The sequence below is a fragment of the Terriglobales bacterium genome (assembly GCA_035624455.1).
GTDB lineage: Bacteria > Acidobacteriota > Terriglobia > Terriglobales > Acidobacteriaceae > DASPRM01.
Genome location: DASPRM010000117.1, coordinates 1 through 41,706, shown reverse-complemented (window position 1 = coordinate 41,706; position 41,706 = coordinate 1). Strand labels below are relative to the sequence as shown.

The 41,706-nt window shown below is 58.2% G+C and carries 39 protein-coding genes and 1 tRNA gene; 13 read left to right on the top strand and 27 right to left on the bottom strand.

The genetic code is table 11. The features are described 5' to 3' along the window. From VEG30_13005 to VEG30_12985, 5 genes are all read right to left on the bottom strand, one after another. On the bottom strand, window positions 1–460 hold a 460-nt coding region (locus VEG30_13005), incomplete at its 3' end, for a hypothetical protein (GenBank protein HXZ80843.1). An 8-nt stretch (window positions 461–468) separates the two neighbouring features. After that, window positions 469–1,149, bottom strand: a complete 681-nt coding sequence (locus VEG30_13000) for a prepilin-type N-terminal cleavage/methylation domain-containing protein (GenBank protein ID HXZ80842.1) — start codon at window positions 1,147–1,149, stop codon at window positions 469–471. 414 nt (window positions 1,150–1,563) lie between these two features. Then, on the bottom strand, window positions 1,564–2,379 hold the full coding sequence (locus VEG30_12995; GenBank protein HXZ80841.1) for a hypothetical protein: 816 nt from the start codon (window positions 2,377–2,379) through the stop codon (window positions 1,564–1,566). A 15-nt stretch (window positions 2,380–2,394) separates the two neighbouring features. Continuing rightward, complete coding sequence (locus tag VEG30_12990; GenBank protein HXZ80840.1) at window positions 2,395–3,615, bottom strand: glycosyltransferase; 1,221 nt, start codon at window positions 3,613–3,615, stop codon at window positions 2,395–2,397. Further along, window positions 3,612–4,769: a hypothetical protein gene (locus VEG30_12985; protein HXZ80839.1), complete on the bottom strand. Its 1,158-nt coding sequence runs from the start codon at window positions 4,767–4,769 to the stop codon at window positions 3,612–3,614. The genes VEG30_12990 and VEG30_12985 overlap by 4 nt, the downstream gene beginning before the upstream one ends. Window positions 4,770–5,024: 255 nt before the next feature. Here VEG30_12985 and VEG30_12980 point away from each other — a divergent pair, with 255 nt between their 5' ends. Continuing rightward, the gene (locus VEG30_12980; GenBank protein ID HXZ80838.1) at window positions 5,025–5,525 is read left to right on the top strand and encodes a hypothetical protein; all 501 of its coding nucleotides are present in this window, start codon (window positions 5,025–5,027) and stop codon (window positions 5,523–5,525) included. A gap of 49 nt (window positions 5,526–5,574) precedes the next feature. Here the strand turns inward: VEG30_12980 and VEG30_12975 are convergent. Then, window positions 5,575–5,650, bottom strand: a tRNA-Ala gene (locus tag VEG30_12975). 216 nt (window positions 5,651–5,866) lie between these two features. On the opposite strand from VEG30_12975, the gene ribA reads away from it, so the two are divergent. Further along, window positions 5,867–6,508 (top strand): GTP cyclohydrolase II, encoded by a 642-nt coding sequence (gene ribA, locus VEG30_12970; GenBank protein ID HXZ80837.1) that lies wholly within the window; start codon window positions 5,867–5,869, stop codon window positions 6,506–6,508. A 153-nt stretch (window positions 6,509–6,661) separates the two neighbouring features. On the opposite strand, the gene VEG30_12965 is transcribed toward ribA, so the two are convergent. Beyond that, entirely contained in the window at window positions 6,662–7,534 is an 873-nt protein-coding gene (locus VEG30_12965; protein ID HXZ80836.1) for a Rossmann-like and DUF2520 domain-containing protein, read from the bottom strand. Between the two features lie 632 nt (window positions 7,535–8,166). Here VEG30_12965 and VEG30_12960 point away from each other — a divergent pair. The 4 genes from VEG30_12960 (at window position 8,167) to VEG30_12945 (ending at window position 11,880) form a co-directional block, all read left to right on the top strand. Further along, on the top strand, window positions 8,167–8,778 hold the full coding sequence (locus VEG30_12960; GenBank protein HXZ80835.1) for an NUDIX hydrolase: 612 nt from the start codon (window positions 8,167–8,169) through the stop codon (window positions 8,776–8,778). A 210-nt stretch (window positions 8,779–8,988) separates the two neighbouring features. Further along, entirely contained in the window at window positions 8,989–9,204 is a 216-nt protein-coding gene (locus VEG30_12955; GenBank protein HXZ80834.1) for a cold shock domain-containing protein, read from the top strand. Between the two features lie 187 nt (window positions 9,205–9,391). Further along, window positions 9,392–11,152: a DNA polymerase/3'-5' exonuclease PolX gene (polX, locus tag VEG30_12950; protein HXZ80833.1), complete on the top strand. Its 1,761-nt coding sequence runs from the start codon at window positions 9,392–9,394 to the stop codon at window positions 11,150–11,152. A 65-nt stretch (window positions 11,153–11,217) separates the two neighbouring features. Next, entirely contained in the window at window positions 11,218–11,880 is a 663-nt protein-coding gene (locus VEG30_12945; GenBank protein ID HXZ80832.1) for a hypothetical protein, read from the top strand. Window positions 11,881–12,698: 818 nt separating this feature from the next. On the opposite strand, the gene VEG30_12940 is transcribed toward VEG30_12945, so the two are convergent. The 8 genes from VEG30_12940 to VEG30_12905 all read right to left on the bottom strand — a co-directional run bounded on the left by VEG30_12940 (window position 12,699) and on the right by VEG30_12905 (window position 22,270). Further along, a complete protein-coding gene (locus VEG30_12940) occupies window positions 12,699–13,088 on the bottom strand; it encodes a DUF1634 domain-containing protein (protein HXZ80831.1) in 390 nt (129 codons plus the stop codon). Further along, window positions 13,085–13,921, bottom strand: coding sequence for a sulfite exporter TauE/SafE family protein (locus tag VEG30_12935; GenBank protein HXZ80830.1), 837 nt, complete (start codon window positions 13,919–13,921; stop codon window positions 13,085–13,087). The genes VEG30_12940 and VEG30_12935 overlap by 4 nt, the downstream gene beginning before the upstream one ends. A 166-nt stretch (window positions 13,922–14,087) precedes the next feature. Beyond that, window positions 14,088–15,530 (bottom strand): hypothetical protein, encoded by a 1,443-nt coding sequence (locus VEG30_12930; protein ID HXZ80829.1) that lies wholly within the window; start codon window positions 15,528–15,530, stop codon window positions 14,088–14,090. 246 nt (window positions 15,531–15,776) lie between these two features. Further along, window positions 15,777–16,814: an HD-GYP domain-containing protein gene (locus VEG30_12925; GenBank protein ID HXZ80828.1), complete on the bottom strand. Its 1,038-nt coding sequence runs from the start codon at window positions 16,812–16,814 to the stop codon at window positions 15,777–15,779. A 322-nt stretch (window positions 16,815–17,136) separates the two neighbouring features. Beyond that, a complete protein-coding gene (locus VEG30_12920; protein ID HXZ80827.1) occupies window positions 17,137–18,024 on the bottom strand; it encodes a tyrosine recombinase XerC in 888 nt (295 codons plus the stop codon). Between the two features lie 40 nt (window positions 18,025–18,064). Continuing rightward, window positions 18,065–19,006 (bottom strand): site-specific tyrosine recombinase XerD, encoded by a 942-nt coding sequence (gene xerD / locus VEG30_12915; protein ID HXZ80826.1) that lies wholly within the window; start codon window positions 19,004–19,006, stop codon window positions 18,065–18,067. 172 nt (window positions 19,007–19,178) lie between these two features. Next, entirely contained in the window at window positions 19,179–20,729 is a 1,551-nt protein-coding gene (locus tag VEG30_12910) for a pitrilysin family protein (GenBank protein HXZ80825.1), read from the bottom strand. Beyond that, on the bottom strand, window positions 20,729–22,270 hold the full coding sequence (locus VEG30_12905) for a pitrilysin family protein (GenBank protein ID HXZ80824.1): 1,542 nt from the start codon (window positions 22,268–22,270) through the stop codon (window positions 20,729–20,731). Before VEG30_12905 ends, VEG30_12910 begins: the two co-directional genes overlap by 1 nt. Before the next feature lie 114 nt (window positions 22,271–22,384). Here VEG30_12905 and ligD point away from each other — a divergent pair, with 114 nt between their 5' ends. From ligD to VEG30_12885, 4 genes are all read left to right on the top strand, one after another. Further along, complete coding sequence (gene ligD, locus VEG30_12900) at window positions 22,385–23,455, top strand: non-homologous end-joining DNA ligase (protein HXZ80823.1); 1,071 nt, start codon at window positions 22,385–22,387, stop codon at window positions 23,453–23,455. A gap of 36 nt (window positions 23,456–23,491) precedes the next feature. Next, the gene (locus VEG30_12895; GenBank protein HXZ80822.1) at window positions 23,492–23,662 is read left to right on the top strand and encodes a hypothetical protein; all 171 of its coding nucleotides are present in this window, start codon (window positions 23,492–23,494) and stop codon (window positions 23,660–23,662) included. Window positions 23,663–23,840: 178 nt separating this feature from the next. After that, window positions 23,841–24,554, top strand: coding sequence for a DUF72 domain-containing protein (locus VEG30_12890; GenBank protein HXZ80821.1), 714 nt, complete (start codon window positions 23,841–23,843; stop codon window positions 24,552–24,554). A gap of 47 nt (window positions 24,555–24,601) precedes the next feature. Further along, window positions 24,602–25,294, top strand: a complete 693-nt coding sequence (locus VEG30_12885; protein ID HXZ80820.1) for an ion channel — start codon at window positions 24,602–24,604, stop codon at window positions 25,292–25,294. Here VEG30_12885 and VEG30_12880 read toward each other — a convergent pair. Both VEG30_12880 and VEG30_12875 read right to left on the bottom strand, forming a co-directional pair. Further along, window positions 25,291–25,845 carry a hypothetical protein gene (locus VEG30_12880; GenBank protein ID HXZ80819.1) on the bottom strand — a complete coding sequence of 185 codons (555 nt, stop codon included), beginning with the start codon at window positions 25,843–25,845 and terminating at the stop codon, window positions 25,291–25,293. The genes VEG30_12885 and VEG30_12880 overlap by 4 nt on opposite strands. 3 nt (window positions 25,846–25,848) lie before the next feature. Continuing rightward, window positions 25,849–26,013, bottom strand: coding sequence for a hypothetical protein (locus VEG30_12875; GenBank protein HXZ80818.1), 165 nt, complete (start codon window positions 26,011–26,013; stop codon window positions 25,849–25,851). A gap of 119 nt (window positions 26,014–26,132) precedes the next feature. On the opposite strand from VEG30_12875, the gene VEG30_12870 reads away from it, so the two are divergent. Then, the gene (locus VEG30_12870) at window positions 26,133–27,572 is read left to right on the top strand and encodes a cytochrome P450 (protein HXZ80817.1); all 1,440 of its coding nucleotides are present in this window, start codon (window positions 26,133–26,135) and stop codon (window positions 27,570–27,572) included. Between the two features lie 31 nt (window positions 27,573–27,603). Here the strand turns inward: VEG30_12870 and VEG30_12865 are convergent, their stop codons facing one another. The 10 genes from VEG30_12865 to truA all read right to left on the bottom strand — a co-directional run bounded on the left by VEG30_12865 (window position 27,604) and on the right by truA (window position 38,389). Further along, window positions 27,604–27,927, bottom strand: a complete 324-nt coding sequence (locus tag VEG30_12865) for a hypothetical protein (protein ID HXZ80816.1) — start codon at window positions 27,925–27,927, stop codon at window positions 27,604–27,606. Window positions 27,928–28,207: 280 nt separating this feature from the next. Beyond that, window positions 28,208–29,890 (bottom strand): amidohydrolase, encoded by a 1,683-nt coding sequence (locus tag VEG30_12860; protein HXZ80815.1) that lies wholly within the window; start codon window positions 29,888–29,890, stop codon window positions 28,208–28,210. A 38-nt stretch (window positions 29,891–29,928) separates the two neighbouring features. After that, window positions 29,929–31,314, bottom strand: coding sequence for a M20/M25/M40 family metallo-hydrolase (locus VEG30_12855; protein ID HXZ80814.1), 1,386 nt, complete (start codon window positions 31,312–31,314; stop codon window positions 29,929–29,931). 270 nt (window positions 31,315–31,584) lie between these two features. Beyond that, window positions 31,585–32,550 carry an alpha/beta hydrolase gene (locus VEG30_12850; GenBank protein HXZ80813.1) on the bottom strand — a complete coding sequence of 322 codons (966 nt, stop codon included), beginning with the start codon at window positions 32,548–32,550 and terminating at the stop codon, window positions 31,585–31,587. 253 nt (window positions 32,551–32,803) lie between these two features. After that, window positions 32,804–33,139, bottom strand: a complete 336-nt coding sequence (locus tag VEG30_12845; GenBank protein ID HXZ80812.1) for a PilZ domain-containing protein — start codon at window positions 33,137–33,139, stop codon at window positions 32,804–32,806. Window positions 33,140–33,322: 183 nt separating this feature from the next. Continuing rightward, window positions 33,323–34,645, bottom strand: a complete 1,323-nt coding sequence (locus VEG30_12840) for a LeuA family protein (protein ID HXZ80811.1) — start codon at window positions 34,643–34,645, stop codon at window positions 33,323–33,325. A 90-nt stretch (window positions 34,646–34,735) separates the two neighbouring features. Next, on the bottom strand, window positions 34,736–35,077 hold the full coding sequence (locus VEG30_12835; GenBank protein ID HXZ80810.1) for a hypothetical protein: 342 nt from the start codon (window positions 35,075–35,077) through the stop codon (window positions 34,736–34,738). Window positions 35,078–35,264: 187 nt separating this feature from the next. Beyond that, window positions 35,265–35,675: a PPOX class F420-dependent oxidoreductase gene (locus VEG30_12830; GenBank protein HXZ80809.1), complete on the bottom strand. Its 411-nt coding sequence runs from the start codon at window positions 35,673–35,675 to the stop codon at window positions 35,265–35,267. Between the two features lie 74 nt (window positions 35,676–35,749). Next, entirely contained in the window at window positions 35,750–37,321 is a 1,572-nt protein-coding gene (locus VEG30_12825) for an aldehyde dehydrogenase family protein (protein HXZ80808.1), read from the bottom strand. A 276-nt stretch (window positions 37,322–37,597) separates the two neighbouring features. After that, window positions 37,598–38,389 carry a tRNA pseudouridine(38-40) synthase TruA gene (truA, locus tag VEG30_12820; protein ID HXZ80807.1) on the bottom strand — a complete coding sequence of 264 codons (792 nt, stop codon included), beginning with the start codon at window positions 38,387–38,389 and terminating at the stop codon, window positions 37,598–37,600. A gap of 405 nt (window positions 38,390–38,794) precedes the next feature. Between truA and VEG30_12815 the strand changes: the two genes are divergently transcribed. Further along, window positions 38,795–40,909 (top strand): TolC family protein, encoded by a 2,115-nt coding sequence (locus VEG30_12815; GenBank protein HXZ80806.1) that lies wholly within the window; start codon window positions 38,795–38,797, stop codon window positions 40,907–40,909. A 161-nt stretch (window positions 40,910–41,070) separates the two neighbouring features. After that, window positions 41,071–41,703, top strand: a complete 633-nt coding sequence (locus tag VEG30_12810) for a peroxiredoxin (GenBank protein HXZ80805.1) — start codon at window positions 41,071–41,073, stop codon at window positions 41,701–41,703. Window positions 41,704–41,706 lie beyond the last annotated feature (3 nt).

Sequence of the window (41,706 nt, the reverse complement as noted above, 5' to 3'; positions counted from 1 at the left end):
CGCTTACATTGTTAGCAGTGCGCGTCACCACGGTGATGGTCTTAAGCCGCGGCGCGCCCGAGCTATCCACGGCTGCGCTGCTGACGATCTGCCACTGCCGTATGTAGGCAGCGTTGCTTGCCCCGCTCAGCAAGGCGCCGGCCCTATCGAGATAGTCCACATAGCCGCTGACGGGCGATGCCGGATCAATTCCTCCTGCCGTGCTGCTGGCACTCATGCTTCCTCCCAGACCGGGATCATTAAACGGCAATGCCATCAGATGATCGATCTTGGCCGCAGCAAATTCGGTGTTGCGAGTGGCGTTTTCGCCGTGGCCCGCGTTCAATCCTGTCGACAGCGTAAATAGTGAGAGCACGCCTGCGATACAGGTCAGAAGAACTCCCGCTGCAATCACAGTTTCGATTATGGTCGTGCCGTGCTCCCGCCCGGAGTGCTTACCACACATCGGGTTTAATAGCATGACTGTTCTCACCGGGTCCCCCAGGCGTTGTTCGCGGAGCTATATTGCCAGACGCTTACCGCTCCCGACGCTGCCACCGTAACCGCGTATGTGGCGTCGTCATTATTAGGATTTGCCGCATCCCTTATGTAAAGTGCATAGTCCGGCTTGGGTATCTGCTTGGCCCCGGTTATATCCACGGGCAAGCCGCGGGAGTTAAACACAATCTGGTAAGTCTCAGCATTCGCGGACAGGGCTGCTGTCGGAGTTTTCGAGATCGAGCCAAAACCAAAATAAACGTTCGCAGGAAGGGGCAGCGCCTCACCATCGGATATCCATGCCGGCGACGCGGTGTTATCGCACAAGCCGTTTCCAGCTTGCACGTTGCAAAGTTCGATTTTGCAGCTCGCCGGGGCGCTCGTGTTGTCGCAGCTCAACCGGGCGAGGTTGAATTTGGAAGCCGCTCGGACGCGCGTCATATTGAGCTCGAAGGCCAGAGACTTGGCTGCGGATGACATCCTGTAAGCAGCCATAACATGTATCAAGAAGGGTATAGCAACTGCGCCGATGATGACTATGATCACAACGACGGTCATCATTTCGACCAGAGAGAATCCCGCTGAACGTGCGCTCCTCTCGGCTCCGGTAACACTCCGATGACGGAAGAAACACCAAGGCACCTCTGAATCCAACGGGCCAAAATCGCGCATTTGCCTTGACCACTCGAATTTTGACCGATTCACTGCTCGCGCTCGGCTGCAAAACAGGATTGCTGGCAAGATGTGAGGAGAACCTTACACCAAGTTGGGCTCTTGGGCGTAGTCCTTCTTTCAGCCCTGGCGTTAGAACGCCGTGGCGTGATTTAAAGCCCACTATGAACTTAGGTTCGAAAAGGATTGCAGGAACGGTAGTAAGCAGCGAGAAGAATTGTGATCGTATGCGCGCCCACAAGCTATCCTGTTCTGCCCTTGCGGTGCTCGAGTGCCTACTCCGTCCCAGGTTAGCGCCGAACGGCACGGCGCGGGCACCCTCAAGTTCCTCTCTATCGCGTAGAACCCGGGTCCTTCGACCCGCTCCTCGGCCCGCGCTCAGGATGACCGGCTGAAATTTTCAGGTTGCCGCTCTCACTGCTCTTCGCCATGCATTCTCTTCGCGGATGCGGTAGATGGCCGGTCGGATGAGGCGGTCTCGCCTTGTTTGCTTTTGATTTCGTAATCGCTGTATTCGATTGTCAGGGTGGCGGTCCCGCCAAGCCGGGTGGAACTTACAGAGCGATTCCGCACCGGGACCCAGAAATCGCCCACCTTCATATATTCATGTTCGATTTCGTTTTTCTTGGTCCAGAAGGATGGGTTCTTCGCGGGTTCTGCTCTTATCTTTTTCACCGCGAAATCGTCGCCATCCACCCAGATCCGCCCCACATACAAAAAGCGGTTCTTGGATTTGGGCTCGACCTGTAGCACGTAGGTGGTTCCCTCCGGTCCTTGCTCATAAGCGACGAGGGTGAAACTATAGTTATCGCGGCTTAGAATGCTGCGCTGCTCATTCTGCGGTTGTGTCGCCTCCTGCTCACCCTCCAGCAGCTTCTGGAAAACCTTATCCAGGATTACCTTCGAACCGCTCGACTGCTGAATGAAGAACTGCTTATCGTCAGGATTTTGGTACACGCAACGCACTTGCATCTGGGCCTCGCGATCGCCGGGAAATCCGCGATAAACTAGGCGGTAGATGCGTCTCCCTTCCAGCCGTGCCATTTCCTGCTTGCGCTCCGCGTTTTTGCGCTCCAGCCTGTCGACCACCTGATCTACGGTCAGCGGCGAGTCAAGCTTCGTTGCAGGAGCCTGCTCCGACGCGGGCTCTTGTGTCAATCCACGGACCGCAAACGCGGATAACAGAGCCAGGAGGGTTAGCGCCAGATTCAGCCCTTTGACCGGTCCCATTTCAAGTCTCCCAAATCATATAATCGACACTTGACGGCTCGACAGCGGCACGCGGGCCCGGGTTGCGCTCATGCTCAGTGCTTCTTCATAGGCCTTGTAGACCCCATCGAAGATGCTGTCCCACGAACATGCGAGTGCCTGCTGGCGCGCGGCACTTCTCATTCGCCCGAGCAACTGGCGGTCTGCATGCAACCGCCGAATGCTCTCCACGAACTCTGCCAGGCTCTTGGCCACAAATCCTGTGTCTCCCTGTCGTACGATGAACTGTGGCCCACCGCAGTTGCTCACAACTGAGGGTACCCCCGACGCCAACGCCTCCAGAACTACATTCCCGAAGGTATCCGTAAGCGAGGGAAACACGAACACGTCCATGTTGGCGTAGGCCGCAGCTAGCTTCTCGCCGTGCAGGACTCCCGCGAATTCGGCGGTCTGCATGTTTTGACGTAGCCACGGCTCGCTCGAGCCCTGTCCTACAATGAGGAAGCGGAAATCGGAGAGACCGGCCGCCAGCAGCGCTTTCTCCAATTGGGCCAGCACTTCCACGCTCTTCTCGACCGTGAGCCGGCCCACGTAGCCAATCGTGAAGCTCTCATTTGTGCGGGTGCGCCGCCGAGGATCAAAAAGCGAGGTATCGACACCCCGCCCCATCGGGAAACACCGTTTTGTCGTGTGTTGCTCCAGCAGTTCCTCCAGTTCGCGGTTTGGAGCCAGCAGGACTCGCGGAATGCGGTAATAGCGCGCCAGTGCCTGAAAACTCCACGCCCGAATTCGTGGGCCCATTCCGCGGCGCATTCCCTCAGGCAGGAAGCGCAGCAGCGCCAGCGCCCGCTGCTCCGCGTATTGATGGAGGTTGGTATGCCAGGAGGCGATCAGCGGAATCCGCAGATAGTGTGCGACAAGAACTCCAAGGATCCCGACGTCGCTTGGTCCGGTAATATGAATCACGTCGGGTTTTGTGGCCCGCAGCAGTTTCGCGATTTTCTCGTAGTGGCGAAGAAAGAGAAGATCAAAATCGTGTTTCTTGTCCACTCCGAAAGCAATCGGGCCGCGTTTGCGCTCGATGAGGGTGACATTCCCATCGTTCTTGATCTTGTCCTCATAGCCCCCGTAAACCAGCACCATCGGCAGATCGTGGCGGCGGACATACGCTTCGAATTGTCGTGCCGTGTTTGCTACCCCATCCACCTCGAGGTAGGTATCGGGAAAAAAGGCCACCTTGATCTGACTTTCGCTCACGGAAGCGCCTCCTGTCCTTCACCCAGATTGACACGCAAGCCTTGCCTCCAGCCGTTCGCCATCCGCAGAACGCCGCGAATCGGCTCACACTCAAACAGTCTCAGCACTGCAAAGGTCTGTCCAATGAAAGCCGGCGGCTGGCGCCACAGCGCAGCCAGTGGGCGGCAAACGCCCTCGCGATCGGGATGAAACACTCGTTCATCCCAGGACCGGAATCCAGCCGGGTGTTCAGGATAGTTGCGAATCACATCCAGTAGAGTCTGGATGGTCCGCAGAGTTGTCGACTCTGCATACTGCGGCATGAATAGCACGTGGCTCTGACCATGTCGAACTTCGTCGACGAACTCAGAGAAACTCGTGGCGTTCGTGAGATTGAGAATCGCGCTGGGCTCGCATCCATGGCGGTCTCCACCCGAGATCACTGGCTTGCCATAGGCTTTCGCCAGTTGCATCACTCCCTCGTTCTCTTCCCACCCGCGCAGTCCTCCGAGTTCGTAGGCGTGCAGAAATTCCCCAATCTCGGAGGCAAATCTGTGGACCAGTTCCAGGTGCCGATCACGGCCAACCCTGGGGAGGTCCCACAACGGATGATTAAAGACCAGAAGTACCTGCGGGATGTCCGACAGTGCTGCCACCAAGCTGCGCAGTTGGGCAGGATCGGGTTTCTTCGCATAATCGAGAAGGCGCATCGTCCACGGCTCGGCTTCCGCGGTTGGGAGGTTGTGAACGCCGAGATGAAAGATGGTCTCCTCGTACGGCACGCTCCATTCCAGCGATACGGGAATGCGCCTCGCCTCGGGTACCACTCGCAACAGCATGGGAGCTTCTATGTTGTCGTGATCGGTCAAGGAGATCATGGCTTCAATTTCCAGTTGTTCCTCGATCTGTCGCCGCTCGATGTCGTACGCGGCCAGGGCTGGCAGAGGCGGCGTCCAGTACGCCTTCCAGAAGTCCAGCTTGATCGCAGAATCCTGTTGGGCCCGTTTCTCCTTCTGCTCCAGCGCCCAGCGCAGCAGCCCGTACTGCTGCGCGAACTGCATAATGAAATATAGGCTTTCTTTGGAATGGTTGGTGTGACCGTGAAGGGAAACAGCGGTCTTCGAATTCTGCGCCGCTGTTGGATCCTGCCAGAGGTAGGTGAGCGGATTGTGCACGCGGACCTCCTGTCCTGAACCGTCGAATTTCAGCTAGGAGTATCCGCAACGGACGTGAAACCAAGATTATGTTTCAAACATTTTTCTGTTAATTTGTGCTGGGTTATTTGTCACCGACTTTTAACACACAGCCGCAACGCTCATTCCTATACTGCAGTTTTGGGCCGCTTCCTTGCCATGCAGCGCCTTATCGCGATAAAAGTCATTTCCCCCTCGGCCGAGCCTGGCAAGCTCAGATCCAAGAACCCTTCCTTCGTGCGCAACGTTTTGCTTGTAATCGCGCTCTGGAACTGGAAATCCGCGCTTTTGAGCATCATGCTGCGCGCCCCCGTGTTCGCCATTGCCGCTGCGCGAAGCGGACTGCGGGCCATCACAGCCACGGTGCTGGTGGAAGTCGCGGTGAGTGCCGTTAATGCCGGATTCCTGGCCTCGATCGTGCAGTTGATGCGCAATTTTCGGCCCCTGTGGGTTTCCGCTTTGGTAATAATCATTGGGGTTCCCACAGCCGGACAGGCACTGGAATGGTGGGTGCATGCGTATCGCGGAACGCCGCACCGCCACACCGCGGTTCTTGTTTCTTCAGTGATTGCGGCGGTGTCTGCCCTGTTCAATTGGTACGTGATGTGTCAGGGAAATTTGCTGGTAGGAGCGAATCGTACTTCTTTTCTGGAGGACCTGCGCCAACTCCCGGTGGCAATTGCTAGATTTCTAAGCGTCGGTCCGCTCTGGCTGTTTCGAAAATTCACGGCGAGCTGAAAGCTTCAGCGGACAGGCAGCTAGCAAGGTCTGTGCGGCAGACGATACATGGTGGAGCTAGTCGGGATCGAACCGACGACCTCATCGTTGCGAACGATGCGCTCTCCCAGCTGAGCTATAGCCCCACGACAGAGAAGACTGGGAACATTCACGATTTTATCAGCGCGTATGCGCACGCGCAAAAGCCACCCGGCATTTCATTGCTATTACGTCAACGAGTAACAAGATCACGTCAACGAACAACAAAATTGCCGTCTTGTGAATACCGCGCACACTCTTCTGGTCAGGCAAGGGCGCTTCGCGCCCTACCTGCCGCTTATAATTCAGGGGTGACCCTTTCCATGCAGGTAAAGAAGGTGGCGGAGGCCGATTTCCCTACCCGTTGGGGACATTTTCGGATTTATGGCTTTGAAGAAGTAATGCCAGCGGTCCCAGACAGCGCCACGACTGCGCATCTTGTGGGGGAGCGTCAGGCGGAAAGCGCCGTCGCGCTGGTGATGGGAGATCTCCAGAGCGCGCCCCCGCTGGTGCGTATTCACTCGCAGTGTCTTACCGGCGATGTGTTCCACTCCCTGCGTTGCGACTGCCGCCAGCAACTGGAGATGGCCTTGAGCTTGATTGCAGACGCCGGCTCCGGGGTTCTGGTGTACGAACAGCAGGAGGGCCGCGGCATCGGGTTAATGGCCAAACTGCAAGCCTATGCCCTGCAGGACGCCGGCCTCGATACCGTGGAAGCTAACGAGCGCCTGGGCTTTAAAGCCGACGAGCGCGAATACGAGCTTCCCGCTGCCGTGCTCAAGGCACTGGGACTGCAACGGATCAGGCTGCTATCGAACAATCCAGAGAAGGTCTCGGCGGTGCAGAAGGCGGGTGTCGAGGTAGTCGAACGTGTCCCATGCGAAGTGGAGCCGGGCTCGGCTTATTCGGAAACCTATCTGAAGACCAAGAAAGAAAAATTAGGGCATCTGTTCAAGGAGTTTTAGACGTTCGCTAGCCGGGACCTGATGCGACGAACTGCACGGCGCGAACCGGGTCACCATGAGTGTGGAACTACCCCACCCTGGCCAAAGAAGTAGCCATTCTGCAGCGTAGAACAACAGCTCCTCGCCGCTCTTGGCTGGTCTCCAATAAGCTTCCTAGCGCCGAGTGACAGCGCCGCGCAGCATTTCTTGTAGCCCTCTCCGATTCTTAACCGGCAGTGTCCGCATAGCGGAACGCACCAAGTCAATGTAAATCTGTTTTGCATCCGCGAGTTTCGATAGAGCTTTGAGGTTACGTCTTATCGTTTCGACATCTCCTCGGGCGAGTGGTCCACTCAAAGCACCTGCCGGCCCCAATTTGGTGTAGTTGGCCAGCGTCTGCTCCAGAATTGGCCGCATCACCGACTGCACGCGCGAGCCTGGAACACCGGCGGCTGCCCCCAGGCGTTCCGTAAGTGCCAGATGAGCAATGATCAGCGGCGAGAGAAATGCTCCAAACGTGTGGTAGAGCGGCTTCTTCGACTTGGGGATAACAAAGCTGTGCCCTCCGAAGTCTGCCACGATCCGCTCCGCGACGCGGCGTGCCTCAATATCGCCTTCAATCGCGAACCAGATCCCCTCTAGACGAGGTTGCGCGCCGGAAACAAACGTCATCATGGGATGAACAGAAGCCACCGCAGCGCCACGAACTCGCAGGGCGGAGAGCTCGTCGGAGGTCAGCGCACCGCTGGAATGCAAGACGATGTGCCCGCGCCAATCAATCCGATCCGCGAAGCCCTCGGCACATTCTCGGATGCCCGAATCACGCACGCAGATCCAGATGACCTTTGCAGATAATCGCGCGCCGGCGGGCGAGATTAGCTTAGGCGAAAGACTCTTCGCTCGAGGCAAAGCCCTGTTACCAATCAAGGGCAGGCGCCCTTTTCGGGATACGATTTCTTTGATCGGATAGCCCTTGCGCGCCAGATTTACCAGCAGCGCCGTCCCCAGCGCTCCCGTCCCAACAATGGTTATGGTTGGTTTCGCCATCTGAAATCACAGAGACCGCGCAGGATATCAGGCCAGAGGCAGCACGAGTAGGATCTGTTGTGACATCTGCGTCGGTCCTGAGGACACTCACGATCCCGTCAATCTCGCGGAGACCCCCACTTCCAGATCAGGCAGTCTTGAGAGTATTCATCCCAGGTTAGCGCCGAACTGCACGACGCGAACCCGGGACACCGGCAGTTTCCGACCACCCTCCTACCTCGGCGCGACGCTGCAGCTTTGTCGGATGCCTGACAGACGGCGATAGCGGTTTTTCCTTACATTTTTCCAGGATTTGCGCTGCATTCACCACGGGTTTCCAGGGAGTCTCATGTCCGGAGATAAGGAATGGCGAGAATTGTGCGAACAAGCGAGTAAGGAGTTGGATCCCGACAAGCTCATGAAGTTGGTTGAACGGATCAATCAGGCGTTTGAAAAGCGTGAAAAAGAACTACGAGAAAGCCGCAACCCGGGACGGGCCAAGCCAGATTCCAGCTAGTTGCAAGCAGATTCACCATTGGCGGGGAGAAATATACGTCAACTGACAAAATGCAGGCATCGGCCACAAAGGCAACACCTGACGGATAGCAAAGGCAAGGCACCCACAAGTTGCGCTTCTCGCCTATATTGGGGGGATGCGCAAGAGAACGAAAAAGGCCAGTACCACTTCTGTACGAATCCTGTCATCCAAAGTGCCCTATCGCGGGCCGGTGTTTCAGGTCACCAGCGACCAGGTGAAGGAACCCGGCGGCATCCAGACGTGGCGGGACATTGTGCGGCACTCGGGTTCGGTAGTGATCCTGGCGCTAGACGAAGGCGGCAAAACCAATAAAGGCCGATCAGGCGTCGCGAGGCAGGAAGTTCGCATCCTACTAGAGCGACAGTACCGGTATGCCGCCAATCAGTTCCTCTGGGAACTGCCGGCGGGACGGATAGATGAGGGCGAGGACGAACTTCCGGCCGCCCAACGAGAACTTTTGGAGGAAACCGGGTTTAAGGCAAAACACTGGCGACGCGTCCTCTACTTTTATCCCAGTCCGGGCTTCCTGGATGAGACCATGGCCATCTACCTAGCTACCGGGCTGGATCGGGGCGTAGCGCAACCGGAAGACGATGAAGCGATTCGCACCCGCTTCTTCTCGCTCTCCCAGGCTGTCCGCATGGTGATGAACGGGGGTATTGCAGATGCTAAGACGATCATCGGCACTCTATGGCTGGACAGAAAAAGGGTCGAAAAGTCGCCGTAGATGCGCTGTTTTTGCTGTTTCTCGGGTTGACAACGTTTCCACGGCTTTGGAGAATAGAAGTAATAGAGCAGCCGATCCGCCCTTCCACTTGGTCCCACGCGCCATACAGCCCACGTCCGGGATTCGTCTGTGTATTCGGGTTCCAATGCTGGGCCGAGGCGGCTTGCCTGAGTTCTTTAACCAGCTAAATCAGCGGAGGAAGGTGAGAAAGTGGCTCGTATTAAGGGAAAGGTAAAGTGGTTCAACAACGCCAAAGGGTACGGGTTCATCGGGCGCGACGATGGTCCGGACGTGTTCGTGCACTACTCAGGAATCACCGCCGAAGGCTACCGCAGCCTGCAGGAGGGCGATGACGTGGAGTTTGAAATTGTTGACGGTCAGAAGGGTCCGCAAGCCGCCAACGTCACCAAAGCCGTCGCACAATAGCTGCAATCGGCGCCGATTGTGTCGTCGATTCGATAGCCACGCCGGCCGCAATGGACGGGAGGCCGTGGGCGGGAGAACCCTACTCGCCGTAGGCGTGCGACTGCGGGACAGAAGGTTGCGCGGGAGCTACAATTCTTGCCAGTAGCTCAGCCCCTGGCCCAGTCCCGGGCGGGGGACGACAATACCAGTGGACAATAGGACGATAGCAGGCATCCTCTACGAAACCGCAGATCTGATCGAGATCGATGGCGGCGATCCCTTTCGCATCCGCTCCTATCGTCGCGCCGGCGAAGCCATCGAGAGCCTGACCGAGCCGGCGGAGTCTCTGTTGTGTGATCCCAAGAAACTGCTGGAAATCCCCGGCATCGGCAAAGGGATGGCCGCCAATGTGAGGGAGATTTGTCAGGAAGGCAAACTGCAATTACACACCGAACTGCTCACCAAATATCGTCCTACGATGCTTGAGCTTTTGAAGATTTCCGGCCTGGGTCCCAAGACGATCGCGCTGATCTGGAGCGCCTATCAGATCGCGGATGTGGATGGTGTAGAAAAATTGGCGCGCGAAGCCAAGATTCGCGAGCTGCCCCGCATGGGGAAAAAACAGGAAGAGAGAATTCTGAAATCCATCGCCGACTATAAGCGAATCGCCGGACGTTTTCTCCTCGACGATGCGGAACAGGTGGCACATAGACTAAGCGATCACATAAGGAAAATCCAGGGCGTGGATAAGGTCACGCCTGCCGGCTCATTGCGCCGCGGCCGGGAAACGGTTGGCGACCTCGACATCCTGGTTACGGGCACCGCCTGCGAAGATTCCGGCCAGCGCGCTGCCTTGATTGACCATATCCTTCGCTTTCCCGGAATTCTGGATGTGCTTGCCCGAGGTGATAACAAGGTCAGCTTCAAACTCCGCAGCACTATGCAGGTGGACGTTCGCCTGCTTCCCCGTGATTCGTTTGGCGCGGCCATGCAGTACTTCACCGGGTCGAAGTCACACAACGTGAGCCTGCGGCAGCGGGCGCTGAAAATGGGTTACACGTTGAGCGAATACGGACTGGCTCGGCTCGACAACCAGGAGCGCGTGGCGGGAAGCGTGGAGGAGGAGATCTATCAGAAGCTGGGATTGCAATACATCCCGCCCGAGCTGCGCGAAAACCAGGGCGAGATTGAAGCGGCCGAATCCGGGACGCTGCCGACGTTGATCACGGAGCAGGACCTGCTTGGCGACGTTCACATGCACACCGTCGAAACCGACGGGCGCAACACGATCGAAGAAATGGTCGAGGCCGCACGCGCCCGCGGTTACAAGTACATGGCCATCACGGATCATTCTCAGAATCTGGCCTTCGCCAACGGCCTGGATGACGAACGAGCGCTCGAGCATATCCGCAGAATTCGTACCGCAGATCAGCAGATTGAGGGCATCAAAGTATTTGCTGGAGTTGAGGTGGACATTCTGGCGGATGGGTCGCTGGATCTGTCCGACTTTGTGTTGGAACAGATGGATCTGGTGATCGCCAGTGTGCACTCACACTTCAATCAAGGGCCGCAGGAAATGACAGATCGTCTGCTGAAAGCCCTGGCCAACCCGCATGTTTCCATTCTCGGCCATCCAACCGGGCGTCTGTTGTTGCGGCGCGACGCTTATCCCTACGACATGGAAGCGGTGATGGCAGCGGCGGCGAAAAACCGGGTTGCGATGGAGCTTAATGCCTATCCCGACCGCCTCGATCTCAACGATCGGCATCTTCGTATGGCGAAAGAGCGTGGCGTTAAAACCGTGATTAATACCGATTCCCACCACACGTCGCATATGGAGAAGATTCGCTATGGTGTGCTGCAGGCTCGCCGCGGCTGGCTCACCAAAGCCGAGGTGTTGAATACCTTGCCGGTGGACCGATTCGCCCGGGCCATGAAGAAAGAGTGGGACCAAAACCTGGCGGCTTGAATATGAGCTCGGGTGCCCCACCCTCTCGCCCTCTGCTGGCGGAGGTTGGGAATAAAGGAGGCAACATGAACGAAGAGTCTCAGCCATCCCCTTCAGAGCAGGCTCCCAAGCGGCGTGTAATCCTAAAAAAGGTGCAGCTCAAGAGAGTGCAGCTGAAGAAGCTGACGAAGAAGCTAGAGCGAGCGCCGGAAGAACCCATCGATCCCGCTCATGTCCCGCTGACGGAGGAGTTTGACCGAGCCCGCTGGACCATGCCGCCGCTGCAAATCCTGGTCATCGCTGTTGTTGCCGTGGGCATCGTTTTGCTGGCGGTCTCCTGGACAACTCGGGCTAAGCCAGGTGCTGAGGGTCAACTCACAGATGTGACCGCAGTCAGCGTCCCTGAGAATAGCGTGATGGTGGCAATCAATGTTTCCCTCGACAACCCTACCCAGAAATCCTTCTGGGTACACAACCTCAAAGCCAGGCTGACGACGGATAAGGGTGAGTGGAGCGACGATGCTGCTTCTGCGGTTGATTTTGACCGTTATTTTCAGGCGTTCCCTGAGCTGAAATACAACGCGCTGCCGCCGCTGGTGCCGGAAACCAAGATTGCGCCTGGAGGAAAGGCGAAAGGAACCATCATAGTCAGTTTTCCTGTGAGCAAAGACGACTTCGAGAAACGAAAGTCGCTGGCGGTGGTCGTCGAACCCTATGACCAACCCAAGCCGGTGGTGATCACGAAGTGATTTCGCACCAGGTAATCGGGATCAGCCGATTTTCAAACCGAGTGGCGTAGAGACTCTTGCCCGCGATTGTGCTCCCTTGCTACCCGGCCGAAGAGCAACTACTTTTCAAACGCGGCGCGGATAAGCGTGATGAGGCCGATGAGCACGAGCACGGCAATCAGGATGGTAATCACTTCGCCATCTTACCTCGTTCAGGCAACTCCCCCGGCTACGCAGGTTTGCGCGCGAAAATCGCCCTAGGCGCCGGGGGGAGCGCGAACGATCCGTAGCGGCTCATAACCCGCACCTTAAATCCGATTCTGCGAAGCCGGGCAGGGCTTTGTTGTCCACCGTCCACGGGTTGTCCCATCCCGCGCATCGTATTACGCGAATAGTTGGCGACAAATTCCCATTGCACTCATTAGGGACAAGCCCTTGGATTGTGGGCACAGCCCCAAGCAATCAAAAACAGGACGAAAAACCAGAACCCAATCAGAGGTGTGCCGAGCAGAAACCAGCAACCGCGCTTTTTGAACCTGACAAAAGCGTATGCAAGGATTGCAACCCATGCGGCTCCAAGCACCACGCTCCCTCGGATTGACAAGTTGGTATTGGGAGGTCTCACCGCCAAAGGCATGGCGACAGTAAGGAGTGCAAGTCCGAGGGAAATCGAAAGCAGTCGCCTGAAAGGCGACCATAGGGGGTAATGCTAGTTCGCACGGCCGCAGGGGCCAAGTTACCTTCGGCTCATTCTCAATTGACATGCCCGAAGTAAAGTGAAAGAAGGTCGCGAGTGCAGGCGGACACGACACAGTCCTCACGCGCACAACGCAGCTCGATCAGACCTTCCCACCCATCAGACTAAAGACCAGAACGGCGAACACAATCAGGGTAACGACTACGTAGAGCCAATCGCGCTCCAATACGAAAGCAAACGCGGAGAACAACACGCGCGCGACGGGGGTGGCAATCAGCAGCAACAAGCCAAACTGGATAATTCCCCGGGCGTGCAGCGATAGCGCCGAGGAAACTATGCCGGGCAAGCTGCGAAAATTCTCCGGCTCGCCACGGAACACTCGGTAGTTAACGTGCTCGCCGCCATGGCGAACCAGATAAAGAATGCCTCCGCCGAGCACGACGCCGGCGGCGGTCATCACCCCGAAGCGCAGGAGATTGCCAATAATCTGTTCCGTCTTTTCATCGCTCCAGGCAGCTCGTTGATCCGTCATAGTCTTCCTCTGAGCGCGTTGTAGATCATCTCCAGCCCAAGTGCCACGATAACGGCACTGAACAAATACCGCAAAACCTTCACCCGCGCTCCTACAAGCACGCGTGCGCCGATGATCGAACCCGTCAGAACTCCAAGCATGACCGGCATCGCCAGCCCGGGATCGATCCAGCCTCGGCTCAGATATAAACCGGCACTGGCAGCGGCGGTAACACCAATCATGAAGTTGCTGGTGGTCGTCGAAACCTTGAAGGGGATCTTCATCGCCTGGTCCATGGCCAGGACCTTCACCGCGCCCGACCCGATTCCCAGCAGACCCGACAAGGTGCCAGCCGCAAACATCAGGCTGAACCCTCCGGGCACGTTGTAGACGTTGTAGTGCTCAAGGCCACCTGTCGCAGGAAAGCTGCCATTCATGCGCAAGCGCGTAGCCAACGGATCTGGAGGCTTGACGAGCCGAGAACCATGTTTCTCCCTGGCAGAGAGAAAAGCGGACAGCAACAGCACAAGTCCGAACACGATGGCGATCGCCTTGGTTGGCGCTATCGCGGCTATGTAAGCTCCCAGCAGCGCGCCGAAAGTGGTTGCCACTTCCAGGAACATGCCGATGCGGATGTTCGAAAACCCTTCCCTCACGTAGGCGGCGGCCGCCCCCGAGGAGGTCGCGATCACCGATACCAGCGAGGCGCCGATCGCGTAACGGATATCCACGTGGAGCAGAATCGTCAGCAGCGGTACCACCACTACCCCACCCCCCAGTCCTGTGAGCGCACCCAGAAATCCGGCGATCACTGCGCCAATCCAGACCAGGGCGGTAAAGAGAAGGATGGTCATGCAGGATGCGAGCAGTCAGAAGCTATCTCATAATGAACCGAGGGGGCAAACGTCTTTTTCCCTCTGGGGCTAAAGCCCAGAATTTACGCGGCTCTGGACGGCGCGGCTGAAGCCGCGCCCTTTCAAAACCGATTGCTTCTCAGAGTGTACGCTTTCTGGTTCAGTCTTAATTTCCCGGGACAGATTGTTGATTCGAGCCTTTCTGCCGGTGTATTCCGCACCAGATCAGATCCAGACTGCAGGTTCCGGTCTGAGGTATCTTTTTTTCTCGCAATGACTGCTCGAGAGGTGTGCCGGTTTGCTCCTCCGTTTCGGAAAACCCTGATATTCTCGCTTTCCCCACTTTCAGACGGAGCAGTTCATAGTTTCCCACAATCTGCGAATACCTGGGATTAAATCGAACGTCGTCGACATCGATTCGGTTCCAGCCTTCCACATACATCGCCTTACGTTTAAGCGTGAAGTCGTGGACAGCAACTACGTACTCCAGACCTGACACCAGCACGGCTGGAATCTGAATACACAATCCAATTAAGACCACCGATGCGGTCAAAACTCGTCTCTCCAGCATTTCTACGCACGGTATGGTCATGAGGATGACGCCGGGAATCATGTAGCGGACACCCCAGGAATCGTCGCCCGACCAATCCCACCACTTCGAGTAGATCAGCAGCTCGCAGAGAAACACTTCCAGGAACAAATCTGCATCCAGCGGCAATATTCGGCGAAATTTTTTCCAGCCCAGAAATCCGAGCAGCAGGGCCGGAGAAAACAGGAACACACTCTTGCCCGACGAGAACAGAATTCCGTAGAGCCCGATCAGCAAAGGATTGGAGAACGATTCGCCAGGATATCCGTGGTCAAGAATGCTGCCATACCGAAGCAGGTTCACGGTCACGTACACAATCGCAATGGGAAGCACTCCTGCCAGGGCTTCCAGTACCGCTCTTTTTGGGCGTTGGCGACGGATCTGCCATATCAGGAGAAGCGCGAACAAAACGATCGAATCGGTTCGCAACAGAATCGCAAAACCGGCACAACTGAATCCCAGAATGTTGTATTCCGACTTCAAAAGAAGAAATCCAGCAAAGAAAAATGTAAGGACGAAAACTTCCGTGAAGTCCAACTTCGTATAGGGCCACCAGCTCGTCGCCAGCCCGACGATCAGTACTGCCGCCCAGGTTTGCCTGGGTGAATACTGCAGCGAGAGATAGCGTGCGATCAGATACAGCAAGAACGCGCCATTCACCACAAACAGGAACGTATAAAGAGCAGCCTCAGAGTGAAGACCCCTTGCAGCCAGCAAAATTTTCGAGAGCAGCAACGGCGGAAGCGCCAGAATCGTATGTCCCACTCCATATTTGGGCGGATGTCCGGTTACAACGTCCGTGAGGTAGGGCCCGCCCGCGAGTATTTGTCTTGCCCACTGGACCTTCTGCGCTCCGTCTCCGGAAGTGTAGTGGCCGGCCCAGGTGAGGCTATAGACAAACAGCAATGTCCAGAAGACCCATGCCAGTTTTGTGCGAGAAGAGCTCTGGATTTGCGGACCAGGCTGCTCCGACAACTCGGCTTCCTTCGACTGAGGCGCGCCTAAGGCCATCACATCCATAGATCCGGACTCATCGAGTAGAGATCTCCCGCAGCTATGGAACGATCTGTACGCGCTTTTGCGGGGTTCGGAACGAACCTGATTCTATCTGAGCTGGCTCATAACCCAGGCACCACTCCGCCCCCCGCGTACCTATGTAAGTACGGGGCGCATTGGCTCCCATTTTGTAGACCCTAAGGATTTCGAAGGGAGGGGCCCACGCACTGATTAATACTTCAAACTTCGGAGATCAAACTTCCAACTTGACTAGATGATCACTTCCGGTACTTCCATCTTGCGGTCATTGAAAGCGGCGATGAAGACTGCTACTACGTGCGGATCGAAGTCCGTACCCGAGCCTTTCAGAATCACTTCCTTGGCGTCGAAGGGCGACATGGCCTTGCGATAGGGACGGTCGCTGGTCATGGAATCATAGACATCAGCCACGGCAAGAATTCGCGCTTCCAGCGGAATCTCTTCCCCTTTGTTGGGATAGTAGCCGCTGCCATCGTAGCGGTCATGATGGGCGAGAATGATGGGCAGAATGCGGCGCAGCGATCCGCCTACAGGCGAGAGCAGTCCAACTCCGATCTCCACGTGCTTGCGCATCGAATCATATTCTTCCTGGGTCAGGCGCGCTGCCTTGTAGAGAATTTCGCGGCTTACATCCAGCTTGCCGATATCGTGCAGCAGCGCCGCCGCGCGTACATCCTCAATGCGATCCGTGCTCAGCCCCATGCAGGCCGCCAGTTTGGTGGCATACACCGACACGCGATAGCTGTGATTCTGCGTGTATTTGTCCTTGGAGATGAAATGCTGCAGGATCATCAGGATGCCGTTGTAAGTGTCGCGCAATTCCTGGATGTGTGCCTGCTTGTGCTCGTAGAGCGTCCCCATGGTGTAGGCGGTGATGACCAGAATTCCACCCCAGATCGTGAGATCGAACCACTTGTCTTCGATGGGAAGATCAATGTGGCGATGGCCGGGAACGGTCGGGTTGTAATAAACCACCAGCCCGACCAGGAAGATGCTGGCAAACGCGGTGAGCACCGCATGACGCCGGCCAAAGACGTAGGCCGAAATCAGCGTTGGGATGGTGTAGAACCCCAGCACCATGCGCTGCGAGTCCACGAGAAAGTTGAGAATCCAGGCCAGAAGAAACAGGGAGAAGACCAGCCACAGCTCGCGATTTACCTCGAGCAGCTTGTGCAAGCCCGCCTCACGGGCTCTCTCCAGCCACGATTTGGGAGCAGTATGGTAGTGGGGAAACTTCACTTCTTCCCGGGTGACGGCAGACGAAGACATGGGAAACACTCTCCAGGCTGAATGGAGGCCGGTACTTGCGGCGCAGTTACAAGAATTTACCGGCAAGCCATGACCGGCAGTAGATTACTTAGGTACTAAGGAACACGTCCTTTGGGGCAGGGGCTGGGTGGAAGCAGAAGCAATCAGTAGTCAGTAGTCAGCGGTCAGTAATCAGCCAAAGAAATTAACCACAAAGGACACGCAGGAACAGCAAGGTGAAGTAAAGGGGATGCGCTCTGTCGAGGCTGCGCCTCGACCTCCCACCTAGCCAAAAAACGGCTGGGATGGGGACCGTGCTGAATGCTGACTGCTGTGTGCTGATTCACTTCGCTCTCGGATGCGTGGAGTCGTACACCTCGAGCATGTGCTTCATCGAGAGCTGCGTGTAGCGCTGCGTGGTGGAAAGGCGCTCGTGGCCGAGCATCTCCTGAATCGCGCGCAGATCCGCGCCTTCCTCCAGCATATGGGTGCCGAAGGCATGGCGCAGCGTGTGCGGATGAACATCGGGTGGCAAGCCTTTGGCAACAGCGATCCCCTTCACGATTCTGCCGACGCTGCGTGTTGTTAGCCGTCCGCCACGCAAATTGATCAGTAATGCCGGCGCAACTCTGCTGTTGGCGCGAGCGATCTCCTGCCGCTTCGGGAGATACTCACGGATGGCCTGCGCCGCCGCGTCCCCTAATGGCACCAGCCGCTGCTTCTTCCCCTTGCCTCGCACCAGCAACGCCTCATTCGACCAGTGGACGTCATCCAGGTTGATCCCCACCAGTTCCGAGTTGCGCAGCCCGCATCCGTAAAGCAATTCCAGCAGCAGGCGGTCGCGCTCCGGAAAAGCGGCATGCTCCGGCATGTCGCTATCCAGCACTGCATTGATCTCTTCCGCCGTCGGCACGCGCGGCAGCTTCTTCGGGAGCTTGGGCGTACTCACCAGCGCCGCCGGATTCTGCTTAGCCAGCCCTTCGCGCGCCAGCCATTTATAAAACGAGCGGACCGCCGCCAGCGACCGCGCTACCGACGACTTGGTCAACCCGCGGCCGTAAAGCTCGGACAGGAAGCCTCGGATGTGCACATGATCTACAGCCTCGGGCTTTCTGTTCTTGCCTACGTGAGCCGCGAATTCGGCCAAGTCGCGCGTGTACGCCCGCACCGTGTGCGCCGAAGCATTTCTCTCCCGCAGTCCCTGAACGAACAGGGCGGCAGCTTTTTCCATTGCGCCTTGAGGTTTCGGATTTGGTCTCGCGGATGCCACGTCAGACTGCCAAAGCCCGCGCGCTTCTCTTCCCGCGCGGGTGGTGTTTCTGATGGACGCTCTTGAGGCGATCGAGCGCCAGGTGCGTGTACACCTGGGTGGTCGAGATGTCGGAGTGACCGAGAATGGTCTGCACCGTCCTCAGATCAGCGCCTCCTTCGACCATGTGCGTCGCCGCGCTGTGGCGCAGCATGTGCGGGCTGGCTTGGCATCCCGCAGGTTGACCGGCGTTGCGTACGATCTGCCAGATTCGTTGCCGCGTCAGCCGCCGTGCACCACGGCCCAGAAAAAGGAAGGGTGAGTTCTTACCGGCCTCAAGCGCAGGCCGCGAGGATCTCAGGTATTGCTTGATCGCCTGCAGCGCCGGCTGCCCAAGCGGGACCAGGCGATCCTTGTCTCCTTTGCCCCGTACCATCACGTATCCCAAGTCGGCCTTCAAATCTTCCAGCCGGACACTGGCGACCTCCGAAACTCGCAAGCCGCCGCCGTACAGCATCTCCAGTAGCGCGCGGTCGCGCGCCATGAGCATCTGTTGTTGCTTCTTGTCCGCCAGCGGCCGCTCCGTCTCCATCAATTGTTTCGCTTGCGTGCGCGAGAGCGACTTGGGGAGCACCCTCCATTGTTTCGGCGTCTCGATGTTCAGGGTAGGATCTTCCTGGATGTGGCGGTCGAGCAGCAGATACTTATAGAAGTGACGCAGCGCGGAGAGCTTGCGCGCCACCGAGCGTCCATCCAATTGGTCGGAGAAAAGGCGCGCAAGAAATGCATGAACATCCTGCCGTCGAGCCTGGGGCAAGCTACGCTTCTGCTTCGCTAAATGATATGCGAACTGCAGCAGGTCGCGTTCATAGGCAGTGACGGTCAGTTGCGCCAATCCCTTCTCGACCTTCAAATAGTCGAGAAAGGTGGACAGCAGTGCGTCTTTGGCTGGAAGAGACGCCACCCGCAGAATGTTTTCATAGTTCCGAGGACGCCAGGAATGGCGAGGGAGGTACCGGGGGCTGCGCGGGGGCGTACAGAGTTGAAGCGCGACTGAGAGCGTCGAGGCTTTGTTTTCACCTCCCACTTGAAGCCGTGCCCTTTCAAAACCAAAGACGGCTTCTGAGTGCTGAATCCTACTTCCCCGGCGCCGCCGGCTGTCCCGCCGGCATCCCGGGCGGTGGCGGGATGGTGATGTCGATCGTCGTCACCTGCCCCAGGCTCTTGAGCTGATCCCCAAGCTCACCGGAATTCCCAACCACCAGCACCGCGAGCTGATCGGGATGGATGTGCTTGCGCGCCACCCGCATCACGTCGTCCACGGTAACTTTCTCAATGCCCGCGCGATAGCGTTCCAGAAAGTCCGCTGGATAACCGTAGAACTCATATCGCATCCGCTCGACCAGAACTTTCTCCCGAGAGTCAAAGTTGAAGATGAAGGAGTTCAGGATCGAGTCCTTCGCCTGTTTCATCTCCTCTGTGGTCGGCGGCCCGGTCAGCATGCCCTCGAGCTGTTCATTCACCGCGCGGATCGCTTGAGCCGTAGTTGCGCTTTTGGTACCCAGACTGAACTGCTCGACTCCGGGATGGTCCCAACTGGCTCCGACCCCGCCACCAACGGTGTATGCCAGCGCCAGCTTGGAGCGGATCACCTGAAAGAGCCGTGAGGAGAAGCCCCCACCGAGAATTTCATTCATCACCTGAATGGCATAGTAATCAGGATTGTCGCGGCGGATTCCCAGCGCGACCATGTGCACCGAACTCTGGTTCACATCTTCTTTATCGATGAAGTAATATCCCGCCTTGGCGGACGTGAAGTCCATTGCTGGTTTCTCCGCCACCGCTCCTTTGGGCCAGCTCTCAAAACTCTGCCGCAGCTTGGCCTCCATCGCTTTGGGATCGAAATCTCCCACAACTCCCAGGATTATGTTGCCCGGCTGCAAGTAGTGGCTGTGCCAGGCCAACAGATCATCCCGCCTTACCGCGGCCACCGTGGAATACTCGGGAACGCGGGCGTACGGGTTGTCCTTGCCATAGGCCAGCTTCATCGATTCCCGCTGGGCAATGCTTCCCGAGTCGTCGTTGCGCCGTGCGATGATGGCATACATCTGCTGCTTGGCGATCTCGAGGTTGTCGTTGCGAAACGCTGGTTCGCGCAGCAGCTCCAGGAAAGCGGCGAACACGTTGTCCAGATCTGCCTTCAGGCAGTTGAAGGAAATCACGGTGGAATCGCCGGTGGCGTCGGTTTCGATCTTGGCCGCACGCGCTTCCAGGTAGTCGTCCAGTTGATCTCCAGTACGCGCCTTGGTGCCGCCGGTCCGCCAGACTTCGCCGTAAATATCCATCATTCCGGTTTTGTCAGCCGGAACCGAACGCGCCCCACCGCGAATACGCGCAATGCCGGTGATCAGCGGCAGCTCGTGATCGGGCTGCAGAAAAATAACCAGCCCATTCGCCAGCTGGATTCGTTGCGGCTCCTCGGGATGAAAAGCGGGCAGCGGAGGAACTTTTATGCGGTCGAGTTCGGCCTCGCCTTTTGAGATCTGCGGTGCGACTGGCGCACCGGCGGGAGCCTGTCGTGCCGCGGGAGCCTGCGCAGGCGCGACCGCCTGACCAGGCGCCTGAGAGATGAAGCTGGCGGCCATCAGTCCCAGTACAAGTGCGCGCTGCAGGTGCCAGGATCTCATCACTGTCCTCCCGAGGGCTGGCTCGCCGCCTTCCCTGCTGGCTGCACCGTCTCAATGATTGCAATCGTGCGATTTGTGTCACTGAAAGTGGCATTGGCAACGCGCCGGATGTCTGCCTGCGTCACTTTGTCGATGCGATCGAGTTGGCGAAACAGTTCCCGCCAGTCCCCGTAGCGAGTCTGCATGATGGCAAGTTCCTGCGCCAATCCCGAATTGCTGCCCAGGCTGCGAATCAGCGCGGCCCGCGCGCGCGTCTTGAACATCTGCAATTCGGTGTCGGAGATGTCCTCTTTCTTGATGCGCTCGATTTCGGCGTGAATCGCATTCCGGACCTGCTCCGGTGTGTGTCCGCGGTTAGGAACCGCATAAAACGCGAACAGATGCGGATACTTGGTTCCCGGAAGTCCGCTGAATCCCGCCGCCTCCAGCGCAATTTTCTGATCCCGCACCAGCGCGCGATAGAGACGCGACGTGCGGCCATTGGACACAAGGTCGGTGATGGCGTCGTACACGGCGTCGTCCTTGTCTAGATAGTCAGGGCGGTGATATCCCTCGACATAGAACGGCTGCGCGGTTTCCTTGAGCACCACGCGGCGTTCGGAATTCTGTGGCGGTTCCGTCGTGGTGCGCTCGTCAGGTTGAGGACGCGTAGGCAGGCGTCCGAAATATCGCTCGATGACCGGCCAATCGCGAGCGGGATCGAGATCGCCCACGACCGCGACCACCATATTCGAGGGTACGTAGTAGGTGTCGTAGAAATTCATCGCATCTGTGGCCGAAAAGCTGTGCACGTCGGAGGGCCAGCCAATCCCAGGATTGCGGTAGGGATGCGCCATGAAGGCTGCAGACAGGAACTGCTCGATCATGCGCCCGATGGGTCGGCTTTCCACGCTCATGCGCCGCTCTTCGTAGACGACGTCGCGCTCTAGGTAGAATTCGCGCATCACCGGCTGCGCGAAGCGCGACGACTCCAAAAATGCCCAACGCTCCAGCCGGTTCACGGGCATGGAGTAGAAATAGATGGTTTCATCTTCTGCGGTCTGAGCGTTCATGCCGACGCCGCCATTATCTTCCACGAAAGTTCCAAACTGATTTCGAACCACGTATTTCTCGGCGTCTTCGACGAGCTGCTTCCAGCGCTTCTCCAGATCAGCCAATTTCTTCTCGTCTCGACCGAAAGGCTTGTCGCGTTCCGCGATATACGCGGCATACGCCTCTTCAATTTGCCCGAGCACGACTTTTTCCGCTGCATAATCCGTAGTCCCGATGGTGTCGGTGCCCTTGAATGCCATATGCTCGAACATGTGCGCCAGCCCGGTTTTGCTTTTGGGATCCTGCGCTGAGCCGGCGTTCACCAGTGTGAAAAACGAGAAGACCGGCGCCTCGTGGCGTTCACAAAGTATTATCGTTAGGCCATTCGGCAGCTTCTTAACCTGTATGCGCTTCTCAAAAGACGCCAGGTCCTGCGCCCGGGAGTGCGGAGAAAAAAAGGATGAGAGCAGCAGTAGAAGAAGAGAAATTCGGCGAACGCCCGACCGCATGCAACCTCCGTCCCACAATCAGTCTCCGAGGTTATGGAGAGTGCATAGGTTTGTCAAACCGGCGTTGACTGATTGCTGATTGCTGATCGCTAATCGCTAATTCAGGAGAATCCCTTGGCCCCGAAGACGACGACCGTCGAGATTGAAGGACGCAAGCTGAGCTTATCGAACCTGGAAAAGGTGCTCTATCCCGACGCTGGGTTCACCAAGGGTCAGGTCATCGACTATTACGTGCGTATTTCGCCTGTCCTGCTGCCTCACCTGAAGGGACGTCCGCTTACCATGAAGCGCTACCCCAACGGGGTGACCGGGCAATTCTTCTATGAAAAAAATTGTCCCAGCCACCGGCCGCCATGGCTGAAAACCGTGGCTGTCTGGAGTGAAGGGAATAATCGCTACATGGACTACTGCCTGATCGAAGACCTGCCTTCACTGGTCTGGGCCGCCAATCTCGCCGATATCGAACTGCATACATCGCTGTCGCAGGGCAAGGACATCAGCCGTCCTACTTTTCTGGTCTTTGATCTCGACCCTGGTCCACCGGCCAATATCGTGCAGTGCTGCCAGGTGGGAGTATGGGTTCGCGACCTCTTCGATCGCCTCTCGCTCGATAGCTTTCCCAAAACTTCAGGCTCCAAGGGCCTGCAGGTTTATGTGCCGCTGAACACCGCGGTTGGCTATGAGGAGACGAAGTCATTCGCTCATACCCTGGCTCGGGCGCTGGAAAAAATCTTTCCCCAGCAGGTGGTCTCGGACATGAAGAAGTCCTTACGCGTGGGCAAGGTACTGGTGGACTGGAGCCAGAACGACGACCACAAGACCACAATCTGCGTGTATTCCTTGCGCGCCAGGGAACAGCCCACTGTTTCGACGCCGGTAACCTGGGATGAGGTTGAGAACTGCCTCAGGAAGAAAGATATGAACACACTGGTATTCCGGAGCGATCAGGTTGTCGAGCGCTCTGAGCAACACGGCGATCTCTACGCGGATGTGCTGAAGAAAAAGCAGAAGCTGCCCAGCCTGGAGAAGCTCCTGGATGCCTGTTCCGCCCTCGCGCGAGAAGGTCCGGGAAAGAAGGGCGTGGAAGAAGTGAGATCTGTCGTGGCGGAGCGTCCGGCGACGCCTAAACGTGCGGGCAGATCGAAATCGAAAGCGAAAGCTTCAACGGGCGCGAGCAAGCGGTGAAAGTTTTGAGCGTTAACCGTAAAGTCCGTTCCAGACATGACGCTCACCACGACAAGTACGCTGCGCTTTCCATCGCGACAACATGTAGAGGCCCTGATCGCGCGTTCGGGGCCGGCGGTGCATGACGTGTTCGGGGACTGGAAAGCCAGTCCCTTCGCGGCCGCACGCTCGCGAGAAATCATTTTTGTCGCGGAGATCGCTCAGTAAACTGCCTCCTTGAGCTAAAAGATGGCTTGAGTGCCACAGGACTCGCCGGTAAGCAATGAAAATTGGTGGTTAGAATACATAACATCCACCCTGTCATCGGTCCTCGCGTTTTATTATTGTCATCACAAGGGTGCCGTAGCGGTCGAGGGATCTGCACTTCCAGCTTTCAAGGAAAACCATGCTCTACGCCGGCACATCCGGATGGGCTTACCCCACGTGGAAGCCCGCCTTTTATCCCGAGAAGCTCGCGCAGAAAGACTTTCTGCGTTATTACGCCAGCCAGGTGAACGCGGTGGAGGTGAATTACACCTTCCGTCACATGCTGAGTGAGAAGACGATAACCAAGTGGCTCGCCGAGACGCCGCCAGAATTTCGCTTTGTAATTAAAGCGCACCAGAACATTACCCACATCAAGCGGCTGAAGGGCGCCGAGGAACCTCTGCGGCGCTTCATTTCCTCGATCTCTTTGCTGGAGAGTTCCGCCAGGCTGGGACCGGTGCTGTTTCAGTTGCCTCCAAATCTCAAAGCCAATGCCGACTTGCTGCGGGTTTTTCTGGCTTTGCTCCCGAAGCTACTGCGTTGCAGTTTCGAGTTCCGCCACGTCTCCTGGTTTGCGCCCGAGATCTACGATGTTCTGTCAGAGCGCAACGCCGCTCTATGCGTGGCCGAAGACGACGACCTGGCAACTCCCGACGTGACCACGGCCAGTTTCAGCTACTACCGCCTGCGTAAGACATCGTATTCACCGGACGAGCGGAGCATGATCGGAACCCGCCTCAGTGAGCTCGCCGGCAACCGCGAAGTCTTTGCGTTTTTCAAGCACGAGGACACACCCGAGGGCGCCCTGTACGCGCGCGAATTGCTGCAGGCAGCGGACTCTTTGCGTAGTTGAGTGCCCAGTCCTGCGAAAACGGTGTACCATCGGCGGCATCTTCCGCTATGTCTCAGACGTTGCTCCAAACGGCAATTAGTCGGAATGCACACGCCAGCAGCGGCCGCAGGTTCTTTCTCCTGTTCGTCTTGCTGCTGGTCTTTTTGATCGTGTACCCATACATCGAAACCAGCCGATTCATCTATCTGTTGTTCCGTGTCCTTGGGGCAGCTGTCGTTCTGCTTTGCGTATATGCGGTTAGCTTCCGGCGCAGCCTGCTGGTTATTGCTCTTGTGCTCGCCATTCCCGCCCTCTTGCAACGGATCCTGTTCTCGCGAGCGGATGCAGGTTCGTTCATCATTCTCAACACTGCGCTCAGCTTTGTATTTGACGTATTCGTAGTCACGGTGATTTTTCGTCGCATCTTCGCCCGCGACGAATCGACTTCCGAAACCATCTATGGAGCGCTGTGTATCTATCTCCTGCTGGGATTCGGTTTCGCCAGCCTTTACGGCGCGTTAGCCAGACTGCAACCACGCTCTTTCTACCTCGATCCCCTGTCGAACACACACACGGTTCCCCGGCTCTTCGATTTCGTTTATTACAGCTTTGCCACCATGACCTCAGTCGGCGCGACCGGCATTGTCCCAGTCACCGACAATGCTCGTTCGCTTTCCGTGATCGAAGCCATCCTCGGCGTACTCTATCTCGCGGTTCTGATCTCCCGCTTGATCACCACCTATCGCCGTTCCCCGGGTTAGCGAGTTGGGAAGACCGCGAGCGACAAATTTCCCGCTGCCATTATTTGCTGAATGCCAAGCGCTGACTGGGATTGCCTGCCCGCCTCAATCTTCACCTGCTTCTCCGCTCTCTCCAGCAGGCCCTTCTCGATCTCAGGCCATTGATCGTAGGCGGCGCCGCCCTTCTTCAGGTCGACTGCGGAATGTCCTGTGGGCGCCAGATCTTCGCCATAGATAATCATCAGCTCTTTGCGCATCTGCTTGTCCAACAGGTGCACCAGGCGGACGTCCATCATTCCCGCTGGCATTTGGTATCCCTTCGCCCGGATCAGCGTCTGTACGTGCTCGCGGTCTGAACCGGGTCGGGTCTTCTGGTCACGCTCGCGTGTCCAGGTATCCACATAGAAATCCAGACCGCCGATGGTGGTGTGCCACGGAGAATCGTATGTATGATGCAAATCGGGTTTCGTGGGCAGATAACCCTCGAACTGCACCCAATAGAGCCGCTGTACATTCTTTTGCTTGTCGGCTTCCACCCAAACATGCAGTTCGCAATCGGCGATATGATACAAATCTCATCGATCTGCTCCCACGTACTGCGCGGATTTCGGCAGCTCGATTCGCACTTTGGGATCGTGCTCAGAAACAATCACATTATTCTCAACCCTGCGCTCCGGGGCCTTGACCTGGGCCGCAGCGAACACAGTCAGGAAAACCGCGAATACGATTCCTTTAACCAAGCAACACCTCGAATTGAGCAGTCAGCCGTCAGCAATCAGCACTTAGCAATCAGTAACCCATATCGCCAACATTCCGATAGACTAATCTCACGCACCGCGTCTCCGCCCCCTGGAGCCCAATGAGCGTGCAACAGCCAACTTCGTTCGAACGCGGCATTCCGACTCACAAGCCGGGGGAACCACAGAACTCGCCTACTGTGCTCCAGGTCCCAGGTCCGAAGCGCGACCGAGTCCTTCCGCGCACTCTGCTGACCTATCGCCGCGATCCGCTGGGTTTTCTAACCCGACTGGCGCGCACCTACGGCGACATCGCGCGCTTCTATTTCGGACCGCAGCAGGTCTGGCTGCTGAATCATCCCGACTACGTAAAGGATGTCCTGGTCACCAATAACCGCAAGTTGAAAAAAGGACGCATCCTCGAGCGCGCCAAGCAGGTGCTCGGCGAGGGCCTGCTCACCAGCGAGGATCCGCTGCACCTTCGCCAGCGGCGGCTGATGCAGCCAGCTTTCAAGCACGACAACATCGCTGCTTATGCCAGGCTGATGGTTGATTACGCCGACAATTGGCAGCAAAGCTGGCGCCATGGCGAAACTCGCGATATTCACGCCGAAATGATGGGTCTGACCCTGGCTGTGGTTGCCAAGGCTCTCTTCGGTACTGACATTCAGGACAAGTCGGGCGAAATCGGCGACGCTCTCAACGCTATCATCGACGTCTTCGATTTCGTCATGCTCCCGTTCTCGGACATTCTCCAGCATCTTCCTTTGCCACAGGTCCGCCGGATACACAAAGCGCGGCAAAAGCTGGACAGAATCGTGTATCGCATCATCGAAGAGGCTCGTGCGCGTGCGGCTGGGCAGACCGGCTCGCGCATTGATCTCCTGTCCATGCTTCTGGCCGTGCAAAATGAAGCCGCAGAAGATGGCGATGGAAGCGCCGGTGGAATGAGCGATGAGCAACTGCGCGATGAATGTGTGACGCTGATCCTCGCCGGACATGAAACCACCGCGGTGACCCTGAGCTGGACCTGGTATTTGCTTTCGCAGAACCGCGCCGCAGAAGCCAAGCTGCACGCGGAATTAGACTCTTGCCTGGGCTCGAGGCTGGCGACGGTGGAAGATCTCCCGCGTCTCACCTATACCCGGCGCGTGCTGGCGGAGTCGATGCGGCTTTACCCACCCGCCTGGGGAGTTGGCCGCAAGACTCTAGAGCCCTATTCGATCGGTGGCTACACCATTCCCAAGGGAGCGATCGTGCTGGTCAGCGAGTGGGTGATGCATCGTGATGCGCGCTTCTTCCCTGATCCCGAGGTCTTCGATCCCGATCGCTGGAGCCCCGGCGCGCGCGAAACCCGCTCCAACTTCGCTTATTTCCCATTCGGCGGCGGACCGCGCCAGTGTATCGGCGAAGACTTCGCCTGGATGGAGGGCACGCTGCTGCTGGCGACCATCGCACAGAAATGGCGCCTGAGGCTGGTTCCCGGTCACCCCGTCGAACCCAAGCCGGTGATCACGCTGCGGCCAAAATATGGGATAAAGATGAGCCTGGAGCGAAGGTGACGTGGCGAGGCGTTTTGCTTCCGCTAGCCCCTCAGCTGCGAAACAGAAAGCCCACCATCATTACTCCGGTGAAGATCATCACCACTACTAGAACAAACAGCACACCAGCAGCGAAGAAGGAGATCACGTCGAATTGCTTGCGCATGGAGAAGGCAAGCCGGCCCATGCCATAGACCTCGGCTGCCCCGTAGAGCGGAATCAGCATGCATCCCAGCGCCCGGGCATGTGCGAATCGCGGCGAAACGATGAGGAACGCCAGTGTGGGCAGGATGGCAATCGCCGGCAGAAGCACCAGCGGGGCTCCCACTAGAAGCGAATTCTCTCGTTCCTGCCAGCTAGCCTTGGTTTGCGACATGGTTGCTCGTTTAGATGCGAGAAGGCGGCCTCCGTTCCCTCAGTTTTATCTGTGTGGCGCGGACATCCCTGTGTGGCGCGAACACTCTTGTCGCGACGTCCGCTGCTCTCTGTAAAGAGCACATGCCCGAAGGTGACCGCTGCTCGCTCATCGAATACAAAGATCCTTCGCCCACTCGGGCTCAGAATGACCCAAAACGCTGCTCAGCCAAACTCGGGACAACAATGCTAGCGCAGCAGAATCCAGGGCCGCGGACAAGAGTGTCCGCGCCACACCAAATCTATTTCTCCGCTGCGTAAACCGTTTTACCCCCGATCACCGTCCGCAGAACTTTCGTTCCCAGGATTTCCGCAGGCGCGATCTTGGTGATGTCACGGTCGAGAACCACGAAATCCGCTAGCTTTCCCGGGGCAAGGAATCCTTTATCCTGCTCTGCGAATTCGGCGTAGGCGGCGCCCACAGTATAGGCCGCAATCGCCTCGTCGATGTTCAGCGGCTCGCCGTAGACATATTGCTTCGTGCCTGCTTCGTTCTTGCGCGTAACGGCCACATAGAGCCCGCGAAAGGGAGTGATCGGCTCGACGGGAAAATCCGTGCCGAAGGCCAGAGGCACGCCGTTGCGTGCGAATCCCTTCCAGTCGTAGGAGAACCTGGCACGCTCCGGACCGATTCTGGCTTCTGCCCAGTTCATGTCAGTGAGCAGATGACTCGGCTGCATGGAAGCGATCACGCCCAGCTTGCGAAAACGGTCAATATCGCCAGGCGCCAGCACCTGCGCATGTTCGATACGAAACCGGAGCCGCTTGGAATCCGGCGCGGCAGCCTCGGCAGCCGCGAACGTCTTCAGCGCCATATCAACTCCCCGATCCCCGATGGCGTGAAACCCGATCTGAAAACCGGCGGCAGCGCGCTCTTTTGTCATGGCATCCAGCTTCGCCTGCTCATATTGCGGCAAACCGGAATTTCCCGGATCGTCTGTGTACGGCGCCAGCATAGCAGCCGTGCGCGATCCCAGCGAGCCATCCATGAAGCCCTTCAGCATGCCGGTGTGCAGCATGAGATCGGAATGCGGATGATGGTCGCGCCGCTGCTTGAGTTCTTCGATTGGTGCCTTGAACGGAAGCCATTCCGATATACGCAGCGTGAGCTTGCCCTCGCGCTTCAGTTGTTCGCAGACCAGAAAATCTTCCCACTCGGAGTTGTCTTGTGCCGAGGTGACGCCCCAACGTGCCGCTTCCTCGAACACCAACTCCAGGCCCCGCCGGCGTTGCGCTGCATTGGGTTTGGGAATCTTCGATCGTACCAACTCCATCGCGGGGGCCTCGCGCAGTATGCCGGTGGGTTCACCCTGCGCATCGCGATCGATCTTGCCTCCCGGCGGAACGGCGGTCTTGCTGGTAATGCCCGCCAGCTTCAGCGCCTCCGTATTCGCCACTGCGATATGACCATCCACGCGGCCAAAGATCGCCGGATGCCCAGCAGTGACGGCGTCCAGATCCTGGCGGGTGGGAAGCCTCCCGTCCAGCCAAAGCGTGTGATCCCAACCTCGGCCCTCGATCCACTCGCCGGGCCCAGCCTTCTGCACGTGCGCAGCGATTCGCGATTTCATGTCGTCGAGCGATTTCGTGCCCACCAGTTCGACCTTCAGCCTCTCGAAGCCGCCATAGGCGAGATGCACGTGAGCATCGTTGAAGCCGGGCATGACGAAGTGTCCCGCAAGATCGACCACAGCAGTCTTCATGCCTTTGAGCTTCTCGATGTCCGCATTGCTGCCTACGGAAATGATGCGGCCATCGCGGACCGCCAGAGCTTGCGCACGTTCGGCAGGCACGGCAGATACACTCTTCGCGTGGCCGATGTATCGTTCCAGGAGGCTCTCACCCGGAAATATGTCGCCGTTGACGAAGATGATCTCCGCCTCTGCGGCAGCATTCGCGGACTCCATCTGCGGCGGCTTTTGCATCCCATTCAAGCAAAGGAGAATACAGCAGAAGTAGCAGATCATTTCCCGTCGGCATTTGTGGGCCCACGCCGCGTTGGGGCGGGCACCCCGCTCAGCGCCAGCACGCTCAGCAGAATACGCTTCAGTCCCAAATCACGCCCCGTTGGGTCATACCATTCGTTGATGGTGTGCGCTCCACCGCCTTGCCCGCCGCCACCGATGGCCAGCGCCTCGTAGCCCAGCGAGATGGGAATGTTGGCATCGGTAGAAGCCCGCTGCACACGCGCGCGATTGCCCAGATGTTGATCCACGGCGTGGATCAGGGTGTAAATTCGCGCATTGGGATTGAGTTCTGCCGCCGGCCGGTCGCCGATCAGCTCGATCGTGTAGCTCAACTCGGGATTTCCATTGCGGCTCCCGGCCTGCTTTTCCAGCGATCGCGTTGCCTCGGCAACCGCAGACTCCACTGCCGAGCGCAATACTTGCTCCAGCCGCTCGATCTCGTTCACGGAAGCGGAGCGAATGTCCACCCGCATACTGGCCGACTCGGGGATGGAATTCACCGAAGTTCCACCGCTGATCACGCCTACGTTGAACGTCGTCTTGGGGCTCAGCGGCACCGGAACGCGGCTGAATTTATCGATCGCGCGCGCCAGCACGATGATGGGATTGGGAACACCAAACTCGCTCCAGGAGTGACCGCCCGGACCGCGTACCGTCACCATGAAACGGCGACTGCCGAGAGCCTGGGTCACCACGCTGTCCGTACCCGCGCCGTCAATCACCAAAGTGGCGGAGATTCGATCCTTCCACGGTGATTGCGAGAACAGGAACCTCATCCCTCGCACGTCGCCTTCGCCCTCTTCGCCCACGTTTCCAACAAATAGAATCGGAGCAGAATGGCGAATCTTCGCGGCCTGCAGCGTTCCTGCCAGCGCCAGCATCGCGGTGACTCCGGCGGCGTTATCGGAGACCCCCGGTCCGTAGAGACGCTCACCCTCACGGCGCGCATCCACTTTGGTCCTATCGGGGAAAACGGTATCGATGTGCGCCGTCACCGCCACGCATTTTGATGGCGAGGGATCCAACCCCGGACTCAATCCGACCACATTTCCAACTTCGTCGATGTCTACCTGTTCCAGGCCCAGACTGGAAAACTTTTGCTTAAGCCACTGCGCCCGCTGTGCCTCACCGAAAGGGGGTGCGGGAATGTTGGTCAGCTCAAGTTGCAGATCGCTGAGTTGTCTCTGATGTGCTTGCAGCCAGTCGAAACCGGCGTGCACCTCAGGCAGGCTGGCAATGCGCGTGACCTGCTGGCGCGCTGCCGCTGCCGAAGGCGCCTCTGCCCTCGATACGGTATCGGCTGACGGAGTAGGACCCATAGACAAGATTAGCGATATTACAACGGCAATCGCGCACCGGTATAGCTCAGTCGTTGTCGCCACCCTGCCCTTCTTCCAACCCCTAGTTTCGCATGCGCAGGTTGGTGCGCGACAGGCGATCTCGCCTGTCCACAAGATTCAAGACTGTCATCGCGAGTGGTTTTTTACCGAGGGAGATCTGCAGTTTTCAAGGTCACGTGGGAACGAACGTTTTCCTCAGATCAGGTCGAGCGCAGCTCGACTTGCGGTAACGTTATCCTGAGCGACGACGCGGCGAACCACTCCGCGTCCGAGTCGAAGGACCTCGCGGTTGAATTTCAAAGAGCGCCTAACCTAATTCCCCCCGGCTCGCGCGCAGTGAGACCTCAGAAATTCCACCAGCTCGTTCGTTAGCTCCCTTTGATGCCCAACCAGCAAATGCCCGCCATTTTTGTATCCGACAAAGCGCGCACCCGGGATGTGATCGGCCGTATAGCGAGCGCCGGCAAAGGTCCCATACCCGTCGTTCTCAACGCTGATGGCCAGGGTGGGAACTCGTACGTGCTCCAGGTCGACGCGGGGCAGCGATGTTGCAATCGCCCCATCGTTGCGCAGCCCTTGTTCCCGCGGACTGATAGGTAGGATATGTTCGAGCATCTGCAGCACAGCCTTTTGCTCCTCGGCAGGAGCCCGCTTGAAGTCGGCCATCGGCGTAGCCAGAATTGTCTGGATCATGGTGTCGCGGCCCAGCTTCATCATCGCCCAGAAGACAAAATCAGATTTCAGACTGGCATCCAGGATTCTCGCGACCACCGCGGGTGGTCTCCTCGGCTCAGATGCACGTGGCGCATAAGCCAGAGGAACAAGCAGCACCATCGCCGAGCAGCGCTCAGCATGGCGCAGGCAAAATTGGATCGTGGAGGGTCCTCCCGCGGAGGCTCCGATGACAGCCGCGGTGCGCACTCCCAGTGCGTCCAGCAGACACGCATGTGCGTCCGCCTGCGCCGCAGGCGACGCATCCTGAGGAAGCGGGGTTCGCAGATAGCCAAATCGCGATGGCGCGATCACCCGGAAGCCCTGACCGCTCAGACCGCCAAATGCATCCAGCCCCTGATCGAATCCCCCGCCTGCACCGTGAATTATCAGGAGCGGAAGACCGTGGCCCACTTCCGCATACTGAATCGGACCGCAAGCAGTGTTCACAACCGTGCTGCCCGAGGCAATCCGTGCCCGCGCCGCTCGAATGTCTCGCTGGTACGAGGAGTAGATAAAGGCGCTTGCGCCGAGCACGGCGAGAACTGCACACCACAGCACTCGCACAAGGCTTCGTCGGCTCCGCCCGGCTTCACCTGCACCCATTGGAGCATAACGCTCCCTGTGAAGGATCTCCGCCATACATCAAAGCCTATCCACAATCTCGCCGAACACCCGTGACCGCCAGCACGGCCTTCCGTGATCCAGCCGCGTTCTGCCGGGCGCTAGTTGCTAAGTGCCGAGTGTTAATTGCTGTTGCTGAGTGCTTAAAAAAAAGCCGCCCCAACCCGCGGAGCGGCTAAGCAGGAGGAAGCGACCCTTATCGGCCAGTTAAATCCATGATCTCTGTTACAATCCGCATTCCACTCTCGTATCCGCCTTCCACTTTACGGTTCCAGATCACCAGCGCCCTCTGTGCTCCGCAGGGATGCAGCACGCGAATCTCGCGCCCAATCGGCATCCCCGGATAGCGATGCATTACGCGCAGGCCATGCGGGCTCATATCCACCAGACGCGCGTGTACCTCAAACAGGCGGTCACCATCGGTCACGTAGACAGTAGCTTCGTCCTCAGCGGGGACGCGATCCTCATTGCGCTCGCCCAGTGGCATACGGGCGATTCCCAGCAGCGACTCAAAATCAGAAGGAGAGGCCATAGACAGATTCGAATCTCCCAAATTCTCTTCCTGGTGGTTCGCTGGCCGGAAGAACACTTCGGCCGGGCAGAGACTATTTGTTTATGGGAGGGTACGAGCGGAACAACACCTGCAGTGTAGCCGACTCTAAGGCCACAGGAAACATGACGTTGGTGAGTTACTTCGGAGTAGCGGAGCCGCTCTCTAAGACTGCGCTCCGGCCGCGCGCACCGGCACACAACAAGCCAGGATCTCTGTCTCGGTGAGCACGCGATCTGAAGCTTTGGCGCGCTCATAAATGCGTTCCACGATCCCATCGTGCGCCTGGATTCCGCGCCGCTCCAGCCAGAAGATGATGTTCGACTTGCCGCTCATGGGACCGATCTCGATGATTTGCTCCAGGCCGAAGTGATGCGCCGGCACACCCGAATAGACACTGTTAGCTAGTTCCAAATCGTTCTTCTTGTAAGCCTTGATCACCGCTGCCGCATGCACTCCCGTTCCGGTTCGGTAGGCATCTTCTCCCACGACCGGGTAATTTCGCGGAATGGGCAGGCCGGTGGCCCGCGAGATCGCCAGGCAATAGTCCTTTAAGCAGGTCAGATCCTGCTTGTCCCAGGGCTCGATACCCATCAGCTTCAGGTTAACCAACATCTGGTCCATCTGGGTATTGCCCACGCGCTCGCCGATTCCCAGCCCACAGGCATGTACGCAATGTGCTCCCGCGATCAGCGCCGCCAGCGAGTTGGCCAGCCCCATGCCGCGATCGCTGTGGCCATGCCAGTCCACGCGGATCTTCTCGCCCGAGGGTTCCACGACTTCGTGGATCACGAAACGCACCAGGTGCAAAACCCCCATGGGGGTGGCATGTCCGGTGGTGTCGCATAGCACAATGGCCCGCGCTCCCGCTTCGATCGCAGCCGTATATAGCCGCTTCACGGTCTCTGGGTCGCAGCGCGTCGTGTCCTCGGTGACGTACATCACTTCCAGACCGAGTGAGCGGGCAAACTTCACTGCCTTTTCGCTGGTCCGAAGCAGGAACTCGTCGGTCCAGCCCTCGGCGTAGCGGCGAATGGGACTGGAGCCGATAAACGTGGCGGCCTCGATTGGAATGCCGGCACGCTGCGAAATGTCGGCGATGGGGCGAATATCGTTCTCGTGCGTGCGCGCCGCGCAGTTGGGCTTGATCGTCATCCGATGCTGTGCAATCTCACGTGCCAGGGCGAGCGAGTGTTCTATGGCACGTGGACCTGCGCCTGGCAGCCCGATATCGAGCATGTTGATCCCGAGCGTTTCCATCAGGTGCAGGATCTCGATCTTCTCAGGAATGGTTGGATCGCGCACCGATGGCGATTGCAGACCATCGCGCAGCGACTCATCGTTCAGCAACACCGGGCCTTTGGGCTTATAGTCCGGCCCGGGAATATTGTTCCAGTCGTAGATAAGTTCGGAGACATTCATGCTCGGCACACCCACATCTGTAAGAAGTGTAGCGCGAATGGACAGGCTCGTGGTGAGAACAAACACCCAGTCTTTCGACTCGGACGGGAATTCCTCCCCGTCCTCCTCAAGATGACAGCTCCTTATGGCTGAATGCTGAGTGCTGGTTGTTGCTTCTTACTTTCCATCCTTCGGCGGCAAGGTGAGTCCAAAGGTCGAGATCTGGCCGCGGCCGGCCACGTTGAGTCCGCGCGGATCCACCGAGTTCGGCAGGTATAGCGTCTTGCAGTGCTCGCAGCGATAGATTTCCGCATCGCGGCCGAAGGTCTTCTCCACATCGCCGCATTCCTGCTCCAACACATCCGCGAGGTAGTACCAGCGCTTAAGGTGCCCACCGCAGAGCTTGTTCTTCTCGTCCTTCTCGTTGCAGGCGCGTTGCCCCGGCTTCTTGATCTTCACCTTGTGATTGGGGAGCTGCGGAATGGAACCTTCTCCGACTTTGGCCTCAATGGTCGCCACGATCTACCTCGCGAGCGCAGACGAATGCGCAGAAATAAAAGCGGGAAACACAGATATTCTACCGGAAGGCGGTAAAGCAATGAAGGTCGCAGGTCACACCGGAACCCCCGGCTGGAGCCTGCCAACGCCAGGCGCAAAGCGGAAGTCACCCACCTGAATGATACGTCGGCGTGAAGTGACTCACGACCTACGCTGCATGCTCGAACGGCTCCTTCATGTATCGGGCCTTGTCGACCTCGATCACCAGAGCCACTTGTGGTTCGTCGCGAAACGGGAACGGCTTGCCCACGTACTTTTGCGAGATCGCATCCAGATGCTTCAAATCAGGATCAGGCCGCTGCTCGACGACCCGCCCACGCAGTTGCACTTCGCTGTAAGGATCCTTCAGGTCGACAATTGAAATTGCAACTCGCGGATCGCGGCGCGCATTCTTCGCTTTGATGGAGTTCTCCGACGTGCAGACCAGGATGTGCTGGCCTTCGCGTCCTAACCACACCGGCGCGCTGTGAGGTGAGCCATCCGGCATGATGGTTGCAAGATGCGCAAAATTACGGCGATCAAGTAAGGCGACGATCTGATCGGTAAGTGCATTTACCATGACAAGCTCCTACTCCTGAGAGATGCGGTTGGCGGAAGTCCCGACACATCAAACCTGACGACAGGTACCCTCCCTTACAACCGCTTGCGAAACAGTGACGCCCGCGACTGCAATCCTCCACGCAAGCGCCTCCCAAGGCCCGGCGCAAACAGAAAATCCACGAAACCCCGCATCTGCCGCGAGAACTCGGTGCCGTAGCCGTACCACCAGACTTTCTTCACAGACGGCAGCAGGTCGGAGTCGATGTACTTCACTCGCACCATCTCCTCCAGCCCCATGCGCCCGTGGGTCCGGCCCAGGCCGCTGGCTTTGAAGCCTCCGTGCGGCGCTTCGCTGATACCGAAGCACGTCACGGCATCGTTCACCATCACTGTGCCGGCATCGAGTTGGGCGGCGAGCTTTTCGCCGCGCGCGCGGTCACGCGTCCACACGCTTGCCGACAGACCGAACTCGGAATCGTTTGCGAGCCGGATCGCCTCGCTCTCGCTGTCGCAGGCCATGATCGGCAGCACCGGACCAAAGGTCTCCTCGCGCATAATGCGCATCGAGTGATCTACGCCTGCCAGCACCGTAGGCGCATAAAAGTTGGGACCCAGCGCGGGCAGCCGCCGGCCGCCTGTCAGCACTCGCGCGCCGCGCGCCACCGCGTCGGCCACATGCTCTTCGACGATTCGCAACTGCCGGTCATGGATCAGCGGACCGACATCTGTTTCCGCATCCAATCCGTTGCCCACTCTCAGCTTCGCTGTTTTTTCCGCGCAAGCGGCAGCGAATTGTTCATAAAGACTGCGGTGCACATAACAGCGCTCGACCGAAAGGCACGCCTGCCCGGCATTGACAAACGCGCCCCACACCGCTCCGGCCGCAGCTACGTCCACGTCAACATCATCCAGCACAACCATGGCGTCCTTGCCGCCCAGTTCCAGCACTACGGGTAACAGGCGCTCCGCTGCCGCCTGGGCTACGCGCTTTCCCGTGGCCACGCTTCCGGTGAAGATCAGCTTGTCGATGCCGGAGGCAATTAGCGCCGCGCCAGTTTCGCCCTCGCCTGCAACTACCTGAAGCAGACCCTCCGGCAGTCCGCCTTTTTCGAACAACTCCGCGAGCTTGAGAGCCACTCCCGGTGTAAATTCCGACGGCTTCAGCACCACGGCATTGCCCGCCACCAGCGCGCCAAGCGTTTCGGTCGCTGGCGTCGAGAACGGGTAATTCCACGGCGAAATGATGCCGATGACGCCGTAGGGTTCGCGAACCAGCTTGCCGCGTTTGGTCTTCATGATGGGATTGCCGTGCGGCACCGCCTCGGGGCGCAGCAGGCGAAAGGCATTTTCGATCAGAAATCGCGCCGCATCGAGCACTACCAGCACTTCCGTCAGTAGCGCCTCGACCAGCGGCTTTCCGGCTTCACGCGTGACGGCCTCGGCCACTTCGTCTTTATGTTGGTGAAGGACTCGTTGAAAGCGGCGGATCACTTCGATCCGCTCACGCAAGGGGGTATCACGCCAGAGCTTCTGCGCGGCGTGGGCGCGATCGACCGCATGCTGTACCTCGGCAGTGCTGGCGATCGCGTATTCGCCAACCAGGGAACCGTCAGCAGGATTGTGCGAGGCCAGGTGCCGCGCGATGACTTGGGGCTCACTCGCCATTAGCCGCAGATTATCCCAGATGAGTAGGATTGGAAAGTTAGCCAAAGCGCCACCCGACCCACCGTCCCACTTCGGACTTACCCATTCCAGTGAGCGCCGCGCCCGTCATCACGAGCGGCTTCTCATGCCGTCAGGGAATCTGCAGTTCTTCCAAAATCACGTGGGAACGGACGTCTCGTCCGTTCAGGTCGAGCGCAGCTCGACTCCTCCGACGTGCAGTCGAGGGCGCCGCGTCGCTCCATTACGCCGGCTGAGTGCTGAATGCATTGCTAAATGTTATTCGCAACCATACTCCACGTTAACCAGATACAGCCCGCCGGCCGGAGCGGTTGCCCCCGGATTCGCGGAGCGATCTCGCGCTCGCAGAATGCGCGTTACCTCCTCCGGCGCTACCGTTCCCTTCCCCACCAGCAGGAAGAGGCCGACCAGATTCCGCACCATGTGATGGAGAAATCCGCTCCCACGCACCGTGTAAATCAGCTCCGGCTCGACGCGGCGAAACTCCGACGAAAGAATCGTGCGCAAATTATTCGGGCCATCCTCGTCGTTCTCCTGTGCCTGCCGCATCCGCTCCACCCGCTCCTCGTCCACCGCTGCAAAGGAAGTGAAATCGTGCTCCCCTACCACGAGGTGCGCAGCATCCCGCATAGAAGCCTCCGCCAACGGATACGGATGGTGATAGACATAGCGCGCCAGAAAGGGCGGGCATACAGCTTCGCGGTAGATGCGGTAGCGGTAGGTCTTGGCGCGCGCCGATCGTCGCGGATGAAAGTCAGCAGCCACCTCCTCCGCTTCCAGAACCCGCACGCTTGCCGGCAGCAGATCATTTAATGCCACGACCACCTTCTGAATCGGGATCGGAGAGTTGGTCACAAAGGAAGCCACCTGGCCGAGCGCGTGAACTCCGGCATCGGTGCGCCCCGATCCTTGCGGCAGAACCTGCTCACCGCTCAGGCGAAAAATCGCATCTGCGAGGGCGCCCTGTATGGTGGGAAGTCCAGGCTGAATCTGCCAGCCATTGAAATCCGTCCCGTCATAGGCCAGCACGAGTTTGATGTTGCGTGTCATTAGTTCTGATCTGCATTATTCATCAGCGGGATCCGTTTTGGCTGGAGGCCTCTCAGGGGCTGAATGTGCCGTCCCTGTCGGGGCTAGTGTTTGCTTCACTTTCTCATTCCGGCACTCAGGTGCCGGGCTATGCCGTGTGTAACTGCCTACCCAGGGTTGCGCCAAGTGATTTCTCATCCTGAATTGGTAGTTCCATTTCAAATCTCAAGAACCGGAAATCGTAAATGTGTTAACCCGATGGCGAGGTCCACGTCAGATATACTGTGAAACTCCCAAATCCTGCGATGCAAGCGTCCTGCCCGCAGAATGTTTGAACCTACCGGGCCAGAGTTTCGTATCCAAAGGTTGACGAATCGGGTTTTGGGAAGTCTTAAGGGAAATTATGTTTTCTTCTGGAGACAGCGGATGCGCTCATACAGTCGTGCTTTGCTTTGGACCAGCCGTCTGGTCCTGGTTTCGGTCTTAGCCCTCACCATATCAGCAGCGCAAGATCAAGCGAGTCAGACCAATTCATCGTCTCTGCCGGCGGCGCCGACTCCGGCGGCGCCTGCTCCCGCACCGGCCCCGGCTTCCACGTCCACTGCGACGGGACTGCCCGACTACTCTAAACCGCGCTCGCACATCTTCAACGTTATCGCCCCTTATTCTCCCCGCCACGTGGCGCCGCCGAGTTTTACCAACAGCTCGCGCATCGACCAGGTGTTCCGTAACGGCACGATGTATCTGTCCATGAACGATGCGGTGGCTCTCGCGTTGGAGAACAATTTGGATCTAGCCATTGCCCGCTACAATCTGTCCATCGCCGATACGGACATCTTGCGCACCAAGGCAGGCGCTTCCTTTCGCGGCGTCAACACCGGCCTGGTGCAGGGCACGCCCGGAGGCGGAGTAGGCGGATTCGGTAGCGGTGCTTCAGGTCCGGGCGCGGGCGGCACCACAACGGCGGCAGGCGGTGCCGCTACCGGTGCGGGTGGAATCGTGATCTCGACTCTGGGTGGCGGCCCCACCACTCCCATTTACGATCCCTTTCTCAGCGGCACAGTCCAGTTTGAACGCGCCACTACACCACAGGCCAGCATCCTGGCCGGCGCGGAGCAACTCACCCAGAACAACACTCTCGCAAACTTCACCTACAACCAGGGCTTTGCTACCGGTACAACCATGGCCGTGGGCTTCAACAACTCACGTGTTACCACGAACAGCTTGTTCAACTCTCTCAGTCCGCAACTGGGCAGCAACTTTCGCCTGACGGTCACGCAGCACTTGCTGCAGGGTTTGGGCTGGGGAGTGAACACCCGCAGCATCAAGATCGCCAAGAACAATCGAGAAATCTCTGACGTCGCGTTCCGCCAACAGGTAATTGCCACTGTGGTTCAGATCCAGAATATCTATTGGGACCTGGTCAACGCCTACGAGGACGTGAAAGTGAAGGAGCGCTCTCTGGCGCTGGCGGAGAAAACACTCGCCGATAATCGCAAGCAGGTGGAGATCGGAACCCTGGCGCCGATCGAAATCGTGCGCGCGGAATCGGATGCTGCCACTCGCACCCAAGACCTGATTGTCTCTCAGACCAATTTGCAACTGCAGCAGCTGCTGATGAAGAATGCAATCAGCCGCAATCTCACCGACAATGTGCTGGCCTCGTCGCCAGTCATTCCGACCGACACCATGACCGAGCCTGGCCAGGAGCCGGTGCTGCCCACCGAGGAACTGATCAGCGACGCACTTTCCCATCGCCCGGAACTGGCGCAGGCGCGCATCGACCTCACCAACCGTGCGCTGAACAATAAGGGCCTGCGGAGTGGGCTGCTGCCGAGTCTCGACCTATATGCTTTCTACGGTGGCGCCGGGCTGGGTGGTGATCAGAGCGCCATTGCGACCTGCAGCCCCGCCAATACCAACAGTTTTTGCACTCCCCCCGGCAGCTTTCCCTCGCGTAGCTACGGCGATACCTTCAGCAGCCTGTTCGACACGTCTGCGCCCGACCGCGGCTTGGGCTTCAATCTGACCATCCCTATCCGCAATCGCGCCGCCCAGGCGGATCAGGTGCGTGGAGAACTCGAATTCCGCCAGGCGCAGATGCGCCTGCAGCAGCTCGAAAATCAGATTCGCATCGATGTACGCAACTCGCAATTCGTTTTACAGCAGAACCGTGCGCGCGTGGAAGCGGCCCTCAAGGGGGTCGCCTTTGGGCGAGAGAACCTGGATGCGGAGCAGAAGAAGTACGCTCTTGGGGCTTCCACCAATACCCTGGTGCTGCAGGCGCAACGCGACCTGGCGCAGGCGGAATCTACCCTGGTGGCTGCCCGCGCTGCTTATGAGAAATCGCGGGTGGACCTCGACCGCGCCATCGGCCTGACGCTGCCGCATATGGGGATTGAAATGGCCGACGCCGAGACTGGGCACGTGGAGAAGTCGCCACAGGTTCCAGGAGTAATTCACGCGGAACCCGCGCAGCCGTCGGTCCCACCGGCCACGCAAACTCCGCCTCAGTCGGAGCCGCAGACGCAGCCGAAGTAACCACAGGCGCCGGTTTCCCGCCCGGGCATCGGCCCGTTCGACAGACTCTGATCTGGTCGAATGGCCATTATGAGTTTTCGTACACGAACCTGAGACCCGGTACCGCAAGGTGCCGGGATTTTTTGTGTCAAGGATGTACTATTGTTTGTCACCCAGGCCGTATGCCAAAGCTGCCAGTTCCCGGTGCCGCGAAATCCGATTTCACTACCTTGCCGGAAAATCTGCCTCGCCCGGTGGACGATGGCGCCGCGTCACATCTCACAAACTTAGTGATTCCTTCCGTCGCTCTGGATTCCACCATGGGAGGTGCGGTGGACCTGTCACGGGTGCCGGGGCGCGCGGTTGTGTTCGCGTATCCGAAAACCGGCAGGCCTGGACAGGTTCCACCTGCTCCCGACTGGGACATGATTCCCGGCGCGCGGGGCTGCACTCCTCACACCTGCGGCTTCCGCGATCTCTATGGCGAGTTCACGATGCTCGGCGCCCGGATCTACGGCCTAAGTACGCAGACCAGCGACTACCAGCAAGAGATGGTCAAACGGCTGCACGTCCCCTTTCCCGTGCTGAGCGACTCCGAGTTGCGCCTGATGCGAGCTATGCGCCTGCCAAATTTCAAAGTGGCGCGCCAGACCCTGCTTAAGCGACTGGCATGGGTCGCCGACGATGGCAAAATCGTGAAGGTGTTTTATCCTGTCTTCCCCCCGGATAAGAATGCAGAAGAAGTGCTGGAGTGGCTGCGCGCCAATCAGCCCAGGATCAAGAAACCCCGCAGCCAGGCGAAAGAGCGCAAGTGAATT

Coding starts and splice junctions, on each gene's coding strand:
- VEG30_12830 (HXZ80809.1), bottom strand. CDS start 35,675: ATGGTAAATGCACTTACCGATCAGATCGTCGCCTTACTTGATCGCCGT.
- VEG30_12935 (HXZ80830.1), bottom strand. CDS start 13,921: ATGACCATCCTTCTCTTTACCGCCCTGGTCTGGATTGGCGCAGTGATC.
- truA (HXZ80807.1), bottom strand. CDS start 38,389: ATGACACGCAACATCAAACTCGTGCTGGCCTATGACGGGACGGATTTC.
- VEG30_12925 (HXZ80828.1), bottom strand. CDS start 16,814: ATGTCTTCGTCTGCCGTCACCCGGGAAGAAGTGAAGTTTCCCCACTAC.
- VEG30_12865 (HXZ80816.1), bottom strand. CDS start 27,927: ATGTCGCAAACCAAGGCTAGCTGGCAGGAACGAGAGAATTCGCTTCTA.
- VEG30_13000 (HXZ80842.1), bottom strand. CDS start 1,149: ATGCGCGATTTTGGCCCGTTGGATTCAGAGGTGCCTTGGTGTTTCTTC.
- VEG30_12885 (HXZ80820.1), top strand. CDS start 24,602: ATGTCTCAGACGTTGCTCCAAACGGCAATTAGTCGGAATGCACACGCC.
- VEG30_12965 (HXZ80836.1), bottom strand. CDS start 7,534: ATGGCGAAACCAACCATAACCATTGTTGGGACGGGAGCGCTGGGGACG.
- VEG30_12845 (HXZ80812.1), bottom strand. CDS start 33,139: ATGGCCTCTCCTTCTGATTTTGAGTCGCTGCTGGGAATCGCCCGTATG.
- VEG30_12825 (HXZ80808.1), bottom strand. CDS start 37,321: ATGGCGAGTGAGCCCCAAGTCATCGCGCGGCACCTGGCCTCGCACAAT.
- VEG30_12945 (HXZ80832.1), top strand. CDS start 11,218: ATGAACGAAGAGTCTCAGCCATCCCCTTCAGAGCAGGCTCCCAAGCGG.
- VEG30_12905 (HXZ80824.1), bottom strand. CDS start 22,270: ATGCGGTCGGGCGTTCGCCGAATTTCTCTTCTTCTACTGCTGCTCTCA.
- VEG30_12860 (HXZ80815.1), bottom strand. CDS start 29,890: ATGCAAAAGCCGCCGCAGATGGAGTCCGCGAATGCTGCCGCAGAGGCG.
- VEG30_12930 (HXZ80829.1), bottom strand. CDS start 15,530: ATGGATGTGATGGCCTTAGGCGCGCCTCAGTCGAAGGAAGCCGAGTTG.
- VEG30_12960 (HXZ80835.1), top strand. CDS start 8,167: ATGCGCAAGAGAACGAAAAAGGCCAGTACCACTTCTGTACGAATCCTG.
- ribA (HXZ80837.1), top strand. CDS start 5,867: ATGCAGGTAAAGAAGGTGGCGGAGGCCGATTTCCCTACCCGTTGGGGA.
- VEG30_12810 (HXZ80805.1), top strand. CDS start 41,071: ATGCCAAAGCTGCCAGTTCCCGGTGCCGCGAAATCCGATTTCACTACC.
- VEG30_12995 (HXZ80841.1), bottom strand. CDS start 2,379: ATGGGACCGGTCAAAGGGCTGAATCTGGCGCTAACCCTCCTGGCTCTG.
- VEG30_12910 (HXZ80825.1), bottom strand. CDS start 20,729: ATGAGATCCTGGCACCTGCAGCGCGCACTTGTACTGGGACTGATGGCC.
- VEG30_12940 (HXZ80831.1), bottom strand. CDS start 13,088: ATGACGGATCAACGAGCTGCCTGGAGCGATGAAAAGACGGAACAGATT.
- VEG30_12895 (HXZ80822.1), top strand. CDS start 23,492: ATGACGCTCACCACGACAAGTACGCTGCGCTTTCCATCGCGACAACAT.
- VEG30_12920 (HXZ80827.1), bottom strand. CDS start 18,024: ATGGAAAAAGCTGCCGCCCTGTTCGTTCAGGGACTGCGGGAGAGAAAT.
- VEG30_12890 (HXZ80821.1), top strand. CDS start 23,841: ATGCTCTACGCCGGCACATCCGGATGGGCTTACCCCACGTGGAAGCCC.
- VEG30_12870 (HXZ80817.1), top strand. CDS start 26,133: ATGAGCGTGCAACAGCCAACTTCGTTCGAACGCGGCATTCCGACTCAC.
- VEG30_12815 (HXZ80806.1), top strand. CDS start 38,795: ATGCGCTCATACAGTCGTGCTTTGCTTTGGACCAGCCGTCTGGTCCTG.